Source organism: Sinomonas flava (assembly GCF_039531875.1).
Classification (GTDB): Bacteria; Actinomycetota; Actinomycetes; order Actinomycetales; family Micrococcaceae; genus Sinomonas; species Sinomonas flava.
Genome location: NZ_BAAAQW010000006.1, coordinates 49565 through 105589, shown reverse-complemented (window position 1 = coordinate 105589; position 56025 = coordinate 49565). Strand labels below are relative to the sequence as shown.

Here is a 56025-nt window from a genome sequence, read left to right as displayed (position 1 = left end):
CACGCGCTGGCCTGGGTCGCTCAGGTCGGGGGAGACGTCGTAGTACGCGTCGAGGAGCGCGGTGATGTCCACGAGATCGCTGGGAAGGGCAACGGTGCCTGCTCGGTTCGCCATGTGCCTAGCTTGTCAGAGAAGGCCAACGTGAGGTGACAGTTCGGTGAAGATTTCGGCGCCGGGCTACGAGCCCTCGGCGAGGACCCGCTCGGCGAGCTCGCGCAGCGCTCCGGACAGGTAGGAATCGGGCACCTCGACGCGCTCCCTCCCGAAGCGGAAGGTCCACTGGAAGGCGTCCCGGACGCGCGACGGCGGCCCCGCGACGTCGTCTGCCTCCTCGCCCAGGGTGAGCTGCTCACGCTCGCTGCGCGCCTGCCGGTACAGGGCGGCCCACTCGGCGTCCGAGGCCTCCCTGGCCCCGCGCATCGCGAACTCGACAGCGCCCCTCCGGGGAATCCCGGCGACGCCGCCCGAGCGGGTGACCTCGATCTTCATCGCACAGTCTTCATCGCACAGTCTTCATCGCGCACAGTCTTCATCGCGCACAGTGCCCTTCCGTGGCCGGCACGCCCGGCCATGCTCTCCTCCTAGCCCTTGGCCCGCGGCCCCTTCCCCCTGCCGTTCGCGCCGTTCCCGGCCTTCCCGTTCCCGGTCTCCGTGAGCCGCACGGTGATTCCGACGCCGCGCCAGCCCGCGCGCACCGCCTTCTCCTCAGCGGACTCGCGGCCGAACAGCGAACGGGCCACGCGGACAGTCTCCCGCGCGAACCCGCGGAAGTCGACGTCGAGGGGCAGCTTGCGCAGCGCGACCGTCTCGAACCAGATCCGCCCCGCCCGTTCCCACGTGTGCCCGCCGAGCTCGGCCGCCACGAGGTAGAACGCGCGGTTGGGGATGCCGGAGTTCAGGTGCACGCCACCGTTGTCGTCCCGGGTGCGCACGTACCCTTCCATGTGGTCCGGCTGAGGGTCCTTGCCGAGTGCAGGATCGTCATACGCCGTGCCCGGCGCCTTCATGGACCGGACGCCCAGGCCCTTGATGCCGGGCAGGAAGATTCCCTCGCCCACGATCCACGAGGCGGACTCGGCCGTGTCGCCGCGCACGAATTGCTCGACGAGGACGCCGAAGACGTCCGCGAACGACTCGTTGAGCGCGCCCGACTGGCCCTCGTAGGAGAAGTCGGTCGTGTGCTGCAGGAGCCCGTGCCCGAGCTCGTGGGCGATGATGCTCAGCGACGAGGTGAACGAGGCGAAGACCTTCCCATCGCCGTCGCCGAACACCATCCGAGTCCCGTCCCAGAACGCATTGTCGTAGCCGACGCCGTAATGCACGCTCCCCTCAAGCGCGAGGCCCGCGCCGTCGATGCTGGACTGCCGGAACACCTCCTCCAGGAAGCGGTAGGTGTCCCCGAGCCCGTCGTAGGCGCGGTTCACGTCGACGTCCGCGGCCGGGTCCTGGCCTTCCTTCCGCACCGGCTTCCCGGGGAGCCGCTCGGTGTTCTCCGCGTCGCTGATCTCCCGCCGCAGCGTCCCGGGCTCGACGAGGATCTGGTGCCGGGCGTCGCGCGTGTGGGCGCCGCGCTGTGCGCGCATGCGCTCGTCGGCGAGGAGGGTCCGCCGCGCGAGCTCCGCCACGGCTTCGATCCCGCGCGTGTCGTCGGCCCACCCGTTGGGCGGGCCTTCGCCGCGGAGGGCCCGCGCGCGGCGCTGGTCGCACGTGGCGAGCCGCTCGAGGAGGTACGGCGGGACGGCGCCCTGGTGGCGGACCGGGGGGCGCGCGGACGACGCCGGGCCCGCACCCGCCGTCGTGCGCCCGCCTGGCGTCGGGGCCATCGGCGGCATCCCGGAGCGTGGCATCTCAGAGCGCGACATCGGCGAACCCCGTGATCTCGCGCCAGCGCTGGGCGACGCCGCGGGCCCCCCTCGGGACCGAGTAGCGGTCTGCTCCGGGAAGGGGGCCGAGGTCCAGGCCCGTGAGCTGCGCGATGTCCGACACGGGGACCTGGAAGGTCCGGTACGCGCCGAGGGCCGGGGCCTCCCGGGCTCCCGGATGCAGCACCTGCTCGAGCCCGTTGCTCTGGTCGAGGATGTAGCCCGTGCAGGCGAGCGTGGCGCCGTCCTCGCCGGGCCCGGTGTTCCAGGCCCCGATCTTGAAGAACTTCCGCGGGATCATGGCGCCCCGGTACTCGGGATCCCCGACGTCGAACACCGGTCCCGAGAACACCGAGAGGCGCTGCTCGTGGGCGCCGGCGTGCTCGAGAATGTAGTCCTCGAGGCCGAGCCACAGCTCCCGACCCTGGTTGAAGTAGTCAGCCTGTGGAGCGCACACCGTGTAGTGGAAGGTGTCGAGATTCGCTCGCTCAGCAGTGTCCTGATCGCCCCACAGCGGATCCTGACGGCGCACGAGATGGCCCCGGTCGAACCGGTTGTTCGAGTAGAGCTCCGGCCCCCACTGCTGGTCTTCGTCGATCCGATCGTCGAGGCGCCAGCTCTCACCGCCGCGCTCGATCTCGACGAGGCTCGCGCCGTCGATGTTCACGGCCGTCGCCGCGGGCATGCGCCGCTCGGGGTCCTGATGGATCGTGAAGTGCGTATAGGTCAGCTCGAGCAGCCCCGGTCCCGTCGGCATGGGCACCGGGGAGGGCGTGCCGAGGAACTCGGGGTCGTAGCCGTCGCCCTCGTCGGAGGGCTCTGCGGCTCGGGTGGGCTCGGCGGGATCTGTCGTGTTCTCGGACTGCGTCATGGCTTCCCCACATCCGCTCGGTTCGGTCCTCCATGCCGGGGCTCTGCGGGCCTCGGCGGTGCGATGCCACCAGCATCGCACCGCCCTCCGACACTCGAAAGCATCGTGGCGCGGGCTCCGCAGTTAGGGCGAGGGAAGCACCTCGACGAGCGCGAGATCCCATTGGTCCGACGTCGGAGCCGTGTCGTTGATCGTCACCGACGTTCCGGCACTGGCTGTCGTGGCATTCTGCCGCTGGACCCAATACGTGTCTCCGGCGGGAGCGAGGAATTGGTCAACGAGGGTCTGCCCGGTACCGACTGTCCGCGCGGTCGCGTTCGACCAGTCCGCGCCGACAGCCCAGACCCACGAGCCGGCCCTGGTCGTGGTGACGGTCGCCGTGGGTGCTCCAGTCGCACCGCTGGCCGCCTTCACAGCGCCGCTTGCCGTGTCTGCACCCAGGAAGGCGACGACAGTGAGGGACGCCTGCCAGCCCCCCGAGGCCTGGGATGCGGTCACGCTCGCGTTGCTGAGCGCGGCGGGGGCGACAGCCTGCCACACCTCCGCTGTCCCGGGCTGAGCGTTGGATCTCTGACGGAGGGTCCACGTGAGTCCGGCGCCCGTGACGCCGCCGATGCTCGCCGAGTTCGGAGCGTTCGGGCCGTCGGAGCTGACGAAGGCGAGGAGGAGCTCGTTCGTGCCAGTCGTCGTCAGGCCTGTCGCGGTGACGGTCGACGACGAGGTGCCCTGGTGCGCGGTCACGGCCTTGTCGACTGCCAGTGACCCGGCGGGCGGTGCGACGGCGGTCGCGGTCGCCGCGTTTGACGGCGGGCTCACGTTCCCTGCTGCATCGAGAGCTGTGACGGTGTACGAGTACGTCGTCCCAACGGTGATAGCCGCATCCGTGTAGCCGGGCGTCGTCACGCTGCCGAGGACAGCGCCATTGCGCGAGACCTGATACGAGGTGACGGCGACATTGTCGGTGCTCGCCGTCCAGGCCAGTGCGATCTGGCCAGGCGTGGCAGTGGCCTGAAGCCCTGTGGGCGCGGTCGGCGGCGTCGTGTCGGCGTTCGGAGATGTGAAGTGCACGATCGACGCCGCGGACGGGACTCCGTTCGAGTCCACGATGGACAGGAGGTAGTACCCAGGAGGGGCGTAGTTCCCATTGGCGGGCATCTGGATGCTGAGGCCTCCGGACGTCTGGGTGAAGCTCAAGGACAGTGCCCGGGCGTTCTCGTCGAAGGCGTGCGTGACCGACCCGGTCCTGATGAGCGACACGGACTGGATCCGCGCCGCGTCCGGTGTCCCGATCGAGACGCTCGCGCCGTACTGGACAGTGCTCGGCGCGCTCGTGATGCTCGGCCGTGCGCCCTTGAAGAGGTACGGGGGCGAGTAGATCTGGTAGCTCTTCTGGTCGGCGACGCCGGTGTCCCCGCCTCCGCCGGAGACGAAGACGCGCCCGTCCGGCAGCAGCACCGCCACCGAGTGGTAGAGGCGTGGGACAGACATCGAGGCGACGGTGCTCCACGCCCCGGTCGAGGGATTCCAGACTTCGGCGGGCAGGACGGCTTTGGACACGTCCTGGCCGGACCTGTCGGTCCCGCCGCCCGTCGCTAGCACTGTGCCGTCGGGCAGGTTGGTGAGGTTCAGGAAGCTGCGCGGGTACGCCATCGGCGCCGCGTCCTTCCATGCAGGGCTCGTCTGGCTCATGTCGAGCACGTAGGCCGTGTTCGCCGACGTGCCGGTGAATCCGCCGTCGGACGCTGTTCCGGCCTTGATGAACTTCCCCGGGGCATAGTTGGCGATCGATCCGGCGTCGAGGACGCGCGAGTCGACGGTGGACCACGTCTGGGCGGCGAGATCGAGGGCAAGCGTGGAGGTGCCCTGCTCGGACGCGCCGGCTTGGAGGACCCGGCCGTCAGGCAGCTGGTACATGAAGGGGTAGTACGGGATGCTCCGGTTGGCGCCCGTCAGGTCCGTCCACGCGTTGGCTGTGGGGGAATAGACCTCGGGGATGGGGACGATGTCCGTTGCCGACGTGTTGGACCCCGATGTCACGAGGACGCGCCCGTCAGCGAGAGTGGTCCCGGTCGGGTACCACCGCGGATGGTTCATGGGAGTGAGGGCCTGCCACGTCTCGGTTGCGGGGCTGAACGCAGTGACGTCGCGGATGCCGAGCCCGCCTGCCGTGGCTGTGCCCCCGACGGCGAGGATGCGGCCGTCCGCAAGGACGGCCTGGCCCGAGCAGAACAGGTCAACCGCCGCGCTCGGCACCTGAAGGTAGGTGCCGTCCGACGGATTGAGGAGATACTGCTGGCCGCCCTGGGTGAAGTCGCCCGCCCAGGTGAGCACCTTGCCGGTAGATGTGAGGGCCGCGTGGATGGACACCTCGGGCCACGAGACCACGGGCCCCCATTGGCCGACCAAGGCGGGGTCGCCGCTGGATGACGCCGTGGTGAAGGTCAGATCCCCCGAGACGGCAGGGTTGCCCGCGGCGTCTGACGACTTCACCCGGTAGTGGTACAGAGTGGCCGCCACGAGCCCGGACAGCCCTTGGGAGTGAGAGGTGACGAGGGTCGCGTCCGCAGTCGTGGCCGAGCCGTAGGAGACGGTGGTCCCGTACTCGACTTGGGACGTCGCGGGCTCGTCCGTGGTCCACGAGATGGTCGCGCCTGTGGCGGAGGGTGTGCCAGCCGAGACCGCCGAGATGACCGGCGGCGTCGTGTCAGGCGCAGGCGCCGCGGCCGGGAGGATCTCGATGAGCGCGAGGTTCCACTGGTCCGCCGTGGGAGCTGTGTCGTTGATGGCCACCGACGTGCCGGCGGCCGGGGTGGCGGCATTCTGGCGTTGTACCCAGAAGGTGTCGCCGTGGCTCGAGAGGAACTCGTCTACTTTAGTCTGCCCGCTGCCCACAGTGCGCGGTGTCGCGTTGTCCCAGTCGTTCCCGGCGCCCCAGACCCACGAGCCCCCGCGCGTCGTCGTGAGCGAGGCGCCTGGGGCGCCCGTGGCGGCGGCACTGGTCGCGACGGCGCCGTCCGTGACAAGGTCTGCGCCGGTGAAGGTTGCCACGGTGATCGAGGCCTGGTAATCGCCAGAATGCGTGGCAGTGACTGTTGCGTTCGTGAGGACGCTCGGTGCAGCGGCTTGCCAGACCTCGGCAGTTCCAGACTGCGCGTTTGTCCGCTGCCGCAGCCGCCACGTGAGACCGCCGCCTGTCACGGTGCTGAACGACTGCGCGCCAGCTGCCTTGGGGCCGTCGGAGGCGATGAACGCCACAAGGAGTTCGTTGGCCTGGCTTGTCGTGAATGCCGGCGAGACAACGCGCGTCGAGGGGCTGCTCTGGTGGGTGCTCACGACCTTGTCGACGCCGAATGGGCTGGCCGCCGAGGCGGGGGACGCGAAGGAGGGAGCCAGGACGGAGGTGAGTGCGAGCGCGAGCGCAGACGCCAGCTTCGCCAGCGGGTGGGACCTGTGGAACGGGTAGGTCCTGTGGAGAGTGCGGGTTTGAGCGGAGGAGGTGCGGTCCATGATCGGTACTCGGCGGGAGGAGGTTCGCAGGCGGCCATCAGTCCTCGGCCGGGTCTGCGTCGTGGCGCCGACGTCAGCGGCGCGGGCGAGGCGGAGGAGGCGCGTCTGGCTGTGCACGCATTGCGGTCACCGCACGGCCTCCCTCGTCTGCAACGGATGCACGACAACGCGCACGGGAGGCGACGGCCCCAGCCACGGGTCACCGAGTACGCTGGAATCAAGAATGGCAGGGGAATCCGAGGAACGGAAGCCAGAGAGGGGTTCGAGATGTCGCAAGAACCGGGGACCCGGGGGGAAGGCCTACCGGACAATGCGCCGCATCTCGCGGGCGGCGAGGGCGGTCAGGAAGCCTCTGGCGCGCACGACGCCGGGCCCGTCGCCTCGGGCGGGCCTGCCGCCCCGGGGGCGCGTCCTGGCGAGTCCGGCGAGAGCCAGCCGGAGCGCCCGAAGTACACGCCGCCGTCGTACATCCCGCCCGTGACGCTCGACAAGGACCGCTCCAACGCGACCGAGCCCATCCCGAGCAACCCCACCCAGCCCCTCCAGCATCACCTTCCCCCCGGCGCGCCGCCGATCCCGGGCGCTCCCGGGCCCGCGGCCCAGCAGCCGGGGCAGCAGGGCTTCAGCCAGCAGGGACCGCCGACGTCGGGGGCGCAGAGCCCTTCGCAGCAGTTCAGGAGCGGAGCTGTCCCGCAGCAGGTGCAGGGAGGGTACCCGGGCCCCCAGGGCCAGAACCAGGGCCAGTTCGGGCAGAACCAGGGCCAGTTCGGGCAGAACCAGAACCAGTACGGCCAGAACCAGAACCAGTACGGCCAGTACCCGGGCGCCCAACTCCCGGGAAGCCCGTATCCCGGAGCCCAGTACCCCGGAGCCGGCTTCCAGGGCCCGGCGCAGGGCTACCCGGGCTACGCGCAGCCGGGCTACGGCCAGTTACCGTACGCTCCGCCGGCGCCGAAGGGCCTGAGCCTGGCGTCGATGATCTGCGGCATCGCGGTCTTCGTCGGCTTCGGGTTCTTCATCCTGCCGCAGATCGCCGCGGTGGTGCTCGGGCACATGGGCTTGCGGCGCGAACCGGCGGGGCGGGGCTTCGCGATCGCGGGTCTCGTGATGGGCTACGTCGGGGTCGCGCTGACGCTGCTGTTCCTCGTGTTCTTCATCATCGCGGTCTCCTCGGCCCGTTCCCCGTACACCTACTGAGCCGCGCCGATGGGGGAGTGGCAGGGGTCCGCGGGAGCCGAGCGAGCGCCGTCGGCCGCTGAGGTACCCGTGGCGAGCGGGGACGTGCTCTTCCCACGCCGTGAGTCGGGCGGCCTCGCCGTGGCCTCGATGGTCTGCGGTGTGCTGGCTGTCGGCGGATTCGGAGTGTTCCTGGCGCCGCAGGTTGCGGCCATCGTCCTGGGGCACATGGCCCTCGCCCGCGGTCCGGGCGGACGTGGGCCCGCGATCGCCGGCCTCGTCCTCGGGTATGCGGCCCTGGTGCTCCTGGTCGCCGGTGTCGCGGTGGCGGTCTACCTGTGGCGCGCGTTCGCGGACATGGGCATGACCTGAGGCTGTCTCCTAGCGAGTCGGCGGCCGGGGCACGTGCAGGATCCGCGCGACCTGCAGCAGGAGGGCCTCGGACCCGGGGTGTCCCACGGCCTGCACGCCCATGGGCAAGCCCGCATCGGTCCAGTGCGTCGTCGCCACCACCGCGGGCAGGCCGCACACGTTGACCCAGGACGACCACGGCGCGAACTCGCACTGCCGGCCGTAGTCGTCGTCGACCGTCGCGTGCCATTCGGGCCTGCCCGTGAACCAGCCGACGGGCCGGGGCGTCTGTGCCAGGGCCGGTGAGAGGAGCAGGTCCCAGTCCGAGAGCTGGGCGACCATGTCCCGCTCGAACTGCCGCAGGAACGCCAGCGACTCCTCAAGCTTCGCGCGCGAGCGCTGCTGGGCCCGGCGGCGGAAGGCGCGCGTGAGCGGGGTCAGGAGCGGCTCGCGCTCCGGGCGGATCCGGGCAGTGCCGACGCCGGCCGTCCAGGCCGCGGTGAACGCGTCCGGGTAGCGGTTGTCGAAGCGCAGGTCCGCCTCGACCACGAGGTGCCCGGCCGCCGTGAGCGCCTCCGCCCCTCGCCGCAGGGCCTCGAGCGCCTCCGGCTCCGGTTCGATCCGGTACCGCGCGTCCCACGGGCTCGCAAGGCTTACCGCGACGCGGAGGCGCCGGGGCTCGCGCACGACGGCGTCGAGGTACCCGCCAGCGTGCCGTCCGCGGTGTCCGTGGCCGCCGTGGGCGACGCCCGGCACGAGTGCGTCCAGGAGGAGGGCCGCGTCCTCCGCGCTCCCGGCGAGGGGCCCGGCGACGACGAGCTGCAGCGAGCCGGGCTCGCCGGCGCTCTGCCCCTCTGGGATGAGGCCCCGGCCCGGCTTCAGCCCCACGATCCCGCAGGCCGCGGCCGGGATGCGGACCGACCCGCCGCCGTCGGACCCGGGCGCGAACGGCACGAGTCCGGCGGCGACCGCGGCGGCCGATCCGCCCGAGGATCCGCCCGAGCTCAGCGCGAGGCCGTGCGGGTTCCGCGACGGCGGGCCGATTCGGTTCTCCGAGTACGCCGTGAGCCCGAACTCGGGGATCTGGGTCTTGCCCAGGCCCACGACGCCGGCCTGCCGCAGGAGCGCGACGATCGGCGCGTCCGCGGGGGCCGGCCGGGCGTCGAGCGCCGCCGAGCCGTGGGTGGTGGGCACGCCGGCCACGTCGGTGAGGTCTTTGAAGGCCGTCGGCATGCCGTGCAGCGGCGGGAGCTCCGCGAGCCGGCCCGAGCGGCCGAGGCGGGCGTGCAGCTCGTCGGCGGCAGCGGCGTCGTCGTGCGCGCGCTCTGCGGTGACCGTGAGGAAGGCGCCGAGCCGGCCGTTCTCTGCCTGGATGCGGCCGAGGCAGTGCTCGGCGGCCTCCCGTGCCGAGACCTCGCCAGCACGGAGGGCGTCCCGGAGGGCGACGGCGCTGAGCGCCCCGATCCCGGCGTCGAGTGTCACCGGGCCACTATAGGCTGGAGTGAAGAGCACATTCGGAGGCGAAGCATGTCTGATTTCGAGACCGTCCGTGTCGACGCGCTGCCCGAGGGCGGCACCCTGCTCGACGTCCGCGAGGACTACGAGTGGGAGGCCGGCCACGCGGAGGGCGCCGTCCACATCCCGCTCGAGCAGCTGCCCGGGCGGCTCGACGAGCTGGACCCGGACGAGGACCTCCACGTGATCTGCCGGACCGGGGGCCGCTCGGCCCGCGCCACCCAGTGGCTGGTCGCGAACGGGTATTCGGCGGTGAACGTGGCCGGTGGGATGGATGCGTGGCTCACGGCCGGTCGGCCCATGGTGTCGGAGAACGGGCAGACGCCCACGGTGCTCTGAGGTGGCCGTCTTCACCTTCCTGGGCCCGGAGGGCACCTTCACGGAAGCGGCCCTCCTCAAGGTCCCCGGCGCCCGCGAGGCGCGACGCCTGCCCGCGACCAACGTCAACGCCGCCCTCGACGCCGTCCGCGCGGGCGAGGCCGATGCCGCCATGGTTCCCATCGAGAACTCCGTCGAGGGCGGCGTGACGGCGACCCTGGACGCGATCTCGACCGGGCCCGAGCTGCGGATCGTGCGCGAGGAGGTCATCCCGATCACCTTCGTCCTCGTGGCCCGGCCCGGCACCCGGGTCGCCGACGTGCGCCGCATCTCGACGCACGGGCACGCCTGGGCGCAGTGCCGCGGCTGGGCTTCCGCGCACGCGCCCGACGCCGTCCACCTCGCCGCGAGCTCGACCGCCGCCGGTGCGCTGGCCCTCCTCGAGGACGCGGCCAAGCCGGGCGATGCCGCGATCTGCGCGCCCATCGTGGCCGAGGAACACCCGGAGCTCGAGGTGCTCGCCACGGACATCGGCGACAACCCGGGAGCCGTCACGCGGTTCATCCTCGTGTCCCGGCCCGCGGCGCTGCCGGCCCGCACCGGCGCCGACAAGACGACGGTGGCCGTGCCGCTGCCAGAGGACCGGCCGGGGGCGCTCATGGAGATCCTCGAGCAGTTCGCCGCACGCGGGGTCAACCTCTCCCGCATCGAGTCCCGGCCCACCGGCCAGTACCTCGGCCACTACTTCTTCTCGATCGACGTGGACGGACACGCCCACGACGCCCGCGTCGCGGACGCCCTCGGCGGCCTCCACAGGATCAGCCCGGAGATCCGCTTCCTCGGCTCGTACCCCCGGGCCGACGGCGCCCGGCCGGTCGTGAAGTCCCACGTCACCGACGACGCCTTCGCCGCCGCCCGCGGCTGGGTCGACGGAATCCTCGGGGGCACCGGCGTTGGCTGAGCAGGGCGGGAGCCGGGACTTCCTCGCGGACTACTTCGCGCGCATCGGCTACGAGGGCTCAGCCGAACCCACCCTCGCCAACATCGCCGCGGTCCACGCGCACCACACCCGCACGATCCCGTTCGAGAACCTCGGGCCGGCCACCGGCAATCCGGTCGACATCGCGCCCGAGGCCATCCGGGGCGGCCTCGTGGACCGCCGGCGCGGCGGCTACTGCTTCCAGCACGCGGGGCTCATCTCGCGGGCACTGGCGGACATGGGCGTCACGAGAGTCGAGAACCACCTCGGACGCGTCTACTGGCGGCGCCCGCCGGGCTCGGGCGCTCCCGCGCGCACCCACCTGGCCACGGTCTTCGACCACGACGGCCAGCGCTACCTCGTCGACGGCGGCTTCGGCGGCTTCAACCCCTCGGGCCTGCTCCCGCTGGACCTCGCCCTCGCGGACGCGGTGCGCACGACGCCGCTCGGCACCTTCCGCGTGGTCGACGTGGCCGCCGCCGGGCTGCCTGCGGAGGACACCGTGAACATCGACTTCATGGTCCAGGCGCAGGCGGACGGAGCGTGGGCGAACCTCTACGGGGTGGACCTCAGGCCCAACGCCCCGATGGACCTCACCGTGTCGAACTGGTACGTCTCGACGTCCCGGACGGCTCCGTTCACCACTTCGCTCATGTTCTCCATCCTCACCGAGACGCAGCGCATCACCCTCGCCAACCTCTCCCTCGCGGTGCGGACCTACGCGGCGGACGGCTCCTCGACGGTCGAGAAGCGGACGCTCGCCGGTGCCGCCGAACTCCGGGACGCCTCGCACGAGCTGTTCCGCATCGAGGACGCCACGGTGGACTGGGATGCGGCCTACGCTGTCGGGGCTTCGGCCGAGAGGGCAGCCGCCGCGCAGCGCTGAGGCAGCGCTGAGGGCGGCCGGCTCACGCCACGCGCACGAGGAGGCTCGCGGGGTGGACCTGGACGTCCACGCGGGTGGCGAGACCGGTGACGTCGCCGTCAGCCTGGGTCTCGATGGGCTCGGGGACGCGGATCGAGACCTTCCGCGCGCCGTAGAACTGCATGACCGGCAGCCGGTGCTTGTGCTGGAAGAGGATCTTGATGTACATCGCCACCCAGCCGATGAGGCTGCGCGGGCTCATGACGGCGACGTCGAGGACGCCGTCGTCGATGTACGCCTCGGGGATGAAGTCGACGCCGCCGGGCAGCTTGCTGCAGTTCGCGAACAGGACGCTGCGCACGCGCCGGGTCTGGAACTCGCCGTCGTCGAGCGAGACCTCCACCCGGCGCCGCTTCCGTCCGGGCATGTGCCGGATCCCGGCCTCCGTGTAGGCCATCCAGCCGAAGGAGCGCTTGAGGTCGTCGCTCGTGTCCTGCAGGATCTCCGCGTCCATCCCGACCCCGGCGATGACGAGGAACGTGTGCGTGACCGTATCGCCGGCGTCGGTGGTGAGCGTCATGCTCGCGGTGTCGATCTTCCGCTGCCGCCCGAAAACGGCCGTGTGCACGCTGTGGGCGAGGCGCCCGACGTCGAGGTCGAGATTGCGCGCCAGGATGTTGCCGGTGCCGAGCGGCACGAGGCCCATCGCCGTCTCGGTCCCCGCCAGCACCTCCGCGACGACCCGCACGGTCCCGTCGCCGCCGCACGCGATCACGACGTCGGCGCGCGCCTCGAGCGCCGCCAGCGCCATCGAATGGCCCGGGTCCTCGCGGGTGGTGTGGAAGACGAGCGGCGTCGGCCATCCGGCGCCCCGGCAGGCCGCCTCGATCAGGACTCTGGCCTCCTGCGCGCGGTCCTTCACCGGATTGAGCACGATGGCGACCTGCTGCGGCCCCAGCGGAGGCGCCACGGCTGGTTCCGCGACGGCCGAGCGGGAATGCTGCTCGGCGAGCCTGCGCACACCCCACCAGCTCGCGACCGCGAACCCGCCAGCCACGGCAAGGGCTCCCGCAATGATCCAGTTGCGCATGGTGCTCTCACTCTAACCGCAGCCGGTGCCGTTCCCGGGCCGCTCGCCGGTTAGTCTTGGACTCGTGATCGACGTCAAGGACCTCACCGAGAACCCCGAGAAGTACCGTGCCAGCCAGCGTGCCCGTGGGGCCGATGAAGGGCTTGTCGACTCGATCAGCGCGGCCGACACGCGCCGTCGTGCTTCCCTGACCGAGTACGAGACGCTGCGCGCCCAGCAGAATGCGTTCGGCAAGAAGGTCGCCGCCGCCAAGGGCGAGGAGAAGCAGGCGCTGCTCGCCGAGGTCAAGGACCTCGCGCAGAAGGTCAAGGCCGCGCAGGCGTCCGCGGACGAGGCGCAGGCTGAGATGGACGAGCTCATGCGGATCGTCCCCAACCTCATCATCGACGGCATCCCGGCCGGCGGCGAGGACGACTACGTCGTCGTCAAGACCGTCGGCGAGCCGCGCGACTTCGCCGCCGAGGGCTTCGAGCCGCGCGACCACCTAGAGATCGGCGAGCTCCTCGGCGCGATCGACATGGAGCGCGGCGCCAAGGTCTCCGGCTCCAGGTTCTACTTCCTCAAGGGGGTGGGGGCGCGGCTCGAGATCGCGCTGCTGTCCATGGCGATGGACCAGGCCGTCAAGGCGGGCTTCACGCCCATGATCACGCCCACGCTCGTGCGTCCGGAGACGATGCAGGGCACCGGCTTCGACGTGAAGCACGACGCCGAGATCTACCGTCTCGCGGAGGACGACCTCTACCTGGTGGGCACCTCCGAGGTGGCCCTTGCCGGGTACCACTCGGACGAGATCCTGGACCTCTCGGCCGGGCCGACCCGCTACGCGGGGTGGTCCTCGTGCTACCGCCGCGAGGCCGGTTCGCACGGCAAGGACACCCGCGGGATCATCCGCGTGCACCAGTTCAACAAGGTCGAGATGTTCTCCTACTGCTCGCCCGAGGAGGCCGAGGCGGAGCACGCCCGCCTGCTCGCGTGGGAGGAGGAGATGCTCGCGAAGGTCGAGCTGCCCTACCGCGTGATCGACACGGCCGCCGGCGACCTCGGCATGAGCGCCGCCCGGAAGTTCGACTGCGAGGCCTGGGTTCCGACTCAGGGCCGGTACCGCGAGCTGACCTCGACCTCGAACTGCACGGGCTTCCAGGCGCGCCGGCTCAACATCCGCGAGCGCATCGTCGACAGCGACGGCGCCTCGAAGGGCACCCGCGCGGTGGCGACCCTCAACGGCACCCTCGCGACGACCCGCTGGATCGTGGCCATCCTCGAGCACCACCAGAACCCGGACGGCTCCGTGAACGTCCCGGCAGCCCTGCGCCCGTACCTCGGCGGCCTCGAGGTCCTCCCGGTCCTCTAGCGGCACCCGCGGCGGGCTGCGCCGTCGAACGCTGCGTGGCGCCGTCGAACGTCGGCAGCCAACGCCGCGCCGCGCCCCCGGGACGCGTTGTTGCGTGTGAGGCGCTCTGTCTCCTCAGCGGAGACGCCTTGTGGTCGGGGAGCTGCCCTCAGGCGACCTTCTCGACGAGAAGGCGTCTCGTGTCTGGCCGAAGGCCAACGTCGATGAGCTTCGCCCGGAGCCGGGACGGCCGCTCGAGGTCGGCCCAGTCCCAGCGCACCACGGGGTGGCCCAGCGCGAGAAGGCGGTTCTCACGCCGTTTCTCCCGGCGGATGATCTCGCGGGGGTCCTCTCCCCGGGCCATTTCGGCCCGGAAGTACTTGCCCCACCCGTCGAACTCGCCCACGGGGCCCTCCCCGTACCCGCGCAGGGGAGCTTCGACCCGTTCTGCATCCCAGAAGCAGTCCGTGCGCCCCACCAGCCCCAGAGAGTCGTAGTGCTCCTTTTGGAGCGCCGGTTCTGGGAATCCGAACAGGAGCATGAGCGCCCTGCTCACCGACTCGCCGGGAGACTCGGCGCCGGCTCGGGCCAGGGAGGCGATGAGCGATGCACGCGAGCGCCAGCGCGCATGGCGCAGCACCTCGATGGCGGAGCGCACGTCGAGCCGGTCCAGCAGCGGGGCATCGGCCTGCTGCCGCAGCACGCCATCTGCGACGGTCAGGGCACGGGCAAACCGGCCGACAGCGAGGACCTCGACAAGTGCGGTGGCAGTCGGGGCCAGGTGGAACTCCCCGAGCGTTTCCGGTTCGAGCTTGGGATGGAAGTGCCGACGGACCGGCGGGGGAGCGAGTCGGCGAGCCTTCTCGGCCAGCTCGGAACCGGCAGCCTGGAAGGTCGGGGGCCGTTCGCCGAGCCGTCCGCGGGAGGGCGCCGCAACGTCGATTGAGGTCGGGGCCTTGACCGTGGGAAGGCCTCGAAGGAACAGCGCAGTCTCGCCGCAGAACACGGTCGAAGGATGGGCCTGGGCGAGTGCCGTGGCGGCGAGCAGGAACCGTTCGTGCTCGGCCGCCTGCACCCAGACCGAGGTGGGAACGTAGAAGCCTCTCCTCAGCCGAACCAGCTCCCCCGAGGCAAACCGGGTCCGCGGGCTTTCGGCCACCCCGAGCAGCAGGTGTCTCGTGGCGCAGAGGAGCGAGTCGGCGGGGTCCATGCGCTCAGCATCTCCCCTTCCGGACGGAGCGGGCCCTGAACAGGGGCGCATGTGGACGACACGCCGGACTGGGTCTCCTGTGGAGGACCTTCTAGTCCAGCGCCAAACCCCATGAAGGAGGCGCCTTGTCGCAGCGAGGACGTCATCCGGGTCCTCGTGAGACGCCTTGTGGCAGTGAGGACGGACTGAGGCGACCTCCTCGGCAACGAGGCGTCTCAGGCCCCGGGAGCCCCGGGAGCCCGGGGACCCGGGGCCCCGGCACCCCCGCGAGCCCCGACCGAACGTGAACAGCCGCCATCCCAAACATGAACACTCACACTGTGGGCCGGGCTGTGAGTATTAACCTCGCGCCCCCACGCTTCACCCCGTGTTCACGCCTCCTGTGTCCGCCGTCCTACGGCGAACGGATGGCGAGGTGCTTCACTAGTACCTATGACTACAACGCTGAATGCTGGCATCGATGACCAGCTCACAACGATCGAGCGCAAGCTCATCGCCCTCGACGTCGACGGAACCCTCGTCGACCACTACGGCCACATGTCCCCGGCCATCCGGGAGGTGGGCGGCGCCGTCGTGGGTGCCGGCCACGAGGTGGTCGTCGCCACCGGCCGCTCCCTGGGCGCGACCCTGCCCATCGTCGAACTGCTCGGCGTGGACCGCGGATACGCCGTCTGCAGCAATGGCGGGGTCACCGTGCAGATCCACGCCGGGGCCAACGGCGGCTACACCGTGATCGACCGCCGCTCCTTCGACCCGGCCCCGGTCCTCAAGGCCCTCCGCCGCCGGCTGCCGAACGCCAAGTACGCCCTCGAGGACATCGAGGGCAACTTCCTCTCGACCGAGCGCTTCCAGGACGCGAGCTTCGGCGTCGAGGCCCGCGGCGTGTCCTTCCGCGAGCTGCTCGAGGCCGAGGCCGTGCGCCTCGTCGTGTTCTCGACCGACTCCACTGCGGAGGAGTTCGGGGAGGCCGTCGAGTCCATCGGCCTGCACGGCGTCACCTACTCCGTCGGCTGGACCGCCTGGCTCGACATCGCCGCCCACGGCGTCACCAAGGCCAGCGGGCTCGAGCATGTCCGCCAGCTCGTCGGGATCGGGCGCGAGCACACGGTCGCGATCGGCGACGGCCGCAACGACATCGAGATGCTCCAGTGGGCCGGCCGCGGCGTCGCAATGGGCCAGGCCCCCGACGAGGTCAAGGTCGCCGCCAACGAGGTCACCTCGACCGTCGAGGAGGACGGCGCCGCTGTGATCCTCCGCTCGCTGGTCTAGGCGCACCCCACGCACGACGGCGCGTGGTCGCCGTCGCGGGGTCGCGCGCCCCGGGCAAGGGCACAGGGCCGCGGCCCGGGCCCCGGATGGTCCGGCCTCACTTCCCCGACGCCGCGTCGAGGAGGCCCAGGAGCCGCGCGGCCGCGGGACGGGCCGCCCATTCCTCCGCCCAGTGCGCCCGCGCGACGGCCTTCGACACGGCCTGGGTCGTGATCCCGAGCGCCTCGGCGACGGCCTTCTGCTGGCCGCGGACGCCCGGGGTGAGCAGGTCCAGGACGCGCCACTCCGCCAGAGTGCGCTTCGCGACGGTGAGGCCGACCAGCCTGAGCACCCCCTCGGCGTCGTGCGCGAGGCCCGCATCGGGTCCCTCGACGGCGATCGCCGCCGCGTCCCCGCTCGACTGCGCCCGCTCGACGGCCCGGCGCGAGTACACGAGCGAGGGGCCGCGGGCATCCCCGACGCCCAGCGGCAGCGGCTCGTCGACCGCGCCCACACCGATCCCCACGTTCCACCGGACCTCCCCGCACGCGTCGGGGCGGAGCGCCACGAGGGCCGCTTCGACCGCCGAGGAAGCGTCGGCGAAGACGGCCTGCGCCTCGTCGCCCACGGTCCGGTCGAACGGCACCTCGGGGCGCAGCCGGGCGAGCGCCTTGAGCAGCGCGGGGACCCTGTCCCCGGCCTGCCGGTCGCGCTGGTTGATCGTGACCGTGAACATGGCGGCCAGCCTAGCGGCGGCGCCCGGCCACGTCGGGGAGGCTCAGCCGCTGCGGCGCTGTGCGCGTGCCGCGGCGCGCGCGGCCACCCGCGCTTCCCGCTCGGCGACGCGGGGGTCGGGGACCGGCGGCATTCCCCGCTCGATACCCGCACGCAGGTCGCGGGTCGAGTACCGCTCCGACCAGTCGCCCGCCATGGAGCCTGAGAAGATGCCGACCACCGTGATAACCGCGTAGAGGGGGACGAAGCTCCACAGCACGGCACGCCAGCCTCCGCGCCACACGCCCGGCCGGGACCCGTCGTCGAGCCGCACCGCGCGGAAGCCGCCTGCGTGGTCGCCGAGCGCTCCGACGCTGCCGGACACCATCCCATAGGCGAAGACCAGGGCGAACCAGACGAGCGCGGCAACCGCTGCCGCCGTCCCGCCCGAGACGGACGAGCGCCCGAGCGCGGCGAGCACCGGGACGAGCACCGAGGCAGCTATCGCGGCGACGACCGCGCCGTCCAGCACTCGGCACCAAAAGACCCGGGCGGCGGGGGCAGCCGCGAACTGCTCCCCGGAGGCCGCGACCACGCGGATCTCCCGCCCCGTGGCGGCATCGACCAGTCCTGTGCGCGCTCGCGTCGTCATGCGGCCGGGGCTGCGGTCAGGTCGGCGAGGAGGCCCTCGAGGGTGTCTGCGGAAACGTCCCGGAGCTCGACGGCGTCGGCGGGCTCGCCCACACCGCCGCCGCCGCGCGGCGTCAGCAGCGTCACGGTCGTCGAGGACGTGTAGACGCTCAGTGACTGGTCCGGCCCGTGTGCGGCCAGCGCCGTCACGGTCGTGGCGGCGCGCGTGTCCGCGAGCCGTTCGCCGGCCTGTGCCTCGAACTGGGCCTGGTCGAGCAGGACGGGGTCACCGTCGCGCGCGGCGATCCCGTCGGGGTCCACGAATCCGGCGAGCCACGGCCCGATGCCGGCGGCGGTGAACACGCGGAACGCGTGCAGGCCGGACTCGTCGACCTCCTCGGCGAGCACCCCGCCGTCGTGCACGTACGCGTAGATCCAGCGGCGTCCGGTGGAGACCTGCCGCTCGAGGCGTACGAGCCGCTCCGCGGTGCGGCGCAGCGTGAGCAGGCCCGTATGCTCGACGCCGGCCTCGAGACGGCGCGGCGTCGGGTCACCCTCGGCGTGGACCGGGTACGCGATGCCCTTGGCGAGCAGCCCGCGCAGGGCGACGGCGGCAGCGGCCTCCCGGTAGACTCCCTCCGAGGCGAGCCACGGCAGTTCGACGAGCTGCTCCCTGGCAGGCCCGTCGAGCGCCACGATCTCCTCGTCGGTGAGCGTCGGCAGCTCACGGCCCTCGTCTGCGGCCGAGCCGAGGACCGCGGCAGCCGAGCGCACGTCCCTCTCGGTCCAGGTGATCTGTGCCTGTGTCATCCGAAGAGCCCTCCCACGAAGTCCTTTGCGGCGCCCGCAGCATCGGACACCCCGTCCACCACACTATCGACGGTGTCCGCGACAGCGTCTTTGGCCTCCCCGAAGCCGTCCGCGATCGTCCCGCCGACATCGCCGGCGAAGCTGCTGATGGAGTCCCAGTTGTCGTAGACCAGGTTCCCTACGGTCCACCCGGCGGCGACGAGGCCCGCGCCGATCACCACGGGGGCGCCGATCGGCCCCAGCAGCGCTGCGCCGCCGGCCGTCGCGAGCATCATCGACCCCACGCCGCCCACCGCGGAGAGCCCGCCGGCAACCCGGTCGCCGGTGCCGCGCCACCCGTCGTGGGACGGGCTGATGACGTCGTGGATGCCCCCGGCCACGGCGAACGGCCCGGCGATCGCCCCTGCCCAGCGCAGCGACTGGGAGAACCTGCTCGCGTTCTCGAAGGCCTCGCTGTAGGGCACCCCGGCACGCATGGCCTGGTAGACGTCGGAGAGTCCGTCGCCGCTGCGGATCCCGCGGATGCCGTCCCGCACGAGCTCGCCGACGTCGGCCCAGCTCGTGAAGAGGCTCTTGGTGTCCTTCCAGGCGTCGAGGCCCAGGCGGCCGGCGTTGATCGCGTTCCATGCGGCGGAGCCGAACGCCTTGACCCCGCCGGCCGTCTCGTACACGTCGTACAGGACGCCGAGGGCGCTCGGGGCTCCGGCGGCCAGCGCCCCGGTCGAGGCCTCCGAGGTCTGCTCCTGCGCGTCGGCGTTGGCCAGCAGGGTCCGGGAGGCCTCCTGGAGCTGGCGGGACACCGCCAGGAGCGCCGGCCGGTGCAGACGGCTCCACTGCTGCTTGAACTGCTCGGCGTCGCTGCCGCGCCATACGTCCATTCGGCCCAGGACCGCGCTGAGCTCCTGTCCGCGGCTGCCGAGTTCCTTCGACGCCTTCCCGAACTGCAGCGCCAGCGCGCGCAGCTCCTCGACGTTCGCCCCAGCTCGGATCGTCACCGTTCCCCCTTCGTCTGGGCGCTCCGGGCGCCCACTGGCTCGTGGACAGCCTAGGAGACGGGAACGAGAGGGGGCGATGGGGACCACTCCCCATCGCCCCCTCAAGGACTGCTACTGTTCAGCGGGCTGCCGCCGGGCTCAGTGCCCCTGCTGCTCGAAGCGCTTGATGGAGGCCTCGAGCTCTGCCTCGGCGGCGGCGCGGTCCGCCCAGCCGGCGGGCTTGACCCACTTGCCCGGCTCGAGGTCCTTGTACCGCGTGAAGAAGTGCTCGATCTCCTTGATCAGGAAGTCGTCGAGGTCCGAGGCCTCCTGGATGTGGTCGAAGCGCTTGTCCGCCGGCACGCACACGAGCTTCGCGTCCCCGCCGGACTCGTCCTCCATGTTGAAGATCGCGATCGGGCGGGCCTCCATGACGATGCCGGGGAAGAGGTCCACGTCCGGGTACCAGACGAGGGCGTCGAGCGGGTCGCCGTCCTCGCCGAGGGTGTTGTCGAAGAACCCGTAGTGGGTCGGGTACTGCATGGAGGTGAACAGGACGCGGTCGAGGCGCACGCGCCCGGTCTCGTGGTCCACCTCGTACTTCACGCGGGAGCCGCGCGGGATCTCGATCGTCACATCGTGCTTCATGGGTGCTCCTTGCATGGCCCGCCTGCGGGGCCGGGTCGCGTCGGTCACGGCAGCCGGCACGGGCAAGCCCGGGGGCTCGTCCGCGGCGGCGACTACGATGAAGGATATCTGCCCCGGGGCTGCCCACCCCCAGCCGGGACCGTAAGAGAACCCCGAGGAACGACACACATGAGCACGCAACGCGGACCCCGCGCGCCCCTGACCGGGCTGTGGGCCCCGCTCGCCGCAGCGGTCGCGCTCGCGGTGGCCGTCGCCGTCGTGCTCGTGGCCACCGGGCTCGCGACCCATGCGCGGTCCGCGCTCTTCCCCGCCCCGACGCCCACCGCAACGACCCCCGGGTGGCTCGCGCCGCCGTCGTCCGCGCCGGCCCTCGCAGGAGCCGCGCCGCTGTCCACCGCGGCCCCGGTTCCCGAGGCCGATCGGCTCGCCCGCGACCTCGCGCCCCGGCTCGCGCTGGGCACCGGAAGCATCGGGGGGACCGTGCTCGACGCCGCCACCGGCCGCGTCCTCTTCAGCCAGGCCGGCGGGGACGGGCGCGTCCCGGCGTCCAACCTCAAGCTCCTCACGGCGGCGGCCGTGCTCACCTCCCTGGGGCCCGACGCGCGGCTACGCACCCGCGTCGTCCGCCCCGACGCCGGCACTGTCGTCCTCGCTGGCGGCGGCGATGCAATGCTCGCCGCCGGGTCGTCCCAGCCCGACGCCGTCATGGGCCGCGCCGGCCTGGCGACGCTCGCCGCGGACACCGCGAAGGCGCTCGCCCCGGCCGCCGGGGCCGCGCACGACGCCGCCGCCTCGCCCCAGCCGGCTCCCTCGCCGCCGCGGACCGTCACCGTCCGGCTCGACGACACCCTGTTCACGGGCCCGGCCCTGAGCCCGGCGTGGGACCCGGCCGACGTGGCCGCCGGGGAGATCGCGCCCGTGTACGCCCTCGCCCTCAACGGCGCCCGCGCGGCCCCGGGCGCCGCCGGCCCGCGGCCTGAGGACACGGCACTCGACGCCGCGAACGCCTTCCGTGACGCGCTCGCGGCCGCCCTCGCGGGCACCGGCGTGACGGTCGCCGCCGGCGTCAGCCGTGTAGCGGCACCCGCGGAGGGGCAGGAGTTGGCAGCTGTCGAGAGCGCGCCGCTCGGGGAGCAGGTCGACTACATGCTGCGTGAGTCGGACAACTACCTCGCGGAAGTCCTCGCCCGCCTCGCCGCACACGCACAGGGCGGCCCGGCGGCCAACGAGGGCGCCGTCGCGGCCCTGCGTGCCGCGGCAGTGCAGGTGCTGGGGACTGCGGACGGCCTCGAGATCGCCGACGCCTGCGGCCTCTCCCTCGGCAACCGCATCAGCCCCACGGCCCTCGCGACGCTCGTGCGCGAGATGACCGTGGGGTCGGACGAGCGGCTCCGGGCCGCTCTCGGCGGCTTCCCCGTGGCCGCGCTCGACGGGACCCTCGGCTCGCGGTTCGCCGGGAGCGCGGCGGCCGGGGCCGGCGTCGTGCGTGCGAAGACCGGAACGCTGAACACCGTGGCCGCCCTGAGCGGGTACACCGTCGACGCCGACGGGCGCCTCCTGGCGTTCGCCTTCGTGGCGAACGGCCTGGATCCGGGGCGACGGGGGGAAGCCGTGCAGGCGCTCGACGGCGCGGCCGCGGCCCTCGCGGCGTGCGGCTGCCGATAGCGGCGGGCGGAAGCCGCGCCACGGCCCGCACAGCGGAGGGACAGCAGCATGTGGTCGAATGGAGGCATGGATGCCTCGCAGATGGCCAGCCAACTGATCAACTGGGATCTCGCTGCGTCAACCGCGGCGCGCCTGGCGCCCCCCGGTCCGGCGCTGTCGCCGGCTGAGGCGCGCGACGTCGTCGAGAGCCTGCGGCGCCTCGCCGATGCCTCGGTCGCCCACGTCCACCGCATCACGGGGCTCGACGTCGCTGCGGACCTGCGCGACTCCCAGCTGCTGATCGTGGACCGCGCCTCGTGGGCGAAGGCCAACACGCAGGGCTTCGAGGTCATGATGGACCCGGTTCTGACGCACCTCGTCGAGAAGCGCGCGAGCGAGCTGACCCCCACCGCGGCGAAGGTCGGCGGGGCGATCACGGGGGCCCAGCTCGGCCTCATCCTCGCCTACCTCTCGAGCCGGGTTCTCGGGCAGTACGAGCCGTTCTCGGCCCTCGCGCCCGGGTCCACGGTCCCGCCGGCCGGGCGGCTGCTGCTGGTCGCGCCCAACATCGTCCACATCGAGCGCGAACTCGTGCTCGAGCCCGAGGACTTCCGGCTCTGGGTGTGCCTCCATGAGCAGACGCACCGTGTCCAGTTCGCCGCCGCCCCGTGGCTGCGCGGCCACATGACCGAGCAGATCGGGCAGCTGAGCGAGAGCCTCGTGGGCAACATGGACTCCCTCATGGAACGCGCGACGGCGGTCGCCAAGTCCCTGCGCGACCGCACCGGGAGCGCCTCGGACCTCCCGAGCAAGGGTGCCATCCTCGACCTGCTCCAGGACCCCGCCGAGCGCGCGGCGATCTCCCACCTGACAGCGGTCATGAGCCTGCTCGAGGGGCACGCGAACGTCGTCATGGACGCGATCGACGCCTCGGTCGTGCCCACCGTCAAGACCATCCGGCAGCGGTTCCAGCAGCGGAACGAGAACCGCGGCCCGCTCGAGACGTTCATCCGCCGCCTCCTGGGGCTCGAGGCCAAGATGCGCCAGTACACGGACGGCCAGAAGTTCGTGCGGCACGTCGTCGACGCGGTCGGGATGGCGGGCTTCAACCGTGTGTGGGAGGGCCCCGAGAACCTCCCGACCGAGGAGGAGATCCACGCCCCGGAGACCTGGGTCTCCCGCATGGGCCTGTGACCGCCGGAGACTCCGGAAGCGCCCCCGGTCCCGCCCTCGACCCGGCCCGCGACACCGCCTCGCCCGCCCGGCGCCGGCTCCACCCCGCCGTCGGCGCCGCCCGGAACGCCGTGAAGGCCGCGCTCGCGGAGGCCGGCTGGCCCCGCCGGATCCTCGTCGGCTGTTCCGGCGGCCCGGACTCGCTCGCGCTCGCGGCCGCGGTCGCCCACTTCGCCCGCCGCGGCGGGGTGTCGGGGCACCCGCTCGAGGCGGGCGCCGTCGTCGTCGACCACCAGCTGCAGGAGGGCTCGGGGGAGGTCGCGCGCACGACGGCGGGTGTGCTGGGCGAGCTTGGACTCGCGCCGGTGCGGGTGGTCGCCGTGGACGTCCAGCGCCGGGGCGAGGGGCCCGAGGCCGCTGCGCGTGCCGCGCGGCTCGCCGCCCTCGAGGCCGAGGCGGAGACATGGGGCGCAGGCGCGCTGCTGCTCGGGCACACGCTGGACGACCAGGCCGAGCAGGTGCTCCTCGGGCTGGCCCGGGGGTCAGGGCCCCGGGCCCTCGCGGGCATGCGCCGGGTGCGCGGGCTGTACGTCCGGCCCTTCCTGACGCTGCGCCGCGCCGACACGCTCGACGTGTGCGTCGCCGAGGGCCTCGAACCGTGGTTCGACCCGACGAACGAGGACCCGCGGTTCATGCGCTCGCGGGTCCGCACGGCGACGATGCCGTTCCTCGAGGCCGAGCTCGGGCCCGGCGTCGCAGAGGGCCTCGCGCGCACCGCCGCGCTGCTGGCCGCCGACGCTGACTACCTCGACGGCGAGGCCCAGCGGATCTACGCCGCCCTCGCCGAGGTCACCCCGTCTGCCGCCGAGGTCACCCCGTCTGCCGCCGAGGTCACCCCCTCTGGCCCCGAGGTCACCCCGTCTGCCGCCGAGGTCACCCCTCGCGGCAGGGACATGACCCCTCATCGCGGGGGCGGGCGCGCCGTCGTCCTTCCCGGCCCGGAGCTGCGGGCCCTGCCCCAGGCGCTGCGGAGCCGCGTGATCGCGCTCGCGGTGACCGAGCTGGGAGGCCAGCTCACGTTCGAGCGGCTCTCCGCCGTCGAGCGCCTCCTCGAGCCCCGCGGCTCGGCAGGGCCGGTCGAAGTCGCGGGGCATGTGAGCGCGTTCCGGCAGCCCAGGGACGGCACCCGCAAGGGCGCGGGGCACCGCGGGGGGCTAGTCTTGGTATCGCATCGCTGACCCAGCACCGCGTCACGCCCCAGCAGGCAGGCACACGCTCGACCCCAGGAGCCGCAGGTGGAATCGACCGACGTCCACGCAGACCTCAAACACGTCCTCAAGACGAAGGAGGAGATCCAGAACCGCATCGCCGAGCTCGCCGCCGAGATCGACCGCGACTACGAAGGCCGGGACCTCCTCATCGTCGGAGTCCTCAAGGGCGCCGTCATGGTCATGGCGGACCTGGCGAGGGCCCTGCACTCGCACGTGACGATGGACTGGATGGCGGTCTCGTCCTACGGCTCCGGCACGCAGTCCTCCGGCGTGGTGCGGATCCTCAAGGACCTCGACACGGACCTCATGGGCAAGCACGTCCTCATCGTCGAGGACATCATCGACTCGGGCCTGACCCTCTCGTGGCTCAAGACGAATCTCGAGTCACGCGGCACGGCGTCGGTCGAGATCTGCACGGCCTTCCGCAAGCCCGACGCCGCGAAGGTCAGCATCAATGTCAAGTACGTGGGCTTCGACATCCCGAACGAGTTTGTGGTCGGCTACGGCCTCGACTACGCGGAGAAGTACCGCAACCTCGACTTCGTGGGCACGCTCGCGCCCCACGTCTACGAGTAGGTCGCGCAGACCTCGGTCACTCCGATGCCGGTGGGCAGCGGCGCACGACGCCGCACGGCGGGTTTCGCCGTCAGCGCACCGGTGCGGGGGGAACTTTTGGAGTGAACCGTGCGTGAACGTTTCCGAACGGTGTCATGCTGGTGGCCACAGCCTTCGCGCATGACGGTACCGGTGCACAACAGAAGGGACGGGGTGTAGCCCCGATTTCATGAACGTCAAGAGCTTCGTCAAGGGTCCGGGAATCTGGATCGTTGTGGTCGTCGTCCTGCTCCTGTTGGCCTTCGGAACGCTGGCCCCGGGCGGAAGCACGCGCGTCGACACCTCGGTCGGGCTTCAGCTCCTCAAGGACGGCAAGGCCGAGCAGGCCAAGATCTTCAACGGCGAAGAGCGCGTCGACCTTGTCCTGAAGGACGATTATGTGGTCGATGGCCAGGACAAGGGGAAGAACGTCCAGTTCTTCTTCATCACCCAGCGCGGCGACGACGTCATCAAGGCCGTCAACGACGCCAACCTGTCCAAGGGCTACACGGACCAGCCGGTCGAGAACAACTGGTTCGGCTCCGTCCTGTCCCTCCTGATCCCGGTCCTGCTTCTCGGAGCGGTGTTCTGGTTCCTGCTCTCGCGCATGCAGGGCGGCGGCAGCCAAGTCATGAAGTTCGGCAAGTCCCGGGCCAAGATGATCACCAAGGACATGCCGCAGGTGACCTTCGCGGATGTCGCCGGTGCCGATGAGGCTGTCGAGGAGCTGCACGAGATCAAGGAGTTCCTCCAGGAGCCGGGCAAGTTCCAGGCGGTGGGTGCGAAGATCCCCAAAGGCGTGCTGCTCTACGGCCCTCCCGGGACGGGCAAGACCCTCCTGGCGCGCGCCGTCGCCGGTGAGGCGGGCGTCCCCTTCTTCTCGATCTCGGGCTCGGACTTCGTCGAGATGTTCGTCGGCGTCGGTGCGTCCCGTGTCCGCGATCTGTTCGAGCAGGCCAAGGCGAACGCCCCGGCCATCGTGTTCGTTGATGAGATCGACGCCGTGGGGCGCCACCGCGGCGCCGGGATCGGCGGAGGCAACGACGAGCGCGAGCAGACCCTGAACCAGCTCCTGGTCGAGATGGACGGCTTCGACGTCAAGACGAACGTCATCCTCATCGCGGCGACGAACCGGCCAGACGTCCTGGACCCGGCGCTCCTTCGCCCGGGCCGCTTCGACCGCCAGATCCCGGTGGAGGCGCCGGACCTGCTGGGCCGCGAGCAGATCCTCTCGGTCCACGCCAAGGGCAAGCCCATGGCCTCCAACGTGGACCTCAAGGCGGTCGCGAAGAAGACCCCCGGCTACACGGGCGCTGACCTCGCGAACGTCCTGAACGAGGCGGCGCTCCTCACCGCGCGCTCGAACGCGCAGCTCATCGACGACCGCGCCCTCGACGAGGCCATCGACCGCGTCATGGCAGGCCCGCAGAAGCGCTCGCGCGTGATGAAGGACCTCGAGCGCAAGATCACGGCGTACCACGAGGGCGGCCACGCCCTCGTCGCGGCGGCGCTGCGGAACTCCGCCCCGGTGACGAAGATCACCATCCTCCCGCGCGGACGCGCCCTCGGCTACACCATGGTGGTCCCCGAGGAGGACAAGTACTCGATCACCCGCAACGAGCTCCTCGACCAGCTCGCCTACGCCATGGGCGGCCGCGTCGCCGAGGAGATCGTGTTCCACGACCCGTCCACGGGTGCCTCGAACGACATCGAGAAGGCCACCTCCACCGCACGGAAGATGGTCACCCAGTACGGCATGAGCGAGCGCGTCGGCGCCGTGAAGCTCGGCCAGGGCGGCGGCGAGCCGTTCCTCGGCCGCGACGCGGCGCACGAGCGGAACTACTCCGACCAGGTCGCCTACATCGTGGACGAGGAGGTGCGCCGGCTCATGGACCAGGCGCACGACGAGGCCTACGACATCCTCACCGAGAACCGCGACGTCCTCGACCGGCTGGCCCTCGCACTCCTCGAGCACGAGACGCTCAACCAGAAGGAGATCGCGGCGATCTTCACGGACGTGCGCAAGCGCGACTTCCGCGAGGTGTGGCTCTCCAAGGAGTCCCGCCCGGTGCAGAACATCCCGCCGGTGGAGACCGAGGCGGAGCGCAAGGCGCGCGAGGCGCAGGAGGAGGCGGCGAACGCCCGACGCGAGGAGCCGCTCGACGTCGGCCAGGCGCACCACCCCCATGGCGAGCAGGAGTTCGCCCCCGGCAGCGAGGGCGTGTGACGGCCGTCGCCTCCCCATTTCGCCCGCACCGCTAGGATCGATCCGTGACCCATATTGACGACGACGACGTTTTCGAGCTGCCTGCGGAAGTCCAGGACGTGGACCTGCCCCGCATCGAGGCGGCCGTGCGGGAGATCCTCATCGCCGTCGGTGAGGACCCGGACCGCAGCGGGCTGAAGGACACCCCGAAGCGGGTCGCGAAGGCCTACGCCGAGACCTTCGCGGGCCTGCACATGGATCCTGAGGACGTCCTCGGGGTCACGTTCGACCTCGACCACGAGGAGCTCGTGCTCGTGAAGGACATCCCGTTCTACTCGACGTGCGAGCACCACCTCGTGCCGTTCCACGGTGTCGCCCACGTGGGCTACATCCCCTCCCATGACGGTCGCGTGACCGGACTGAGCAAGCTCGCGCGCCTCGTCGACATCTACGCACGCCGGCCCCAGGTCCAGGAGCGGCTCACGACCCAGGTGGCGGACGCCATCGTCCACCACCTCAAGCCCCGCGGCGTGATCGTGGTCATCTCCTGCGAGCACATGTGCATGTCCATGCGCGGCGTGCGCAAGCCAGGAGCCCACACCGTCACGAGCGCCGTCCGCGGCCAACTGCACGACCCAGCTACCCGCGCCGAAGCCATGAGCCTCATTCTCGGAAGGTGAGTACGATGATGGACTCTCTCGCAGCAGCGCCCGGAACCGGGCCCAACACCTCCCCCCTTCCCGTGCTGCGCCAGGCGCGCGCCCGGGCCACGTTCGCCGGCCTTCCCAGCGACCGCACGGTCGTCATGGGGATCCTCAACGTCACCCCCGACTCATTCAGCGACGGCGGGGACTACGCCACCGCCGACACCGCCATCGCCGCCGGGCTGCGCATGTACTATGCGGGCGCGGACATCATCGATGTCGGCGGCGAGTCGACGCGCCCCGGCGCGGACGAGGTCCCCGAGGACCTCGAGCAGGAGCGCGTCCTCCCCGTGGTCGCGGCCCTCGCGAAGGCCGGCGCCCTCGTGTCGGTGGACACTCGCCGCGCCACCACCGCCGCGAAGGCCATCGCCGCCGGCGCCGCCATCATCAACGACGTCTCCGGGGTGGCCCTCGCCGACGAGATGATCTCGCTCATCGCCGAGACGGGCGTGCACTACGTCCTCATGCACAGCCGTGGCGACTCCAAGAGCATGGACGGACTGGCCGCCTACGGCAACGTGGTCGAGGAGGTCCTCGCGGAGACGAAGGCGCTGCGCGACCGTCTGCGCGCGGGCGGAGTCAAGGATGAGCAGATCATCGTGGACCCGGGTCTGGGCTTCTCGAAGAACGGCGAGCAGAACTGGGAGCTCGTGAAGCACATCGATCGCTTCACCGAGCTTGGCCACCCCGTGCTGGTGGCGGCCTCCCGCAAGCGCTTCATCGGCGAGCTGCTCACCACGGCCGGAAAGGCCGCGCCGCCCAAGCTGCGGGACGCCGGCACCGCCGCGATCACCGTCCTCTCCGCGGCGGCGGGGGCGTGGGGCGTGCGCGTGCACGACGTCGCGGCGAACCTCGATGCCGTCAAGGTCGCCGCCAGGGCGAAGGCCTAGGCAGAGTGGACGGAGGGCCGGTGGCCGGCAGCGTGCGCGTTCGCCCGGACCTGATCACGCTCACGGGCGTGACGGCGACCGGATACCACGGCGTGCTCGACTTCGAGCGGCGCGACGGGCAGCCGTTCGTCGTCGACACCGTCCTGCACACGGACTTCAGCGCGGCGGCCGGCAGCGACGAGCTCGCCCGGACCACGAGCTACGCCGAGGTTGCCGAGCGGATCGTCGCCGTCGTCGAGGGCGAGCCGGTGGACCTCATCGAGACGCTCGCGGTGCGGCTCGCCGACACCCTCCTCGGCGAGTTCCCGGTCGACGCCGTCGAACTCACTGTGCACAAGCCGCAGGCTCCCATCCCGGTCCCGTTCGGCGACGTGTCCGTCACCGTCTTCCGGGAGCGCTGAGATGGCAGGGGAGCGGCACGAGTGGGTCCGGTCAGTCCTGGCCCTCGGCAGCAATCTCGGGGCCCGGGCAGAGACCCTCGCGGAGGCCGTCGCTGACCTTGTCGACCGGCCCGAGGTGCGGCTTGTGGACGTCTCGCCGGTCGTCCAGACCAAGCCGGTGGGAGGGCCCAAGGGCCAGCCGGACTTCCTCAACATGGTCGTGATCGTCGAGACGAACCTCGGCCCGTATGAGCTGCTCGCCCACTGCCACGCCGTCGAGGCCAAGCACCACCGCACGCGCGAGGTCCGGTGGGGTCCCCGCACCCTGGACGTCGACATCATCACCTACGGTGACGTGGCGATCGACGACCCCGAGCTGACCATCCCGCACCCCCGTGCGGCCGAGCGGGCGTTCGTCCTCTTCCCGTGGGTGATGATCGAGCCCACGGCCGTCCTCGAGGGGCATCCGATCGTCGGGCTGCTCGAGGACTGCGCGGACGCGGACGGGGTCGAGGCCTTCGACGTGCTCACCGACCAGGAGACGACATGACGCCGCTGAAGCCGTGGGTGCTGAGCATCGTCGTCGTGCTCGCCGGGATCGTGGGGCTCGCGGTCAACGCATACGCCCAGCGTGCTTCGATGCCGACTCCCGTGCTACCCCTCAGCGCGCTCGCCTCGATGGGCGTCATTGCCGCCGTGACGCTTGTGCTGGGGTTCCGTGTGCTGCGGTGGAGGACGGGGCACCGCAAGCGGATGCTCGACCCCATCTTCGCCGCGCGCACGCTGGTCCTCGGGCACGCCTGCGCGTACGCCGGCGCCGTCCTGCTGGGCTGGCACGCGGGCGTGATCGCGGACCAGATCCCGTTCCTCAGCTCGCGCGCCGACAACCCCGTCGTCCTGCAGGCCCTCGGGATGATGGCGGGGGGAGTCGTGATGGTGACCATCGGCTTCATCGTCGAGCGCTTCTGCCGGATCCCTCCCGAGGACGGCGACGACGCGGAGGGCGCCTCGGGCCGCGATGTCGCCGGCGGCGGCCGTGCCCCGGACGCGGAGGGTGGTCTTGCCTGACCCTTCCGGCCCAGAGGCGTCCTGGCCCGCCGGCCGGCGGCGCGCCCTCGATCCCGACGGGATCGAGTGGAGGCGGCTCGACCCGAAGTACCTGACGCTCCGGCTCGCCGGAACCGCGATCTCCGCGACCGTCTGGACCGCCCTCGCCTGCGCGCCCCTCGCGGCCGGCGCCCTGGGCCTGTTCACGCCTCCGGCCTGGCTCGCCGTCGGGCTTCCGGCGGCGGTCGCAGCCTTGGCCCTGGCCAATCTGGCGCTCGTTCCCCGGAGGGTCCGCGCGATGGCGTACGCCGAGCGGGAGGACGACCTGCTCATCCGCCACGGGCTCCTCGTCCGCCGCGTCGTCGTCGTGCCGTACGGGCGGATGCAGTACGTGGACGTCTCGGTGGGCCCGATCGAGGGCGCCCTCGGGCTCGCGACCGTGAAGCTCCATACCGCGGCCCCCGCCGGGCAGTCGACGGTGCCCATCCCCGGCCTGCCCGACGCCGAGGCGGCGCGGCTCCGGGAGCAGCTGAGCGCGCGCGGCGAGGCGCGCCTGGCAGGACTCTGACCCGATGGGAACCCAGCAGATCCCGGGATCCGCGCACGACGGCGAGTGGCGGCGCGTGCACCCCCTCTCGCCGTGGGTGCGCGGTTGGATCCTCGTCGCGGCGCTGTTCGTGGCTGTCGGGAGGGACTGGTTCGAGGCGCTCCTGTCCGGCGGCGTGAATCGCGGATGGTGGAGCGGGGTCCCCCTGCCGGTCCTCGCCGCGGTGGGGATCGGCGTGGTCGTGCTCGTGGCCGCCGGCTTCATGTTCTCCTGGTGGACCACGCGGTTCGCCGTCGACGCGACCACGGTGCGGCTCCGCAGCGGCATAGTGTTCCGCCAGCTCCGGCAGGCCCGGCTTGACCGCGTGCAGGCCGTGGACCTCGCCCAGCCGCTCCTCGCGCGCCTGTTCGGGCTCGCCGAGCTGCGCTTCGAGGTCGCCGACGCGGGGGAGAGCGCGCTGCGGCTCTCGTTCCTCCCGGTGGCCGAGGCAGAGGCGCTCCGGGCCCAGATCCTCGCGGCCGCCGCGGCAGCGCACTCCACCGAGCAGCTCCGGGCCCCTGAGCGGCTTCCGCACCCCGCGCCGGCCCTTTCCGGCGCGCGCCGCGAGGCCGAGCGGGTGGCGTCCGAGGCTCCGGCTGACCCGGGCGAGGTGCTCGTCGCCGCGGTCCCGGTGGCGCGGATCCTGGCTTCGACCCTGCTGACCCCCTTCGTCATGGTGGCCGGCCTGGCAGCGGCGGCCTCGGTCGCCCTCCAGGTCGCCACCGGAGTCGCCGCTCTCGGCGTCGCCCTCGTGCCGGCCTTCCTCGCCGCGGCAGCGACCGCGTGGGGGAGGATCAACCGGACCTGGAACTTCCGCGTCCTCGCCGCCGGGGACGGCCTCCGCCTCCGCTACGGACTCCTCGAGACCCGCACGCAGACCGTCCCCGCGGGACGGATCCAGGCGGTCGGGATCCGCCAGCCGCTCCTCTGGCGTCCCTTCGGGTGGTGGGCCCTGCACGTGAACGTGGCCGGCTACGGGCAGTCCTCGAGGCAGGAGGAGGCGAAGTCCACCGTCCTGCCCGCCGGGACGCTCGAGGACGTCTTCCGTGTCCTCGGCCTCGTCTTCCCCGACCCGGGCACGGGCCCCGGGTCCGCCCGCGGCGTCGTCCAGGCCGGAATGACCGGGGCGGGCGACGACGGGGGCTTCGCCTCCTCGCCCGGGTCGGCGCGCTGGGTCGACCCGCTCGGGTGGCGCCGCACGGGATTCCTCGCAACAGGGACGGCCGTCCTGTGCCGCCATGGTGCGTTCGCGCGCACGCTCTCGATCGTCCCGCACGGACGCACCCAGTCGGTCGCCCTCACGCAGGGCCCGCTCGAACGGCGGTTCGGCCTCGCCAACGTCGAGCTGCACTCGACGCCCGGACCCGTCCGGCCTGCCGCCCGCCATCTCGCCGTAGCCGACGCCGAGCGGCTCTTCGGTGAGCTGGCCGCCCGGGCCGCGGCAGCGCGCCGTCGTGCGCCCGGGGCGGCGCCGCTTGCGCGCCAGCACCCACCAGTCCGAGCCGAAGGAGACACACCATGAGCACCCCCAGCGACCTCCCCGGCGCCCGGAGCCGCCGGCCCGGACGGCTCGGGATCGGGGTGATCGGGGCGGGCAGGGTCGGCGCGGTGCTGGGCGCGGCGCTGCGCGCGGCTGAGCACGCCGTCGTGGGCGTCTCCGCGGTCTCGGAGGCGAGCCGCGAGCGCGCCGAGCTGCTTCTCCCCGGCGTGCCCGTGCTCGAGATCCCGCAGATCCTCGAGCGGTCGGAGCTCGTCCTGCTCGCGGTGCCCGACGACGCGCTCGGGCCGCTCGTCGAGGGGCTCGCGAAGCTCGGGGCGTGGCAGCCCGGGCAGCTCGTGGCGCACACGTCAGGGCGGCACGGGGTGGGCATCCTCGCGCCCGTCCGTGCCGCCGGTGCGATCCCGCTCGCGATCCATCCCGCGATGACGTTCACGGGGATGTCTCTGGACCTCGGCAGGCTCGCCGACTGCTGCTTCGGCGTGACCGCGGACCCGGCGATGCTCCCGGTCGCGCAGGCCCTCGTGGTCGAGATGGGCGGGGAGCCGGTCGTGGTCGCGGAGGGAGACCGGGTGGCGTACCACGCGGCCCTCGCGCACGGGTCCAACCACCTCGTGACGATCGCATCCCAGGCGGCGGAGATCTTGAGCAGGATTGGGATCGAGAACCCCTCGGCCGTGCTGGGGCCGCTGCTGCGGGCATCGCTGGACAACGCGCTCTCGGTCGGCGAGACGGCGCTCACCGGGCCCGTCGCGCGCGGCGACGTCGGCACGGTGGCCGCGCACGTGGAGGCCCTGGCCGAGCTCGGGGCCGACCCCGGAGGAGCGGGCTCCGCCGATATCCTTGACGCGTACCGGGCCATGGCCCGTGCGACGGCCGTGCGGGCCGACCGCCGCGGGATGCTGCCGGCGGGCAGGCGCGCGGAGCTCGAACGGGCCCTCGGGGGATCCCCGACCGGCTCGGACGCCGACCCCGACGCCGCCCCAGGAGAGGACCGCTGATGCCCACGCAGCCCATCGAGATCGTGCACACCCGTGGCGACCTGCAGGCCGCCATCTCGCGCCATCTCGCCGGGACGCGGCGCCGCTCACTGGAGGTCGGCGCCGAGAACGTCCGGGTCCGCAGGTCCGCCGGGACTCCCTCCCTCGGGCTCGTGCCCACCATGGGCGCGCTCCATGCCGGCCACCGGGCGCTGGCCGAATCCGCCGTGGCGGGCAACGACGTCGTCGTCGCCAGCGTCTTCGTGAACCCCCTGCAGTTCGGCGACGCGGCCGACCTTGAACGCTACCCGCGCACGCTCGAGGCCGATGCGGCGCTGCTGGAGGAGGCCGGCGTCGACATCGTCTTCGCGCCGTCCGTCGAGGAGATGTACCCCGGCGGCGAGCCGGAGGTGCGCGTCACGGCCGGTCCGCTCGCGGAGAAGTGGGAGGGCGCGTCCCGGCCCGGGCACTTCGACGGCGTGTGCACGGTGGTCTCGAAGCTGTTCCACCTCGCGATGCCGGGCGGGTTCGACGGCGGCCGGGTTGCCTACCGCGCCTACTTCGGCCAGAAGGACGCCCAGCAGGTCGCAGTGGTGCGGCGCATGGTGAAGGACCTCGACTTCCCCGTGGAGGTCGTCGCCGTGCCCATCGTGCGGGACGCCGACGGGCTGGCCCTCTCGAGCCGGAACCGGTTCCTGTCAGGCCAGGAGCGCGACGCCGCCCTCGTCCTCTCGCGGGCACTGCGGCTCCTCGAGGCGCGGGCCTGGGCGCACGAGCCGCTCAACCCGGACGACGCCGAGGAGCTCATCCGCTCGCAGCCGCTCGTGGAGCTCGACTACCTGGACGTCGTCGACACGGACACGCTCGAACCGCTCGCCTTCAACTGCCGGGAGACGCCGTTCACGGGCGAGGCGCTCGCGATTGTCGCGGCAAAGGTCGGACCGGTCCGGCTCATCGACAACATGCCGCTCCGCGCGCGCTGACCCCGCCCCGCCGGCGCCCCACCCCCGTTTCGGGTACAGATAATGCGCGCTCAAACAGTTTCGGGTACAGATAATGCGCTCCTAGGCCGTTTCGGGTACGGGTAGCGTCCGGGCCGATCGTCCGGAAGGTCGGTCGTCGCCGCGTGCTCGATTGCCGGGGAGCACTGCACATACGCCACGACGGCTTCCTGCCTCTCGCGCCGGAGACCTGCGTCCTGGCGAGGTCGCAGCGCGAGGCACCGACCGGGGTCGTGCATTCCACGTCGCGAAGTTTCGCGTACCCGGAAGGAGGAGGGGGCGTTTTGGCGTACCCGGAAGGGGAGGGTCAGCTGGCGAAGAAGTCCGCGAGACGGTCGACCAGCGCCTTGGCCGGCCGGGTCGGCGCATCGTGCGCGAGCTTGGGCAGGACGTCGAAGTCGGAGGCCGGCAGGACGCCGTCGAGCTTCTGGGCGGCGTCGGCGAAGTACTCGGGGCTCGCCCCACCGGCGAGGATCAGGGTCTCGAGCGGGAGCTCGTCGAAGCCCTTCGCCTCGGCATCGGCGGCGACGACCGCGCGGATCTCTGCCGGGCCGGTCGGGAGCAGCCGCGAGAGCTCCTTCCCGATCGGCATCCGGCTGCCGATCCGGTTGAGGACCGTCAGGACGGGAAGCGGCAGCTTCGAGACCGGACCGGCGGTCTGGAGTCCGCGGAGCAGCACGGCCAGCGCCTTCTCCTCGTCGCCCGCGGCGAGGGACTCCTCGAACTCGCGCAGCCAGGGGGCTTTGATGCTGCCCTCGAAGGAGATGATCGGGTCGTACACCGCGAGTCGGCCGATCTCGAGCTCCCGCCCGGCGTGCAGCGCGATGCACCCGCCGTAGTTGTGCCCGAACACCGCCTCGGTCTGCGTGCGCTCGAGCACGGCGGCCAGATCCGCGATCTCCGTGGTCAGCGAGTAGTCGGCCGGCTGCGGCGACGACCCGCCCCGGCCGCGCCGGTTGTACACGTGGACCGGGGCGTGGAGGGCCTCGGCGAGGCGGAGAGCGAGCTCCTTGTACAGCTCCGCCGTCACCATGGATCCGTGCACGACGACGACACCTCCCGCCGCGGCCTTCTCCTGTTCCGAGGCCCTGCCGAGAGCGGTGAAGAGCTCGAGGACGGCCCCGTCCTCGCTGGTGACGGTCGACGTGGAGAGCTGCGTGGCGGCCATGCACCGAGCCTAGCGGGAATCCCCGAGTCCCGAGCCGCAGGGACGAGAAACTAGAATTGTCTTCCGTGACCGCAGAGAACCCCTCCCTCCCCGCCGCAGAGCCCGCCGACGCCAGCGAACAGATGCACATCCGCCGGGACAAGCGGGAGAAGCTTCTCGCCAATGGCGAACAGCCGTACCCGGTGGTCCTGCCGCGCACGCATTCGCTCGCCGAGGTCCGCGAGAAGTACCCCGAGCTCGAGCCGGACACGGCTACGGGGGAGAAGGTCGGCGTCGCCGGACGTGTGGTGTTCATCCGCAACACGGGCAAGCTGTGCTTCGCGACGCTTCAGGAAGGCGACGGCACGCGCCTCCAGGCCATGCTGTCCCTCGCCAACGTGGGTGAGCAGCGCCTCGCCGACTGGAAGTCGCTCGTTGACCTCGGCGACCACGTGTTCGTCACCGGAGAGGTCATCTCGTCGCGCCGCGGCGAGCTCTCGGTCATGGTCGACTCGTGGCAGATGGCCTCCAAGGCGCTCCGGCCGCTCCCGACCCTGCATGCGGGGCTCAACGAGGAGACGCGGGTCCGCCAGCGCTACGTGGACCTCCTCGTGCGCGAGGAGGCGCGGCAGATGGTCTACACGCGCTCAAAGATCACCAAGAGCATCCGCGACACCCTCGACGCGCACGGGTACGTCGAGGTCGAGACGCCCATGCTGAACCTCGTCCACGGCGGCGCGACCGCGCGCCCCTTCGCCACGCACCTGAACGCGTTCGACCAGCACATGACGCTGCGCATCGCCACCGAGCTGTACCTCAAGAGGGCGGTGGTCGGCGGGATCGAGCGCGTCTACGAGATCGGCCGCGTGTTCCGCAACGAGGGCGTCGACTCGACCCACAGCCCCGAGTTCACCACGCTCGAGTGCTACGAGGCGTACGCCGACCAGTTCACCATGGCCGAGCGCATGAAGGAGATCATCCTCAACGTCGCCGATGTGGTGGGCACCCGCCAGATCGAGACGCCCGCCGGCACGATCGACCTCGACGGCGAGTGGCGCTGGCTCGGCGTCTATCCCGGACTGTCCGAGGCCGTCGGTGAGGAGATCACGCCCGACACTCCGCTCGAGCGCCTCCTCGAGGTCGGCGAGAGGCACGGCGTCAAGACCGACGCCCTCTGGACCCAGGAGAAGGCCGTCATCGAGCTGTTCGGCGAGATCGTCGAACCCACGCTGCTCAACCCGACCTTCGTCTACGACTATCCGCCCTCGGCCCAGCCCCTCGCGCGCCCGCACCGCGAGGACCCGCGCCTCATCGAGGCATGGGACCTCATCATCGGCGGCATGGAGCGCGGCACGGCCTTCTCCGAGCTGATCGACCCCGTCATCCAGCGGGAGCGGCTGACGGAGCAGTCCCGCCTCGCGGCGGAAGGCGACGACGAGGCCATGGCCCTGGACGAGGACTTCCTCCGGGCGCTCGAATACGGTGCCCCGCCCATGGGCGGCATCGGCCTCGGCGTGGACCGCCTCGTCATGCTGTTCACGCAGGCGGGCATCCGCGAAACGATCCTCTTCCCGCTCCTCAAGCCGGAGGCCAACTGATGGAATACGTGCTCGTCCTTCTGCCGTCCGTGGTAGTCGGCCTCATTTTCTGGTTCGCCATGCGCGCCATCTTCAATGCGGACAAGTCCGAGCGTGAGGCGCTCGCGCGCGCGGAGCGCGAGTCGGGAGAACACCCCACGAATTGATGCCTTATTCACAGGTGGCGCACGTGCTTTTGACGTGCGCCATTTGTGCCTTCATACTGATATCGCTCGGCATGACCCGCCTCATATCGACGCGGAGGGCCGATTGCTTGAACTCCCCATTGCCTCGCCCCCAGCGATGACAGAGAAGAGAGCTTAGATATGGCACAGAAGGTCCAGATTATTCTTGAGGACGACATCGACGGAGGGAAGGCCGACGAGACCGTCCGCTTCAGCCTCGACGGGTCGAACTACGAGATCGATCTTTCCTCGGCGAATGCCGAGAAGCTCCGCAAGGCGCTTGCGGAGTTCATTTCTGCGGGCCGCAAGGCAAGTGTTCGGGGTGCCGCAGCCCCGAAGGCCCGCGCAGCGTCCTCCTCGCGCAATTCAGATTCCGCGAAGATCCGCCAGTGGGCCCGTGACAATGGCTACAACGTGAATGCCCGCGGCCGGATCCAGGCCGAGATCCAGGAGGCCTACCACAAGGCGAATGCCTGATCAGCCTCAATTTGGCTAAATCTCCGTCCATGGGGGGCCGGGGAAGGGAAATCCCGATGCGCGCGGCGCACCGGGATTTCTCGTTTTTGCGAAGCGTATTTCCGCTGCTCTGCAGCGCGTACGACGACGGACGGCTGGGGTCGGCGCGGCGGCCACCCGCCGTCGGACTCGCCGGGCGGGGCGACGGCGCCGGTTCACCCTGTGGCGAACAGCCCTCTGCGTGCGGGCACCCGGCACGTAGCATCGAGATACGCAAGTGACGCACCCAAGCTAAACCGGGGAGTTCGAGCAATGTTCGAGAGATTCACAGACCGCGCCCGCCGCGTGGTGGTGCTGGCCCAAGAAGAGGCCCGCATGCTCAACCACAACTACATCGGGACCGAGCACATCCTCCTCGGGCTGATCCACGAGGGCGAAGGGGTCGCGGCCAAGGCTCTCGAATCCCTGAGCATCTCGCTGGACGGCGTCCGCGAGCAGGTGCAGGAGATCATCGGGCAGGGCCAGCAGGCCCCGTCCGGCCACATCCCCTTCACGCCTCGCGCCAAGAAGGTGCTTGAGCTCTCGCTCCGCGAGGCGCTCCAGCTCGGCCACAACTACATCGGCACGGAGCACATCCTCCTCGGCCTCATCCGTGAGGGCGAGGGTGTGGCGGCCCAGGTGCTGGTCAAGCTCGGCGCGGACCTCAACAGGGTCCGCCAGCAGGTCATCCAGCTGCTGTCGGGCTACCAGGGCAAGGAGACCACGTCCGCCGGTGCCGGCTCCGGCCAGCCCGAGGGCACGCCCGCGGGCTCCGTCGTGCTGGACCAGTTCGGGCGCAACCTCACGCAGGCCGCGCGCGAGAACAAGCTCGACCCGGTGATCGGGCGCGAGCACGAGATGGAACGCGTCATGCAGGTCCTCTCGCGCCGCACCAAGAACAACCCGGTCCTCATTGGCGAGCCCGGCGTCGGCAAGACCGCCGTCGTGGAGGGCCTCGCCCAGGCCATCGTGCGCGGGGACGTCCCGGAGACCATCAAGGACAAGCAGCTGTACACGCTTGACCTCGGCTCCCTCGTGGCCGGCTCCCGCTACCGCGGCGACTTCGAGGAACGCCTCAAGAAGGTCCTCAAGGAGATCCGCACCCGCGGCGACATCATCCTGTTCATCGACGAGATCCACACCCTCGTCGGTGCGGGTGCCGCCGAGGGCGCGATCGACGCCGCGAGCATCCTCAAGCCGATGCTCGCCCGCGGCGAGCTGCAGACCATCGGTGCCACCACGCTCGACGAGTACCGCAAGCACATCGAGAAGGACGCCGCCCTCGAGCGCCGCTTCCAGCCGATCCAGGTCTCCGAGCCGACGGTCGCGCTCGCGATCGAGATCCTCAAGGGCCTGCGCGACCGGTACGAGGCGCACCACCGCGTGACCATCACGGACGGCGCCCTCGCCGCCGCGGCGAACCTTGCCGAGCGGTACATCTCGGACCGGTTCCTCCCGGACAAGGCCATCGACCTCATCGACGAGGCGGGCGCGCGCCTGCGCATCCGCCGGATGACGGCACCGCCGGAGCTCAAGGAGCTCGACGAGCGCATCGCCGGCCTCAAGCTCGAGAAGGAGTCCGCGATCGACGCGCAGGACTTCGAGGGCGCCGCCTCGCTGCGCGACAAGGAGCAGAAGCTCATCGCGGAGCGCGCCGAGCGCGAGCGTGCCTGGAAGTCCGGCGACATGGACGGCGTGGCCGAGGTGGACGAGGACCTGATCGCCGAGGTGCTCGCCAACTCGACCGGCATCCCGGTGTTCAAGCTGACCGAGGAGGAGTCCAGCCGCCTGCTCCACATGGAGGACGAGCTGCACAAGCGGGTCGTCGGGCAGGACGACGCGATCAAGGCGCTCTCCCGCTCGATCCGCCGCACCCGTGCCGGCCTCAAGGACCCGAAGCGTCCCGGCGGCTCGTTCATCTTCGCCGGCCCGACCGGCGTCGGCAAGACCGAGCTCGCCAAGGCACTCGCCGAGTTCCTCTTCGGCGAGGAGGACGCGCTCATCACGCTGGACATGTCCGAGTTCTCCGAGAAGCACACGGTCTCGCGGCTCTTCGGTGCACCTCCCGGGTACGTGGGCTACGAGGAAGGCGGACAGCTCACCGAGAAGGTCCGCCGCCGCCCGTTCTCCGTGGTGCTGTTCGACGAGGTGGAGAAGGCCCACGCGGACCTGTTCAACTCGCTCCTGCAGATCCTCGAGGACGGCCGCCTCACGGACTCCCAGGGCCGCGTGGTGGACTTCAAGAACACCGTGATCATCATGACCACGAACCTCGGCACCCGGGACATCTCCAAGGGCGTCATGACGGGCTTCCAGTCCGGCACCGACACCAAGACCGGGTACGAGCGCATGAAGTCGCGCGTGACCGAGGAGCTCAAGCAGCACTTCCGCCCCGAGTTCCTCAACCGCGTCGATGACATCGTGGTGTTCCCGCAGCTGACGCAGGAGCAGATCATCGAGATTGTCGACCTGATGATCGCCCGCCTCGAGCAGCGCCTCAAGGACAAGGACATGGGCATCGAGCTCACCCAGGCCGCCAAGGTCCTGCTCGCCACCCGCGGGTACGACCCGACGATGGGTGCCCGTCCGCTGCGCCGCACGATCCAGTCCGAGATCGAGGACCAGCTGTCGGAGAAGATCCTCTTCGGGGACCTCTCCGCGGGCGACATCGTGGTCATCGACGCCGAGGGCGAAGGCGACGAGGCGAAGTTCACCTTCACCGGCATGCCCCGTCCCCAGGTCCCCGAGGTCGTGACCCTCGCCAAGGGCAGCGGCAAGGAACTGGGCGCGTAACGCCCGTCCACAGCCGCAGCCACAGCGCACGACGGCGGCCCCCCACCTTCCGAGGTGGGGGGCCGTTGCGCTGTGGGGTGGTCGCATCGACGAATAAATCCAATCGCTAGACAAACCCGCTAACCGAGCGTAGTGTCTCTCTTGGTCTCAACGTGATCCGTTCCACACCCAGAGAGAGACACCATGACCGTCCAGACTGAATTCATCACCCTCGAGGACCTCGTGCGCGGCGAGGTGTTCGACCCGGGCGACCCGGGCTACGCGGCTGAGGCTGCCGCGTTCAACGCCGCCGTCGCCCACCGCCCCGACGTCGTCGTCGCGGCCCGCGACGCCGCCGACGTCGTCGCGACCGTCCGCTGGGCCTCGCTGAACTCTGTGCCGCTCCACGTCCAGGCGACTGGCCACGGCGCCGAACGCGCCATGACGGGTGGGGTCCTCCTGAGCACCAAGCGCCTGCGCTCGGTGGCGATCGACCCCCATGCGCGGACTGCGACCGTCGGCGCCGGCACCCGGTGGCGCGAGGTCATCGACGCGGCCGCGCAGCATGGCCTCGCCCCCCTGAACGGCTCCAGCTCGGACGTCGGCGTGGTCGGGTACACGCTCGGCGGCGGCATGCCCGTCCTCGGGCGCACGTTCGGCTTCGCCGCCGACTCGGTCGTGAGCTTCGAGATCGTCACGATGGACGGCGATGCCCGCACCGTCAGCCGCACGCGCGAGCCGGAGCTCTTCGATCTCGTCGCCGGTGGCGGCCACGGCCTCGTCGTCGTCACCGCCGTGACCTTCCGCCTCTACAGGGTCGCGCAGGTCTACGGCGGGGCGCTCGTCTTCGACGGCGCGCACTCCGCGTCCGTCCTGCGTGCCTTCGCGGCGTGGTCGCGCACCCTCAAGGACGCCTCCAACACGGCCATCCGCTTCCTGCGGGCCCCCGATGCGCCGGACGTTCCGCGCGAGCTCGCCGGGAAGCTCACAGTCCATGTCAGCTTCGCCCACGTGGGTCCCGGCGGCGAGAAGGCCCTCGCTCCGATGCGGGCCGCCGCCCCCGTCCTCCTGGATGCGGTGGGCGTGCTGCCGTACGCCGAGATCGACCGCGTCTACTCGGATCCCGAGACGCCGATGCCGTTCCTCAGCGGAGGCACCGGGATCGTGGACCTGACGGAGGAGGCCATCGAGGCCGTGATCGCTGCCGTCGGCCCCGACGCCGCCACCGTCCTGCCCCTCGTGGAGTTCCGGCTGCTCGGCGGTGCGATGGCGTCCGACGCCGGCCGGACCGTCTCCGCGCACGGACTCGCCTATGCGGTGCATGCGGTGGGCGTCCTCGCGCCGCCGATCGCCGACCTGGTGCCCGCCGCGCTCGAGGGCCTCCTCGCGACCCTGCGCCCTTTCGGCAACGGCCGCGGCCCGCGGAACTTCCTCGGGGGCGAGGACCCGTCGGCGGGGTACAGCGAGAAGGTCAACGCCGTCCTCGCGGTGGCGCGCGAGGAGCTCGACCCCCAGGGCCTCCTGCGTCCCTGAGGCACCGTGCCCGGGCCGCGCCGGCTTTGTTTCCCCCACCGCCCACAGGGCAATCACTCCCGCGACAGCTCGATGGAGTCGATGGAAGGGAAGCCATGAACACTGTGACCCCCGAGAACCCGGACGAGTCCCAGAAGGATGCCGAGCGCGGACCCGGCGGATACGGTGTCCCCACCCCCGAGCAGGAGATGGGCCAGGGCGCCGGCGAGCAGCAAAGCACCGAACAGCAGGGCGGCGACGACCAGCAGGGCAGCGACCAGCAGGCCGCCGGCGGCCAACCGACGTCGGGGTCCGGACAGCGAGCCGACGCCGATGAGCTCGCGGGGGAGCAGCGCGACCCGGTCACGGGCGAGGACCTCAAGCCCGGCGAGGCGGAGAGCAGCGCATAGCCCTGCGGTAGGCTCCAAGCACGACCCGTGCAAGCGTGGGACACCGTGCAAAGGAGCGGCATGAAGAAGCTCATCAATGACCCGCGGGCGGTGGTGGACGAGTCGGTGGAGGGCTTCGGGCTCGCGCACGCCGACTTGGTCCGCGTCCACCCCGACCCGCTCTTCGTCAGCCGCGCGGGCGGTGCCGTCCCGGGCAAGGTGGGCCTCATCTCTGGCGGCGGCAGCGGGCATGAGCCCCTCCATTCCGGCTACGTCGGGAGGGGAATGCTCGACGCCGCCGTCCCCGGCGCCGTCTTCACGTCGCCCACCCCGGACGCGATCATCCCGGCGACGCAGGCAGCGGACGGAGGGGCCGGCGTCGTGCTTGTCGTGAAGAACTACACGGGCGACGTGCTCAACTTCGAGACGGCCGCCGAGATGTGCCAGGCCGAGGGCCTCGACGTGCGCACGGTCCTCGTGGACGATGACGTCGCCGTCGAGGACTCCCTCTACACCGCCGGGCGGCGCGGCGTGGCGGGGACGGTGCTCGTGGAGAAGGTCGCCGGTGCGGCCGCCGAGCGCGGAGACGGTCTGGACGAGGTCGAGGCCATCGGACGGAAGGTCGTCGCGAACGTCCGTTCGATGGGCCTCGCGCTCACGCCCTGCACCGTCCCGCACGCCGGCAAGACGAGCTTCGACCTCGGCGAGGACGAGATCGAGATCGGGATCGGCATCCACGGCGAGCCCGGACGGCGCCGCGTGGGCCTCGAGCCCGCCGACGCCCTGACCGAGCACCTCCTCACACCTGTCATGGAGGACCTCGGGCTCGCCGAGGGGGAGCGCGTCCTGCTCTTCGTCAACGGCATGGGCGGCACGCCGCTCTCCGAGCTCTACATCGTGTACCGCGCGGCGGCCCGGATCCTGGCGGACCGCGGCGCTCTGGTCGAAAGGAGCCTGGTGGGGAACTACACGACCTCGCTCGAGATGCAGGGGTGCTCCCTCACCCTCCTCCGGCTCGACGACGAGCTCACCGCGCTGTGGGACGCCCCCGTGCACACCCCGGCATTGCGGTGGGGCGCGTGATGGCGGCCCTCGACACCGCGTGGGCGGAGCGGTGGCTGCGGGAGAGCGCGCGCGTCATCGCGGAGCACCGGCAGGAGCTCATCGACCTCGACCGCGCGATCGGCGACGGCGACCACGGCGAGAACATGGACCGCGGCTTCGCGGCGATCGTGGCGAAGTTCGACGAGGAGCCGCCCGCATCCCTGGCCGGAGCCCTCAAGATGGCCGCCATGATGCTCATGAGCAAGGTCGGCGGCGCCGCGGGCCCGCTGTACGGCACGGCGTTCCTGCGGGCCTCGACCGCGATCGGCGATGCCGAGGCGCTGGACGGCCCTGCGGTGGCGCGGATGCTGGCCGCAGGACGCGACGGGATCGTGGCCCGCGGCAAGGCCGGGCCGGGGGACAAGACGATGGTGGATGCGTGGACGCCCGCCGTGGACGCCGCCGCCGGCGGCGCAGACGGACACGCCGCGCTCAGTGCCGCGGCCGACGCTGCCGAGGCCGGCGCGCAGGCCACCAAGCCGCTCGTGGCCCGCAAGGGCCGGGCGAGCTACCTGGGGCAGCGGAGCGCGGGCCACCTCGATCCCGGCGCGGTGTCCACGGCGCTCATCCTGCGCGCCGCCGTCACCGCCACCGCGGAGGCGGACGCGTGACCCCCGTCGGCCTGCTCATCGTCTCGCACAGCGCGCGCCTCGCCGAAGGCGTCGTGGAGGTCGCCGCCCAGATGGGGGCCGGCGTCCCTCTCGTCGCGGCAGGCGGGACGGACGACGGCGGCGTGGGAACCTCCTTCGAGAAGGTCATGGAGGGCATCGGGGCCGCGGACCAGGGCGAGGGGGTCGTGGTGCTCGCCGACCTCGGGTCCGCCGTCATGACGGCCGAGTCCGTGCTCGAGTTCCTCGAGGACTCCCAGCGCCAGCGGGTCCGGATCGCCGATGCGGCACTCGTCGAAGGAGCCGTCGCCGCCGCGGTCGCGGCCGCGGCGGGAGCCGGGCTGGAGGGCGTCGTGCGCGCCGCCGAGGAGGCCGTCCCGGGCGCCGAGGCCGAGGAGCCGCCCGAGCTCCGCGAGCCCACCGAATCCGCGGTCCTGACCCTCGTGAACCCCATGGGGCTGCACGCGCGTCCGGCCGCGGTGCTCGCGGGCAGGCTTTCCGCGTTCGACGTCCAGGTGACCGTCAACGGCGTCGACGGCCAGTCTGTCATGGCACTCATGGGCCTGGGCGCGGGGAAGGACAGCCAGCTCGTGGTGGAGACCTCGGGCCCGGACGCGCTGAAGGCACTCGACTTCGTGCGCGCCCAGGTCGAGGCCGGCTTCGGCGAGCTCTGAAGGTCACGTCCTGGAGGTCACCTCCTGGAGGTCACCTCCTGAAGGTCACCTCCCGCTACGCTGGGGCCATGAGCGGCAGCCAGCCACACGCCGTCGTGCGCCGGGCGGATCCCGCGGACGCGGCGGCGCTCGCGCGGCTCCTCGACGCGTTCAACCGCGAGTTCGGCGAGCCGAGCCCTGGCGTCGCAGTCCTTGCCCGCCGGCTCTCCACAATGCTGGCTGGCCCTGCCGCCGTGGCGCTCGTCGTCGGGGACCCGGCGGTCGGCGTCGCCCTCCTGAGCTTCCGCGCCACGGTGTGGTGGGACGGGCCGACGGCGCTCCTCGAGGAGCTGTACGTGGTTCCCCAGCGGCGCAACGGCGGACTCGGCGGTGCCCTCCTCGAGGCCGCCGAGGCAGCGGCGCGGGACCGAGGGGCGGAACTGCTGGAGATCAACGTGGACGGCGAGGATGCCGATGCGCAGCGCTTCTACGAGCGCCACGGCTACGTGAGCGGCAACCCAGGCCAGTCGGAACCGCAGTTCTACTACTCGCGGGAGCTGGGCCGGCAGCCCTCCGGCCCGGAGGCGCGCCACTAGGATTGAGCGCATGACCCCCGAGACCTCCGTCGACCCCGCCGCGCCTGCCTTCACCCTGCGCCGGGCCCGAACGAGCGACGTCGCCGCGATCAAGCGCCTCGTCGCGCCGCTGGCGGAGCGGCGGATCCTCATCTCGAAGGAGTCGGTCGCGTACTACGAGGCCATCCAGGAGTTCCGTGTCGCGGAGGGCCCGGACGGGGAGCTCGTCGGCTGCGGCGCGCTCCACGTCATGTGGGAGGACCTCGCCGAGATCCGCACCCTTGCCGCCGCCGACGCCTGGCGCGGCCACGGCGTCGGGCATGCGCTCGTCGAGCAGCTGCTCCAGGAGGCGCGCGACGTCGGCGTGCAGCGGGTCTTCTGCCTCACCTTCGAGGTGGGGTTCTTCGAGCGGCACGGGTTCGAGGTCATGGCAGACCAGTCCGGCGTGGACCCCGAGGTGTACTCCGAGCTGCTGCGCTCCCACGACGAGGGCGTCGCCGAGTTCCTGGACCTTGCCCGGGTCAAGCCAAACACCCTCGGGAACACCCGGATGATCCGGTGGCTCCACGGGCGGGCGCGCGAGTAGCCGACCCGCGGCCTGTCCGGCCCGGATGGGTCCAGGCCTTGAGGCTAGATGCCCCACCATCCGTGCCCGGACATATCTGCACAACTCGCGCACGGATCGGGCCGGAATGCAGGCTGGCGGCCCCCGGGTGATGTCGATATGCTCGCCGCCTTCATGGCAGCCGCAGCACCCCGTCGGCCTCCACAGCGAGGCCGTCAGCGAGGAGCCCGGCCAGCGCGCGCTCGCGCTGCTCAGGCCCGGCCTGCAGGGCCTTGAGTCGCGCCACGGCGGGGCCCACGCCGTCGGCAGCGCTGTCCGAGACCGTTGCCAGCGCGCTGTCATCGAGCAGCGCGCGCGGCACTCCGTGCTCGGCGGCGCGGAGCACGGCCATGATCGCGCCGCGCACCTGCCGGTCGGTACCGTGCCAGGCCTGGCCCCGGGGCGTGTAGGTGGGCGGCGGCTCGCCCGCGGCCAGCCAGGCGCAGTCCGCGGCGACCGGGCATTCCGAGCACCGCGGGGAGCGCGCCGTGCACACGAGGGCGCCGAGCTCCATCGCCGCGGCGTTCCACACCACAGACTCCGCCCGGTCCTCGGGCAGGAGCGCGGCGGCTCGGCGCTGCTCGGCCGCCGTGAGCGACGGGGCCGGAAGCGCCTCCCCGCCCACGAGCCGGGCGTGGACGCGCCGGATGTTCGTGTCCACCACGGTCGCCCTACCGCCGAAGGCGAACGCCGCGACGGCAGCGGCCGTGTAGGTGCCGACGCCCGGCAGTGCGAGGAGGCCTTCCTCGATGGTGGGCAGCTCGCCGTCGTGCTCTCGTGTGATGACCGCCGCCGCGGCATGGAGCCTCAGCGCCCGCCGCGGATACCCCAGCCGGCCCCAAGCGCGCACCGCCTCGCCCGCGGGTTCGGCCGCGAGGTCCGAGGGGTGCGGCCACCGCCGCATCCACTCCTCCCACACCGGAAGGACCCGCACCACAGGAGTCTGCTGCAGCATGATCTCGCTCACGAGGACGCCCCACGGGGTCCGGTCGGCGGCGCGCCACGGCAGGTCCCGGGCCTCGCGCGCGAACCACGCGGCCAGCGCCGCGTGCAGGTCTGTGAGCCGCGCAGGAGGCGAGGCGGCCGACGCACGACGGCGGGGGGCGGCGATCGCGGTCACGGGCACCTTTCTGGGGGTCACGTCTTGGGGGTCACGTCCTGGGGGTCACGTCCTGGAGGTCACTCGAGGTGACCCCCAGAAGGTGACCCCCAGACGGTTCGGGTCTGACCACTCTAGCGGGCCGGCGGCGTGCCGGTGCCGGCCGCCCGGCCCGCGGATCCTAGCCTAGAAGCATGGCAGGAAAGGGTGCGGGCGGAGCAGGCTCGAAGGGGTCGTCGGGACGAGCAGTCAGGACCCTTGGACCCCCGCGGCAGAGCCCGGAGGTGTACCGCAGGCGCCGGATCGCCGTGGTGGTCCTCATGGCGCTCATCCTCGGCGTCCTGGGCGTCGGCGTCTCCGCGGCGGTCGTGGCCGTCGGATCCAACGCCGCCGGGGAGGCGGCCGCCACCCCCGCCACAGCGCCCGAGACGACGCCATCGGGCGACGCGTCCACCCCGTCTGCCGCACCGACAGAGACCGCAAGCGCCACCCCGACGGCCACCCCGACTCCGAGCTGCGATCCCCACCTGATCACGGTCGCCGCGTCGACGGACAAGGCCGTGTACGGCCCCTCGGAGAAGCCCCTCTTCACGCTCAAGGTCACCAACGGCAACCCGATCCCCTGCGAGGTCAACGTCGGGACCAAGCAGATGGAGTTCCTCGTGGTCAGCGGCGTGGACCGGATCTTCTCCTCGAAGGACTGCCAGGCCACCGCGGAGGACCTGCCCAAGACCATCGCCGCCGGCGGATCCGAGACAGCGAACTTCCCCTGGTCCCGCGTGCGCAGCATCGAGGGGTGCAAGGCCGCCACAGTCCAGCCGAAGCCCGGGATCTACGTCCTGACCGCGTCGCTCGGCGCGACCACGAGCTCCAAGGCGGTCTTCGAGCTCAAGTAGGGCGCGCACGACGCCGCGCGCCCGCCTGCGCGGGCAGGGAACCGGTGATTCCGGCGGCCGTCAGAGGAACCGGTCGAGGAGGCTCGCCTCGGCCATGCGCGACAGCCCCTCCCGGACGGTGCGTGCGCGCTGCTCGCCGATCCCGTCCACGGTCATGAGGTCTTCGATGGTCGCGGCCATGAGGTTCTGCAGGCCGCCGAAGTGGTCCACGAGACGGTCGGCGACCGCGCGCGGCACCGGCTTGAGGCCGGAGATGAGGCGGTACCCGCGCGGCTGCACGAGCGCGTCGAGGGATTCGGAACCGCCCGCGTAGCCGAGGATTGCGGCGATCCGGTTCAGGTCGATGAGGTCCACGCTCGTGAGGTCCATGAGCGCCTGCACGGCGGAATCGATCGTCTCCTGCGTCGCCGAGTCCCCGGCGTAGTCGCGGATCACCACGTCGCTGCCGGGCCCGAGGCCCGCCGTGAGCTCTTCGAGCTGGAGCGCCAGGAGCCGCCCGTCCTCGCCGAGCTCGAGGACATACTGGGCGATCTCCTCGGAGATGCGCCGCACCATCTCCTGCCGCTGGAGGGTCTGGGCGATGTCCCTCACCGTGACCATGGCCTCGATTTCGAGGGCCGAGAGGGAGTTCGTGACCTGATCGAGGCGGGCCCGGTACCGCTCGAGCGTTGCGAGCGCCTGGTTGGCGCGGGCGAGGACGTTCTCCGAGCCCTCGATCACGTGCCGGATGCCCTGGACGTACAGGGCGATGATCTGCATGGACTGGCTCACCGAGATGACCGGCAGGCCCGTCTGGATCGCGACGCGCTCCGCGGTGCGGTGGCGCGTGCCCGACTCGTGGGTCTCGATCCGGGAGTCAGGGACGAGGTGGACGGCCGCCTTCACGATGGTGCGGGCGTCCCTGTCGCACACGATCGCGCCGTCCATCTTGGCCAGCTCGCGGAGCCGGGTGGGGGAGAACTCGATGCCGATCTCGAAGCCGCCGGAGCAGATCGACTCGACTGTCGGGTTGTAGCCCAGGACGATGAGGGCCCCGGTGCGTCCCCGGAGAATCCGCTCGAGCCCGTCGCGCAGCCCGGTGCCGGGTGCGACCCGTGCCAAGGTGGCCTTGAGCACTTCCTCGGGGGTCCGAGCCATTCTCTTGTCCTTCGTCCTCTCCACGCGGCAGGTGCCAGCGCGGGCACGCAGAACCCATGGTATCCGCGCGCCTGCGGCCAGACTGTGCCCGAGGCGGCCGGAAACGCAACGATTCGGGCAAGAATCGGCCGGTTTCGGCCTGGAAGGGCTAGGACGTCCCGGGGATGAGCAGTTCGAGCGCCTCCGCGACGTGGGAAACCTCACGGACCTTGAAGCCCTCGGGAACCTCCCCGGGGCCGGTGGGGCTCGCCGGGACGATGGCGTGGGTGAAGCCGAGCCGGTGGGCCTCCTGGATCCGCCGGTTGATGCCGGGAACAGGCCGCACCTCGCCCGCGAGGCCGACCTCGCCGAAGGCGATGAGTCGCTGGGGGAGTGCCGTGCGCGTCTTCGCTGAGGCGACGGCGAGGGCCACCGCGAGGTCCGTGGCGGGCTCGCTGAGCTTCACGCCGCCCACCGTGGCCACGTAGGTGTCGTCCTTGTGCAGGAGGCAGCCCGCGCGCTGCTGGAGCACCGCGAGGAGCATCGCGACCCGGGAGGAGTCGAGGCCGCTCGTGGCGCGGCGGGGCTGGGCCGCCGCGGTCTCGGCGAGCAGGGACTGGACCTCGGCGAGGAGCGGCCGGCGCCCCTCGAGCGTGACGGTGATGCACGTGCCCGACACGGGCTCCTTCGTGCGGGACACGAACAGCCCCGAGGGATCCGTGACGCTGAGGATCCCGGTCTCGGTGAGGTCGAAGCAGCCCACCTCGTCGGTGGGCCCGTAGCGGTTCTTCACTGCCCGCAGGAGGCGGAGCCTCGAGTGCCGTTCCCCCTCGAACTGGCACACCACATCCACGAGGTGCTCGAGCAGCCGGGGGCCGGCGATCGAGCCGTCCTTGGTCACGTGCCCCACAAGAAGGGTGGTCATGTTCCGCCGCTTCGCAGCGGCGATGATCGACGCTGCGACCTCGCGCACCTGCGAGACCCCGCCGGCGCTGCCGTCCACCTCGGCACTCGAGAGCGTCTGGACCGAGTCGACGATGAGCAGCTGGGGCGAGAGCTTCTCGACGTGCCCGAGTGCCTGCGAGAGGTCCGTCTCGGCCGCGAGGAAGAGCCGGGGCGCGACTGCGGCGATCCGCTCGGCCCGCAGCTTCACCTGGGCCGCGGACTCCTCGCCGGTCACGTACAGCACATCCCGCGGCGACACGCCGTCCAGGCCGGCGCCGACCTTCGCGGCGACGTCGAGCAGGAGCGTCGACTTCCCGACGCCGGGCTCCCCGGCCAGCAGGATGACGGCGCCGGGCACGAGGCCGCCGCCGAGCACACGGTCGAGCTCGACCACCCCCGTGGGGAGGAACGCGGCGTCGGTCGCGTCGATCTCGGCGATCGGGCGGGCCGGCTCGAGGACGGTGGTGGCCGGCGTCGTGCGCGCCACCACGGCGCCGACCTCCTCGACGGTGCCCCACGCCTGGCACTCGCCGCAGCGCCCCACCCACTTGGCCGTGGTCCAGCCGCACTCGGCGCACCGGTAGCCCGGGGCCTTGCCGGCCCGGGAGCTGCTTCGCGTGGAGGTCTTCGTCGCCATGGAATCAGGCTAGGGCAGGGGTCCGACAGTTCCGGTGCATCAGAGCCGCGGCAGGAGCGCGACGGCCTCCTCGTGGGCGTGGCCGGTCGCCTCGAGGAGGTCCACGAGCATCGGGCGCAGGAGGATCACGAGGGCCTCGCCCTCGAGCCTCTCCACGTGCAGCTGCCGGGGGTGGGCGCGTGCGGCGATGTCCGCGAGCTCGAGCCGTGCCGTGCGCATCTGGGCGCGGCGCTCCTCGCGGCGCTCCGCGACGAGGCCGAGCGCGACGTCGTCGAGCGCGTCCGCTGTCTCAGCGAGGAGGTCTGCGATGCTGTCCGCGGCGGTCTGGGTGAGGGCAGCGTTGTTGATCACGGAAGTGAGCCGGCGGGCGACGACGCGCCCGTTGCGCAGCCCGAGGTCCAGGAACTCGACCGCACGCTCGATCTCCTCGAGCTCCGCGCGGTGGCGCCGGTAGGCGGGGGCGATGCGCGTGACCTCCGAGGAGGCCTTCAGGCTGCCGCGGATCGCGTCCACGAGCGACTGGGAGCTGCGCCCGCGCACGAGGGCGTGCCACGCCCGGGTCGAGTCCGCGTCGGCGAGGGCGGCGGAGCACTCGCGGAGCATCGTGGAGAACATCCCGACGAGCTCCTGCAGGTCCCGGCGCGGCTGGACGCGCGGGTCGCGGGGGAGGAGGGCGGTCATGGTGAGGGCGATGAGGCCGCCGACGACGGCGTCGAGGCTCCGGGTGAAGGGGCCGCCCGCCGGGGCCGGCAGGAGGACGACGAGGACCGACTGCAGGCCCAGCTGGGTCGCGAAGATGACGCCCCGGTCGAGGAAGCGCGCGAGCAGGATGGAGACGAACAGGATGATCCCCGCCTGCCACAGCCCCGCGCCGAGGAAGTGCATGAGCAGGTCGCCGACCGCGATGCCGAGGGTGCAGCCGATCGCCACCTCGAGGACCTTGCGGACTGTGAGGTCCCGGCCGAACCCCAAGGAGATGAGGGCCGATGTGGCGGCGAAGATCGGCCCGCTGTGGCCCAGGACGTCCTCGGCGATGAAGTAGGCGAGCACCGCGCCCACGGTCATGGCGACGGCTGGGAAGAGCGAGCGGCGCACCCGCACGAGGCCCGACGACGCGAGGTCGCGGCCGTAGTCCCGAGCAGCAGCGACCGCCCGTCCGACCGGTGCTGCCCGAGTGATGCCCATACAGGGCAGTCTAGGGAGCCCACGCCGGCACGCCGTCCAGCGGGACGCCGGTGCTCCGTCGGATGCCGCTCCCATAGTGCGGTGTGACGAAGAAGGCAAGAGCGGTGCGGCCCATGTCATCGCGATTCCGCGCTCAGTTCATCTTCCGTTAACCATCGCCCCGGAGAGTCGTTACCTGTTGGCCCTAGCTTCGAATGCAGTACGCCTCGTACGCACCCAATCACCCTGGAAGGGGTTCTTTCGTGAAGGCTCTCCGTCTCGGCCGTCTCTCGGCCGTTGCTGTCGTCGCCGCTGGCGCCCTCGCGCTGTCCGCGTGCGGCTCCGACAACGCCACCAGCACTGGCCAGTCCTCGGCCGCTGCCTCCGGCAAGGCTGTCACCGGCACGCTGACCGGCATCGGCTCCTCCGCGCAGGGCGCGGCCATGGACGCCTGGAAGACCGCATTCGCCAGCGCCAACCAGGGCGCCACCGTCCAGTACTCCCCGGACGGCTCGGGCGCCGGCCGCAAGGCCCTCATCGACGGCTCGGCCCAGTTCGCTGGCTCCGACGCCTACCTCAAGGACGACGAGATGACGGCGGCCAAGGCCAAGTGCGGCCCCGACGGCGCCATCAACGTCCCGGTCTACATCTCCCCGATCGCCGTCGCGTTCAACCTGCCGGGCATCACCGACCTCAAGCTCGACGCGGACACGATCGCGAAGATCTTCCGCGGCCAGGTCGCCACGTGGAACGACCCGGCCATCGCCGCGCTCAACCCCGGCGTCTCCCTGCCTGACCTCAAGGTCACCCCGGTGAACCGCTCCGACGACTCGGGCACCACCACGAACTTCACCGAGTACCTCTCGGCCACCGCTCCGAGCATCTGGACCGACAAGCCGTCGGGCAACTGGCCGTCCTCGCTCAAGGGCGAGAACGCGAAGGGCACCTCGGGCGTCGTGAAGACGGTCTCCGACACCGCCGGCGCCGTGACCTACGCCGACGACTCGGCCGTCTCCGGCAAGCTCGGCACCGCCCAGGTCAAGGTCGGCGACAACTTCGTGAAGATCTCGGCCGAGGCCGCTGCGAAGGCTGTCGAGGTCAGCAAGCCGGTCGAGGGCCGTCCGGCCAACGACCTCTCGATCAAGCTCGACCGCACGACGAAGGAGGCCGGCGTCTACCCGATCGTCCTCGTCTCCTACCACGTCCTGTGCACGACGTACGCCGACCAGAAGACGGTCGACCTCGTCAAGGCCTGGGAGACCTACGTCGTCTCCGAGCAGGGCCAGAAGGACGCGGCGGCGTCGGCCAAGTCGGCCCCGCTCTCCTCGTCCCTCGCAGGCAAGGCCAAGACGGCCATCGACTCGGTCAAGGTCAAGTCCTAGCCTGAACTCAGGCACCAAGGCCTGATCAGCATCACTGGTTCCCCGTTCCCGCCTCCGCCGCTGACGCCGCACTGCCGCGCCAGCGTGGACTGGCGGGGGCGGGGAACCAGCACTGTGTTCGGAGCGTTCCCCCAAGCCGTTCCGGGCTTCCATCACCAACCACTCGGCTGAGACTCCAGAAGGAAGGGTCCTGACGTGACCACAGCGCCAGCCAAGCCGACCGCCCGGACAGACGTCCCCCCCGCCATCACGGCGCAGGACAGCCCGCGCGGCGACAAGGTCTTCTCCACTCTCGCCCTCGCGGCGGGCTGCCTCATCCTCGCCGTCCTCTTCGGCGTCGCCGTCTTCCTCATCGTCCAGGCCCTCCCGGCCTTCTTCGCCGACCCGGCGCAGATCCAGGGCGGCAAAGGCTTCTTCGCCTACATCTGGCCGATCGTCATCGGCACCATCGTGGCCGCGGCGATCGCCCTGGTCATCGCGACGCCGATCGCCATCGGCGTCGCCCTGTTCATCACGCACTTCGCACCCCGCCGCCTCGCCTCGGGGCTCGGGTACGTCGTGGACCTCCTCGCCGCGATCCCGTCGGTGGTCTACGGCGCGTGGGGTGCGGCCTTCCTCGCCGGCCAGATCTCGCCCGCCTACGCGTGGCTCGCCGAGAACCTCGGATGGATCCCGATCTTCGCGGGGCCGGCCTCGGCCACCGGCAAGACGATCCTGACCGCCGGAATCGTCCTGGCCGTCATGGTGCTCCCGATCATCACCTCGCTCTCCCGCGAGATCTTCCTCCAGACCCCGAAGCTGCACGAGGAAGCGGCCCTCGCGCTCGGCGCGACGCGCTGGGAGATGATCCGGATGGCCGTCTTCCCGTTCGCCCGCCCGGGCGTCATCAGCGCCGTGATGCTCGGCCTCGGCCGCGCCCTCGGCGAGACGATGGCGGTCGCGCTCGTCCTCTCCTCGGGTGCGCTCACGCTGAGCCTGATCCAGTCCGGCAATCAGACCATTGCCGCCGAGATCGCGCTCAACTTCCCGGAGGCCTCGGGCCTCAAGGTCGCCACCCTCATCGCGGCGGGCCTCGTGCTCTTCGTGATCACGCTTGCGGTGAACATGGTGGCGCGCTGGATCATCAGCCGCCACAAGGAATTCTCGGGAGCGAACTGACATGGCCACCGCAACAGCAACCCCCCGCCGCTCAAAGCTCACCCGCGGGCGCCTTCCCGGCTACGCCGGCTGGGTGTCGCTCGCCGTCGCCCTCGTCCTCGGCGCGGCGATCATCGCCGTCCCCGGCTTCAACGCCTTCGGATGGGGCGTCCTGTCCGCGATCATCTTCGCGGTCGTCTACGTCTCCTGGAGCCGGATCGTGGAGGGCGGCCGGAAGGCTGCCGACAAGCTGGCGACCTGCCTCGTCGTGGGGTCCTTCCTCATCGCGCTCCTCCCGCTCGTCTCGGTCATCTGGACCGTGCTGGTGGCCGGCATCCCTGGCCTGCTCACCCCGGGCTTCCTCGGCACGAGCATGAACGGCGTCACGGGCGTCTTCGACAACCGGGCCGTCAACGAGGGCACCCACGTGGTGGGCGGCATCTACCACGCCCTCCTGGGCACCGTGTGGATCACGCTCCTGGCGACCCTCATCTCCGTCCCGGTCGGACTGCTCACCGCGGTCTACCTCGTCGAGTACGGGGACGACCGCCCGCTCGCGCGCGCCATCACGTTCTTCGTGGACGTCATGACCGGCATCCCCTCGATCGTGGCCGGACTCTTCGCCGCGGCGTTCTTCTTCGTGATCGTGGGCCCCGGGACGAAGACCGGCTTCGTCGCCGCCGTCGCCCTCTCCGTGCTCATGATCCCCGTGGTCGTGCGCTCGACCGAGGAGATGCTCAAGATCGTCCCGAACGAGCTGCGCGAGGCCTCCTACGCCCTCGGCGTGCGCAAGTGGCGCACCATCCTGAAGGTCGTCGTCCCCACCGCCATCTCCGGCATCGCCTCGGGCGTGACCCTCTCGATCGCCCGCGTCATCGGCGAGACCGCCCCGATCCTCGTGACGGCCGGCTTCGCGACCGCCATCAACAACAACCCGTTCTCGGGCTGGATGGCCTCGCTGCCGACCTTCATCTACACGCAGATCCTCAACCCGACCTCGCCCTCCAACCCGGGCCCGTCGGAGCAGCGCGCCTGGGCGGCCGCGCTCGTGCTCATCATCCTCGTCATGGTGCTCAACCTCGCCGCCCGTCTCATCGCCAGGGCATTCGCCCCCAAGACCGGCCGCTGACCCAGACTTCACACACCAGAAGGAACCACATGTCCAAGCGCATCGACGTCCATGACCTGAACGTCTACTACGGCGACTTCCGCGCCGTCGAGGGCGTCACCATCAACATTGCCCCGAAGTCGGTCACGGCCTTCATCGGCCCGTCCGGCTGCGGCAAGTCCACCTTCCTGCGGACGCTCAACCGCATGCACGAGGTGCTCCCGGGCGCCCGCGTCGAGGGCCAGGTGCTCCTCGACGGCGACGACCTCTACGGGCCCGGCGTCGACCCGGTGGCTGTCCGGTCGCACATCGGCATGGTCTTCCAGCGGCCCAACCCGTTCCCGACCATGTCCATCCGAGACAACGTGCTCGCGGGGGTCAAGCTCAACAGCCGCAAGATCTCCAAGTCGGACGCCGATGCGCTGGTGGAGACGTCGCTGCGCGGCGCCAACCTGTGGAACGAGGTCAAGGACCGCCTCGACAAGCCCGGCTCGGGCCTCTCCGGCGGCCAGCAGCAGCGCCTCTGCATCGCCCGCGCGATCGCGGTCAAGCCGGACGTGATCCTGATGGACGAGCCCTGCTCCGCGCTCGATCCGATCTCCACGCTCGCCATCGAGGACCTCATCGAGGAGCTCAAGGCCGACTACACGGTGGTGATCGTCACGCACAACATGCAGCAGGCGGCCCGCGTCTCCGACAAGACCGCGTTCTTCAACATCGCCGGGACCGGCAAGCCGGGCAAGCTCATCGAGTACAACGACACCACGGCGATCTTCAACAACCCGAAGGAGAAGGCGACCGAGGACTACGTGTCCGGCCGCTTCGGGTGAAAGGCTTCCCGCCCGTGC

At 71.5% G+C, this 56025-nt stretch carries 55 protein-coding genes (1 of these 55 running past the window's edge); 37 read left to right on the top strand and 18 right to left on the bottom strand.

Annotation, left to right across the window (positions count from 1 at the left end; genetic code table 11):
• The 5 genes from pgm to ABD298_RS11755 all read right to left on the bottom strand — a co-directional run.
• Positions 1–114 carry the start of a phosphoglucomutase (alpha-D-glucose-1,6-bisphosphate-dependent) gene (gene pgm, locus ABD298_RS11775; protein ID WP_208711206.1) on the bottom strand. It extends 1542 nt beyond the left edge of the window, so 114 of the gene's 1656 nt are visible here — the first part of the coding sequence; its start codon is at positions 112–114; its stop codon lies beyond the left edge, outside the window.
• 63 nt (positions 115–177) lie between these two features.
• Positions 178–489, bottom strand: coding sequence for a protealysin inhibitor emfourin (locus ABD298_RS11770; protein ID WP_344299898.1), 312 nt, complete (start codon positions 487–489; stop codon positions 178–180).
• A gap of 92 nt (positions 490–581) precedes the next feature.
• Complete coding sequence (locus tag ABD298_RS11765) at positions 582–1823, bottom strand: M4 family metallopeptidase (RefSeq protein WP_344299897.1); 1242 nt, start codon at positions 1821–1823, stop codon at positions 582–584.
• Between the two features lie 25 nt (positions 1824–1848).
• Positions 1849–2733, bottom strand: a complete 885-nt coding sequence (locus ABD298_RS11760; protein WP_344299896.1) for a DNA/RNA non-specific endonuclease — start codon at positions 2731–2733, stop codon at positions 1849–1851.
• Between the two features lie 123 nt (positions 2734–2856).
• A complete protein-coding gene (locus tag ABD298_RS11755) occupies positions 2857–6240 on the bottom strand; it encodes a galactose oxidase-like domain-containing protein (RefSeq protein ID WP_344299895.1) in 3384 nt (1127 codons plus the stop codon).
• Positions 6241–6507: 267 nt separating this feature from the next.
• On the opposite strand from ABD298_RS11755, the gene ABD298_RS11750 reads away from it, so the two are divergent.
• Both ABD298_RS11750 and ABD298_RS11745 read left to right on the top strand, forming a co-directional pair.
• On the top strand, positions 6508–7437 hold the full coding sequence (locus ABD298_RS11750) for a DUF4190 domain-containing protein (RefSeq protein WP_344299894.1): 930 nt from the start codon (positions 6508–6510) through the stop codon (positions 7435–7437).
• A 69-nt stretch (positions 7438–7506) separates the two neighbouring features.
• On the top strand, positions 7507–7788 hold the full coding sequence (locus tag ABD298_RS11745; RefSeq protein WP_344299893.1) for a DUF4190 domain-containing protein: 282 nt from the start codon (positions 7507–7509) through the stop codon (positions 7786–7788).
• A 9-nt stretch (positions 7789–7797) separates the two neighbouring features.
• Here ABD298_RS11745 and ABD298_RS11740 read toward each other — a convergent pair whose 3' ends face one another.
• Entirely contained in the window at positions 7798–9249 is a 1452-nt protein-coding gene (locus ABD298_RS11740) for an amidase (protein WP_344299892.1), read from the bottom strand.
• A gap of 45 nt (positions 9250–9294) precedes the next feature.
• Here ABD298_RS11740 and ABD298_RS11735 point away from each other — a divergent pair, with 45 nt between their 5' ends.
• The 3 genes from ABD298_RS11735 to ABD298_RS11725 are packed head-to-tail and all read left to right on the top strand — an operon-like array spanning position 9295 to position 11465.
• The gene (locus ABD298_RS11735) at positions 9295–9621 is read left to right on the top strand and encodes a rhodanese-like domain-containing protein (protein ID WP_344299891.1); all 327 of its coding nucleotides are present in this window, start codon (positions 9295–9297) and stop codon (positions 9619–9621) included.
• Between the two features lies 1 nt (position 9622).
• The gene (gene pheA / locus ABD298_RS11730) at positions 9623–10561 is read left to right on the top strand and encodes a prephenate dehydratase (RefSeq protein WP_344299890.1); all 939 of its coding nucleotides are present in this window, start codon (positions 9623–9625) and stop codon (positions 10559–10561) included.
• Positions 10554–11465: an arylamine N-acetyltransferase family protein gene (locus tag ABD298_RS11725; RefSeq protein WP_344299889.1), complete on the top strand. Its 912-nt coding sequence runs from the start codon at positions 10554–10556 to the stop codon at positions 11463–11465. The genes pheA and ABD298_RS11725 overlap by 8 nt, the downstream gene beginning before the upstream one ends.
• Positions 11466–11487: 22 nt before the next feature.
• Here ABD298_RS11725 and ABD298_RS11720 read toward each other — a convergent pair whose 3' ends face one another.
• Complete coding sequence (locus tag ABD298_RS11720) at positions 11488–12534, bottom strand: diacylglycerol/lipid kinase family protein (protein WP_344299888.1); 1047 nt, start codon at positions 12532–12534, stop codon at positions 11488–11490.
• A 64-nt stretch (positions 12535–12598) separates the two neighbouring features.
• On the opposite strand from ABD298_RS11720, the gene serS reads away from it, so the two are divergent.
• On the top strand, positions 12599–13885 hold the full coding sequence (gene serS / locus ABD298_RS11715) for a serine--tRNA ligase (protein WP_208711216.1): 1287 nt from the start codon (positions 12599–12601) through the stop codon (positions 13883–13885).
• Positions 13886–14033: 148 nt separating this feature from the next.
• Here the strand turns inward: serS and ABD298_RS11710 are convergent, their stop codons facing one another.
• Positions 14034–15074, bottom strand: coding sequence for a hypothetical protein (locus ABD298_RS11710; protein WP_344299887.1), 1041 nt, complete (start codon positions 15072–15074; stop codon positions 14034–14036).
• Between the two features lie 432 nt (positions 15075–15506).
• On the opposite strand from ABD298_RS11710, the gene ABD298_RS11705 reads away from it, so the two are divergent.
• On the top strand, positions 15507–16343 hold the full coding sequence (locus tag ABD298_RS11705; protein WP_344299886.1) for an HAD family hydrolase: 837 nt from the start codon (positions 15507–15509) through the stop codon (positions 16341–16343).
• Positions 16344–16440: 97 nt separating this feature from the next.
• Here the strand turns inward: ABD298_RS11705 and ABD298_RS11700 are convergent, their stop codons facing one another.
• The 5 genes from ABD298_RS11700 to ABD298_RS11680 form a co-directional block, all read right to left on the bottom strand.
• On the bottom strand, positions 16441–17058 hold the full coding sequence (locus ABD298_RS11700; RefSeq protein WP_344299885.1) for a hypothetical protein: 618 nt from the start codon (positions 17056–17058) through the stop codon (positions 16441–16443).
• A gap of 42 nt (positions 17059–17100) precedes the next feature.
• The gene (locus ABD298_RS11695) at positions 17101–17688 is read right to left on the bottom strand and encodes an RDD family protein (protein WP_344299884.1); all 588 of its coding nucleotides are present in this window, start codon (positions 17686–17688) and stop codon (positions 17101–17103) included.
• Positions 17685–18476 carry a hypothetical protein gene (locus ABD298_RS11690; RefSeq protein ID WP_344299883.1) on the bottom strand — a complete coding sequence of 264 codons (792 nt, stop codon included), beginning with the start codon at positions 18474–18476 and terminating at the stop codon, positions 17685–17687. Before ABD298_RS11690 ends, ABD298_RS11695 begins: the two co-directional genes overlap by 4 nt.
• Entirely contained in the window at positions 18473–19471 is a 999-nt protein-coding gene (locus ABD298_RS11685) for a WXG100 family type VII secretion target (RefSeq protein ID WP_344299882.1), read from the bottom strand. Before ABD298_RS11685 ends, ABD298_RS11690 begins: the two co-directional genes overlap by 4 nt.
• A gap of 138 nt (positions 19472–19609) precedes the next feature.
• Positions 19610–20098, bottom strand: coding sequence for an inorganic diphosphatase (locus ABD298_RS11680; protein WP_344299881.1), 489 nt, complete (start codon positions 20096–20098; stop codon positions 19610–19612).
• Positions 20099–20266: 168 nt separating this feature from the next.
• On the opposite strand from ABD298_RS11680, the gene dacB reads away from it, so the two are divergent.
• From dacB to panC, 14 genes are all read left to right on the top strand, one after another.
• On the top strand, positions 20267–21763 hold the full coding sequence (dacB, locus tag ABD298_RS11675; RefSeq protein WP_344299880.1) for a D-alanyl-D-alanine carboxypeptidase/D-alanyl-D-alanine endopeptidase: 1497 nt from the start codon (positions 20267–20269) through the stop codon (positions 21761–21763).
• Positions 21764–21829: 66 nt separating this feature from the next.
• Positions 21830–22936, top strand: coding sequence for a zinc-dependent metalloprotease (locus ABD298_RS11670; protein WP_208711225.1), 1107 nt, complete (start codon positions 21830–21832; stop codon positions 22934–22936).
• 110 nt (positions 22937–23046) lie between these two features.
• Positions 23047–24153: a tRNA lysidine(34) synthetase TilS gene (tilS, locus tag ABD298_RS11665; protein ID WP_344300194.1), complete on the top strand. Its 1107-nt coding sequence runs from the start codon at positions 23047–23049 to the stop codon at positions 24151–24153.
• Between the two features lie 57 nt (positions 24154–24210).
• Positions 24211–24762, top strand: a complete 552-nt coding sequence (gene hpt, locus ABD298_RS11660) for a hypoxanthine phosphoribosyltransferase (RefSeq protein WP_344299879.1) — start codon at positions 24211–24213, stop codon at positions 24760–24762.
• 208 nt (positions 24763–24970) lie between these two features.
• Positions 24971–27007, top strand: a complete 2037-nt coding sequence (gene ftsH, locus ABD298_RS11655; RefSeq protein ID WP_344299878.1) for an ATP-dependent zinc metalloprotease FtsH — start codon at positions 24971–24973, stop codon at positions 27005–27007.
• Between the two features lie 44 nt (positions 27008–27051).
• Positions 27052–27666, top strand: coding sequence for a GTP cyclohydrolase I FolE (gene folE, locus ABD298_RS11650; protein ID WP_344299877.1), 615 nt, complete (start codon positions 27052–27054; stop codon positions 27664–27666).
• 8 nt (positions 27667–27674) lie between these two features.
• Positions 27675–28580 (top strand): dihydropteroate synthase, encoded by a 906-nt coding sequence (gene folP / locus ABD298_RS11645; protein WP_344300193.1) that lies wholly within the window; start codon positions 27675–27677, stop codon positions 28578–28580.
• A 20-nt stretch (positions 28581–28600) separates the two neighbouring features.
• Positions 28601–28981, top strand: coding sequence for a dihydroneopterin aldolase (gene folB, locus ABD298_RS11640; RefSeq protein ID WP_344299876.1), 381 nt, complete (start codon positions 28601–28603; stop codon positions 28979–28981).
• Between the two features lies 1 nt (position 28982).
• Positions 28983–29510, top strand: a complete 528-nt coding sequence (folK, locus tag ABD298_RS11635; RefSeq protein WP_344299875.1) for a 2-amino-4-hydroxy-6-hydroxymethyldihydropteridine diphosphokinase — start codon at positions 28983–28985, stop codon at positions 29508–29510.
• Complete coding sequence (locus ABD298_RS11630; protein WP_344299873.1) at positions 29507–30028, top strand: DUF3180 domain-containing protein; 522 nt, start codon at positions 29507–29509, stop codon at positions 30026–30028. Before folK ends, ABD298_RS11630 begins: the two co-directional genes overlap by 4 nt.
• A complete protein-coding gene (locus ABD298_RS11625; RefSeq protein ID WP_344299872.1) occupies positions 30021–30575 on the top strand; it encodes a PH domain-containing protein in 555 nt (184 codons plus the stop codon). Before ABD298_RS11630 ends, ABD298_RS11625 begins: the two co-directional genes overlap by 8 nt.
• Positions 30576–30579: 4 nt before the next feature.
• The gene (locus ABD298_RS11620; RefSeq protein ID WP_344299871.1) at positions 30580–32115 is read left to right on the top strand and encodes a PH domain-containing protein; all 1536 of its coding nucleotides are present in this window, start codon (positions 30580–30582) and stop codon (positions 32113–32115) included.
• Positions 32112–33092 carry a Rossmann-like and DUF2520 domain-containing protein gene (locus tag ABD298_RS11615; RefSeq protein WP_344299870.1) on the top strand — a complete coding sequence of 327 codons (981 nt, stop codon included), beginning with the start codon at positions 32112–32114 and terminating at the stop codon, positions 33090–33092. The genes ABD298_RS11620 and ABD298_RS11615 overlap by 4 nt, the downstream gene beginning before the upstream one ends.
• On the top strand, positions 33092–34054 hold the full coding sequence (panC, locus tag ABD298_RS11610; RefSeq protein ID WP_344299869.1) for a pantoate--beta-alanine ligase: 963 nt from the start codon (positions 33092–33094) through the stop codon (positions 34052–34054). The genes ABD298_RS11615 and panC overlap by 1 nt, the downstream gene beginning before the upstream one ends.
• A 325-nt stretch (positions 34055–34379) precedes the next feature.
• Here the strand turns inward: panC and ABD298_RS11605 are convergent, their stop codons facing one another.
• Complete coding sequence (locus ABD298_RS11605; protein WP_344299868.1) at positions 34380–35240, bottom strand: alpha/beta fold hydrolase; 861 nt, start codon at positions 35238–35240, stop codon at positions 34380–34382.
• Between the two features lie 122 nt (positions 35241–35362).
• Between ABD298_RS11605 and lysS the strand changes: the two genes are divergently transcribed.
• The 11 genes from lysS (at position 35363) to ABD298_RS11550 (ending at position 45675) form a co-directional block, all read left to right on the top strand.
• Positions 35363–36817, top strand: a complete 1455-nt coding sequence (lysS, locus tag ABD298_RS11600) for a lysine--tRNA ligase (RefSeq protein WP_344300192.1) — start codon at positions 35363–35365, stop codon at positions 36815–36817.
• Positions 36817–36963 (top strand): hypothetical protein, encoded by a 147-nt coding sequence (locus ABD298_RS11595; RefSeq protein ID WP_208711235.1) that lies wholly within the window; start codon positions 36817–36819, stop codon positions 36961–36963. The genes lysS and ABD298_RS11595 overlap by 1 nt, the downstream gene beginning before the upstream one ends.
• 159 nt (positions 36964–37122) lie before the next feature.
• Positions 37123–37458, top strand: coding sequence for a histone-like nucleoid-structuring protein Lsr2 (locus ABD298_RS11590; RefSeq protein ID WP_344299867.1), 336 nt, complete (start codon positions 37123–37125; stop codon positions 37456–37458).
• Positions 37459–37749: 291 nt separating this feature from the next.
• A complete protein-coding gene (locus ABD298_RS11585) occupies positions 37750–40269 on the top strand; it encodes an ATP-dependent Clp protease ATP-binding subunit (protein ID WP_344299866.1) in 2520 nt (839 codons plus the stop codon).
• Between the two features lie 183 nt (positions 40270–40452).
• Positions 40453–41781, top strand: a complete 1329-nt coding sequence (locus ABD298_RS11580) for an FAD-binding oxidoreductase (protein WP_344299865.1) — start codon at positions 40453–40455, stop codon at positions 41779–41781.
• Positions 41782–41876: 95 nt separating this feature from the next.
• Positions 41877–42170, top strand: coding sequence for a hypothetical protein (locus ABD298_RS11575; protein WP_344299864.1), 294 nt, complete (start codon positions 41877–41879; stop codon positions 42168–42170).
• A gap of 60 nt (positions 42171–42230) precedes the next feature.
• On the top strand, positions 42231–43232 hold the full coding sequence (gene dhaK / locus ABD298_RS11570) for a dihydroxyacetone kinase subunit DhaK (RefSeq protein WP_344299863.1): 1002 nt from the start codon (positions 42231–42233) through the stop codon (positions 43230–43232).
• The gene (gene dhaL / locus ABD298_RS11565) at positions 43232–43864 is read left to right on the top strand and encodes a dihydroxyacetone kinase subunit DhaL (RefSeq protein ID WP_344299861.1); all 633 of its coding nucleotides are present in this window, start codon (positions 43232–43234) and stop codon (positions 43862–43864) included. Before dhaK ends, dhaL begins: the two co-directional genes overlap by 1 nt.
• Complete coding sequence (gene dhaM / locus ABD298_RS11560; protein ID WP_344299860.1) at positions 43861–44535, top strand: dihydroxyacetone kinase phosphoryl donor subunit DhaM; 675 nt, start codon at positions 43861–43863, stop codon at positions 44533–44535. The genes dhaL and dhaM overlap by 4 nt, the downstream gene beginning before the upstream one ends.
• Positions 44536–44603: 68 nt before the next feature.
• Entirely contained in the window at positions 44604–45110 is a 507-nt protein-coding gene (locus ABD298_RS11555; RefSeq protein ID WP_344299859.1) for a GNAT family N-acetyltransferase, read from the top strand.
• A 10-nt stretch (positions 45111–45120) separates the two neighbouring features.
• Positions 45121–45675: an amino-acid N-acetyltransferase gene (locus ABD298_RS11550; RefSeq protein WP_344299858.1), complete on the top strand. Its 555-nt coding sequence runs from the start codon at positions 45121–45123 to the stop codon at positions 45673–45675.
• A gap of 151 nt (positions 45676–45826) precedes the next feature.
• Here ABD298_RS11550 and ABD298_RS11545 read toward each other — a convergent pair whose 3' ends face one another.
• Positions 45827–46804, bottom strand: a complete 978-nt coding sequence (locus ABD298_RS11545; RefSeq protein WP_425564412.1) for an HhH-GPD family protein — start codon at positions 46802–46804, stop codon at positions 45827–45829.
• A gap of 182 nt (positions 46805–46986) precedes the next feature.
• Between ABD298_RS11545 and ABD298_RS11540 the strand changes: the two genes are divergently transcribed.
• Positions 46987–47688 (top strand): hypothetical protein, encoded by a 702-nt coding sequence (locus tag ABD298_RS11540; RefSeq protein WP_344299857.1) that lies wholly within the window; start codon positions 46987–46989, stop codon positions 47686–47688.
• A 60-nt stretch (positions 47689–47748) separates the two neighbouring features.
• Here ABD298_RS11540 and disA read toward each other — a convergent pair whose 3' ends face one another.
• The 3 genes from disA to ABD298_RS11525 form a co-directional block, all read right to left on the bottom strand.
• Complete coding sequence (gene disA, locus ABD298_RS11535) at positions 47749–48825, bottom strand: DNA integrity scanning diadenylate cyclase DisA (RefSeq protein ID WP_208711260.1); 1077 nt, start codon at positions 48823–48825, stop codon at positions 47749–47751.
• A 148-nt stretch (positions 48826–48973) separates the two neighbouring features.
• Entirely contained in the window at positions 48974–50386 is a 1413-nt protein-coding gene (radA, locus tag ABD298_RS11530) for a DNA repair protein RadA (protein ID WP_344299856.1), read from the bottom strand.
• A gap of 39 nt (positions 50387–50425) precedes the next feature.
• A complete protein-coding gene (locus tag ABD298_RS11525) occupies positions 50426–51571 on the bottom strand; it encodes an FUSC family protein (RefSeq protein ID WP_344299855.1) in 1146 nt (381 codons plus the stop codon).
• A 242-nt stretch (positions 51572–51813) separates the two neighbouring features.
• On the opposite strand from ABD298_RS11525, the gene pstS reads away from it, so the two are divergent.
• The 4 genes from pstS (at position 51814) to pstB (ending at position 56007) form a co-directional block, all read left to right on the top strand.
• Positions 51814–52932: a phosphate ABC transporter substrate-binding protein PstS gene (pstS, locus tag ABD298_RS11520; protein ID WP_344299854.1), complete on the top strand. Its 1119-nt coding sequence runs from the start codon at positions 51814–51816 to the stop codon at positions 52930–52932.
• A gap of 246 nt (positions 52933–53178) precedes the next feature.
• On the top strand, positions 53179–54090 hold the full coding sequence (pstC, locus tag ABD298_RS11515; RefSeq protein ID WP_344300190.1) for a phosphate ABC transporter permease subunit PstC: 912 nt from the start codon (positions 53179–53181) through the stop codon (positions 54088–54090).
• A gap of 1 nt (position 54091) precedes the next feature.
• Positions 54092–55198, top strand: a complete 1107-nt coding sequence (pstA, locus tag ABD298_RS11510) for a phosphate ABC transporter permease PstA (RefSeq protein ID WP_344299853.1) — start codon at positions 54092–54094, stop codon at positions 55196–55198.
• Between the two features lie 29 nt (positions 55199–55227).
• Positions 55228–56007: a phosphate ABC transporter ATP-binding protein PstB gene (gene pstB / locus ABD298_RS11505; protein ID WP_208711267.1), complete on the top strand. Its 780-nt coding sequence runs from the start codon at positions 55228–55230 to the stop codon at positions 56005–56007.
• The last annotated feature ends 18 nt before the right edge of the window (positions 56008–56025 follow it).

What these genes read in the sequence shown, in the direction of transcription:
- dhaK (WP_344299863.1), top strand. Translation starts at nt 42,231, where the DNA reads ATGAAGAAGCTCATCAATGACCCGCGGGCGGTGGTGGACGAGTCGGTG.
- ABD298_RS11680 (WP_344299881.1), bottom strand. Translation starts at nt 20,098, where the DNA reads ATGAAGCACGATGTGACGATCGAGATCCCGCGCGGCTCCCGCGTGAAG.
- pstB (WP_208711267.1), top strand. Translation starts at nt 55,228, where the DNA reads ATGTCCAAGCGCATCGACGTCCATGACCTGAACGTCTACTACGGCGAC.
- ABD298_RS11765 (WP_344299897.1), bottom strand. Translation starts at nt 1,823, where the DNA reads ATGGCCCCGACGCCAGGCGGGCGCACGACGGCGGGTGCGGGCCCGGCG.
- ABD298_RS11615 (WP_344299870.1), top strand. Translation starts at nt 32,112, where the DNA reads ATGAGCACCCCCAGCGACCTCCCCGGCGCCCGGAGCCGCCGGCCCGGA.
- dhaL (WP_344299861.1), top strand. Translation starts at nt 43,232, where the DNA reads ATGGCGGCCCTCGACACCGCGTGGGCGGAGCGGTGGCTGCGGGAGAGC.
- ABD298_RS11710 (WP_344299887.1), bottom strand. Translation starts at nt 15,074, where the DNA reads ATGGACCCCGCCGACTCGCTCCTCTGCGCCACGAGACACCTGCTGCTC.
- ABD298_RS11755 (WP_344299895.1), bottom strand. Translation starts at nt 6,240, where the DNA reads ATGGACCGCACCTCCTCCGCTCAAACCCGCACTCTCCACAGGACCTAC.
- ABD298_RS11690 (WP_344299883.1), bottom strand. Translation starts at nt 18,476, where the DNA reads ATGACACAGGCACAGATCACCTGGACCGAGAGGGACGTGCGCTCGGCT.
- ABD298_RS11580 (WP_344299865.1), top strand. Translation starts at nt 40,453, where the DNA reads ATGACCGTCCAGACTGAATTCATCACCCTCGAGGACCTCGTGCGCGGC.
- ABD298_RS11540 (WP_344299857.1), top strand. Translation starts at nt 46,987, where the DNA reads ATGGCAGGAAAGGGTGCGGGCGGAGCAGGCTCGAAGGGGTCGTCGGGA.
- radA (WP_344299856.1), bottom strand. Translation starts at nt 50,386, where the DNA reads ATGGCGACGAAGACCTCCACGCGAAGCAGCTCCCGGGCCGGCAAGGCC.
- ABD298_RS11550 (WP_344299858.1), top strand. Translation starts at nt 45,121, where the DNA reads ATGACCCCCGAGACCTCCGTCGACCCCGCCGCGCCTGCCTTCACCCTG.
- ABD298_RS11735 (WP_344299891.1), top strand. Translation starts at nt 9,295, where the DNA reads ATGTCTGATTTCGAGACCGTCCGTGTCGACGCGCTGCCCGAGGGCGGC.
- ABD298_RS11620 (WP_344299871.1), top strand. Translation starts at nt 30,580, where the DNA reads ATGGGAACCCAGCAGATCCCGGGATCCGCGCACGACGGCGAGTGGCGG.
- ftsH (WP_344299878.1), top strand. Translation starts at nt 24,971, where the DNA reads ATGAACGTCAAGAGCTTCGTCAAGGGTCCGGGAATCTGGATCGTTGTG.
- ABD298_RS11700 (WP_344299885.1), bottom strand. Translation starts at nt 17,058, where the DNA reads ATGTTCACGGTCACGATCAACCAGCGCGACCGGCAGGCCGGGGACAGG.
- dacB (WP_344299880.1), top strand. Translation starts at nt 20,267, where the DNA reads ATGAGCACGCAACGCGGACCCCGCGCGCCCCTGACCGGGCTGTGGGCC.
- ABD298_RS11595 (WP_208711235.1), top strand. Translation starts at nt 36,817, where the DNA reads ATGGAATACGTGCTCGTCCTTCTGCCGTCCGTGGTAGTCGGCCTCATT.
- ABD298_RS11585 (WP_344299866.1), top strand. Translation starts at nt 37,750, where the DNA reads ATGTTCGAGAGATTCACAGACCGCGCCCGCCGCGTGGTGGTGCTGGCC.
- lysS (WP_344300192.1), top strand. Translation starts at nt 35,363, where the DNA reads ATGCACATCCGCCGGGACAAGCGGGAGAAGCTTCTCGCCAATGGCGAA.
- ABD298_RS11575 (WP_344299864.1), top strand. Translation starts at nt 41,877, where the DNA reads ATGAACACTGTGACCCCCGAGAACCCGGACGAGTCCCAGAAGGATGCC.
- ABD298_RS11590 (WP_344299867.1), top strand. Translation starts at nt 37,123, where the DNA reads ATGGCACAGAAGGTCCAGATTATTCTTGAGGACGACATCGACGGAGGG.
- disA (WP_208711260.1), bottom strand. Translation starts at nt 48,825, where the DNA reads ATGGCTCGGACCCCCGAGGAAGTGCTCAAGGCCACCTTGGCACGGGTC.
- ABD298_RS11630 (WP_344299873.1), top strand. Translation starts at nt 29,507, where the DNA reads ATGACGCCGCTGAAGCCGTGGGTGCTGAGCATCGTCGTCGTGCTCGCC.
- pstA (WP_344299853.1), top strand. Translation starts at nt 54,092, where the DNA reads ATGGCCACCGCAACAGCAACCCCCCGCCGCTCAAAGCTCACCCGCGGG.
- ABD298_RS11605 (WP_344299868.1), bottom strand. Translation starts at nt 35,240, where the DNA reads ATGGCCGCCACGCAGCTCTCCACGTCGACCGTCACCAGCGAGGACGGG.
- ABD298_RS11705 (WP_344299886.1), top strand. Translation starts at nt 15,507, where the DNA reads ATGACTACAACGCTGAATGCTGGCATCGATGACCAGCTCACAACGATC.
- ABD298_RS11750 (WP_344299894.1), top strand. Translation starts at nt 6,508, where the DNA reads ATGTCGCAAGAACCGGGGACCCGGGGGGAAGGCCTACCGGACAATGCG.
- folK (WP_344299875.1), top strand. Translation starts at nt 28,983, where the DNA reads ATGGCAGGGGAGCGGCACGAGTGGGTCCGGTCAGTCCTGGCCCTCGGC.
- folP (WP_344300193.1), top strand. Translation starts at nt 27,675, where the DNA reads ATGGACTCTCTCGCAGCAGCGCCCGGAACCGGGCCCAACACCTCCCCC.
- panC (WP_344299869.1), top strand. Translation starts at nt 33,092, where the DNA reads ATGCCCACGCAGCCCATCGAGATCGTGCACACCCGTGGCGACCTGCAG.
- ABD298_RS11525 (WP_344299855.1), bottom strand. Translation starts at nt 51,571, where the DNA reads ATGGGCATCACTCGGGCAGCACCGGTCGGACGGGCGGTCGCTGCTGCT.
- ABD298_RS11760 (WP_344299896.1), bottom strand. Translation starts at nt 2,733, where the DNA reads ATGACGCAGTCCGAGAACACGACAGATCCCGCCGAGCCCACCCGAGCC.
- ABD298_RS11555 (WP_344299859.1), top strand. Translation starts at nt 44,604, where the DNA reads ATGAGCGGCAGCCAGCCACACGCCGTCGTGCGCCGGGCGGATCCCGCG.
- ABD298_RS11670 (WP_208711225.1), top strand. Translation starts at nt 21,830, where the DNA reads ATGGATGCCTCGCAGATGGCCAGCCAACTGATCAACTGGGATCTCGCT.
- ABD298_RS11770 (WP_344299898.1), bottom strand. Translation starts at nt 489, where the DNA reads ATGAAGATCGAGGTCACCCGCTCGGGCGGCGTCGCCGGGATTCCCCGG.
- ABD298_RS11695 (WP_344299884.1), bottom strand. Translation starts at nt 17,688, where the DNA reads ATGACGACGCGAGCGCGCACAGGACTGGTCGATGCCGCCACGGGGCGG.
- ABD298_RS11720 (WP_344299888.1), bottom strand. Translation starts at nt 12,534, where the DNA reads ATGCGCAACTGGATCATTGCGGGAGCCCTTGCCGTGGCTGGCGGGTTC.